Genomic DNA, 41,731 nt, shown 5'->3' with positions numbered 1-41,731 from the left:
TTAAACTTCATGATAGAGCGACCTCCAGATGGGCTTTTTGAGGCAATGACCTCGTGCGTAACCCCATCATAACGAGGCGTTCTTTTTTATTCAAACTCCAAATATTCGTATTACAGGAATTCTAACGGGATACGACCGACCGTCAGTAGTTACGAATTATATTTTGGGAAAAACGAATCTTCAAAACACAATTTTGGGCCTGGTGATCGAAGAGAAGAGAGAACTATTAACTCCGATTATCGAGAAGGCGATTCCTGAAAAGAAACCTAAGATTATAAAAAACAAAAATATTATTCAATTGACCACTAATAAACGGGGGCGCCGCTGTAAATACAACAAGAAAAAATGTATTGAGATATTACATCAGGTTTCAAACCATCTAGGTACGAACTTTACTAAGATGGATTACCTTAGGTTTAAACGCAACCATAAAGCTTACCCTAGTCCAATCACCATAGTTAAGCATGTTGGCGGCAAAAATGCCTCCTGGGTAGAGGTGTTACGTATCGCTGGTTTGTATGACAAAAACCTTCCTATTGCTAAATAGAAGGACAAGCAGTAAGAAAAGTGTAATTAATAGAAAGTAAAAAGACAGTATAGCAAGAAATAATGCTAGATTTCCTTTGAAGTGTCTATCAAGTATAATTATACATAATCATATATCGGATTGTAGAAGCACCTCGAAGTGGGCGTCAGTCTATTTTGTGGTGCTTTCTGCCTTGTATTGCTGCTACAGTCTTCAATCTAACTAATTATAACGGAGGGGGATTTCTAATGAATTTCAAATCGCTAGCAAGATTGATGGGAATTCTACCGGATAATAGTACTGACTCGAAAATTGTTGCGGAGCACTTTGAGGCAGTGCTTATTAATCAGATGAATTTACCTTTTAAATATAAGGAGTTTTCGAACTTATTATCCGAAGTTTCTGATACGAATAAACGTTCCATGGCAAATTTCTTGAATCTAAAAATAAGAGCAACAACAGATCGTCCTTTCCCTGACGGACAGTTTATCCAGCTTCTACGAACCCGAATGAACAAAAAAGAAGTAAAATCGAAGGTAATTCAAGCGCTAGTAACGCAGATTATTCCGCTATACGAAGATATGGACGAGCTTAACGTCGAAGGATACTTGGCAGAGGAAAAGAATTTGATAGAAAGTTATGGTCCATGGCATTATTATTGGTCACTTCGCTTTTTCCCAATTGAAGATGATCGGATAAAGGAGCGTTTAATTCAACTTGAATCCGACCTTCCAGATCCAATACGGGATGAGGTGGATAAGTCTAATCTAGATTCCAATCTTCAAGGTAAGAAAAAGCCAGACGAAAGCAAGGAAAGCCTCATTATTGTCCACGAGAGAGAGCTTCGACAAAAAGCTGAGCAGGTGATTGCTTACATTACAGAGAGAGCTCAGAACGCTCGAGAAGAGCCATCAGCGATTAACTAGCGAATATAACATGCTGAAGACTGACTATGAATCCAATGAGAAAATTGTGATCGAGCTTCAGCAATTCTCTGAAGCCGAGAAAATGAGAGCCTCGACGCTGGAGCGAGAAAAGCTCGAATTAGCAAATCAGCTACGAAAGGCTCAAAAAAGTATCGACCTTCGGGAAGCAAGTGAGCAGAATCTGAAAACTAAACATGAAGCAGAGATAATTCGATTTAAAAGCGTAATCAATCGATTGAACAGTGAATTGGCTTCCTTAAAAGAGCAAGGGCGTACTGAGCTTATGGTGGATAGAATAATTCAAGTTTTGAACTTGAGAGTGGATAACCTGTATGCAATCATGCGCGGCAGCAGCGCTCCTCAACAAAAGGAATTGATTAGAGCAAAACTTAGCGATGCTTTACTTCTGATTAACTCATTAGAGTCATTCTTTAAGTCCACTCATGACGAATTTTCTTCCAAGACAGAGTCTTTTTACTCCGATTCCTCGAACGGAGCACCGGCTATATCAGATCTTGATCGGATTACGAAACCAATGGAGATTAGAGATGAGAGTACTCAACAAAAAGAAACTGAGAGTAGCAAACCAAGTTTAGGAACATTTTTCCGCAAGGATCATGGTGGATACATTGTGATGGAGAACAATGAGACTTTCAATATCCCGGAGTCCGTGGTTAATTCTATTGGACTCGAGCATGAAGCTGAGGTTGCTTGTGAACCTCAGGCACGAGAAGATGGATCAGTAGCTCAGAATATCCAACTATTGTTGCAAGGTGATGATTCACACGCCCCCATCCATCAGTATATGGGATATATCGAACTGGGGAGCCACTTTACTTACTATTGCGTGGATATAAACAATCCAGAGAATAAGTTCCCGATCTATGAGAAGGACGTGGATATGCAGGATCCACAAGATGGTGATCCGTGCTCGTTTAATGTAGCGATCGGCGGTGACTACGCCAGATTATCTAGAGTGTTTAAACGGACTGAGCCTCTGGCAACGCATGAATCCTTATTGAAGACCAAAACATCCAACCGATCAAAAGCTGAGAAACAAGTGGGGGAACGTTTTCTTGAAGGCTGCAAAATCGTCATTGTAGGTGGCTTGTCTAAATGGTTTGAAGTGGTGGTGAAGGAAACAGGTGCAGAGCTTATTCATGAGACTGGAGAGAATCCAGAGCGAATACATGCTCAGCTCCGTCGCGCAAATGCGATGTTCCTGCTCCTTTCCGCCAATTCTCACAAAGCGACGTGGAGCTGTATTGATATCGCCAAAGAGAATCGAATTCCCCACTTCCGAATTGAAGGATCGAAATCGAATCTTCGGATGCAGCTGTGGGAAAATCAGCAAATCATTCGCGGCGAGCACGTCCATGGTGAACATGAGTAAGTTAATCGTATAAGAGAAAAAACAAGCTTTAACAATACGATCTCGTATTTACAGTCACTATCACTCGACGTATAATTAAAGCAATTGAATACGGATATGGGGAAGCACCCCTAACATGAACCATCAGTCATGTTAGGGGTGCTTTCTCGTTTAAAGGGAGAGTGTATGGGGACTTGAGAAAGCTTGTATTGAGCGTAATATTAGCAGTTTTGCTTTCCGGATGCAGCGGAGGAGTAAATTCTACTCCAGGGGTGTACGAACCCTTGCAGGAATCATATGATGCATATGATGCTACCGTATTGTCCGGACAGCAGGCGGACAGTAGTTTACAGCGATTGAAGGAGCGTTTAGCAGTTATCGTTGTAAAAGGCAAAGATAGTTATGTATTTGGTGATGCTGAAAAGGCGGTTCCACATCTTAGTCACTTTAATCAAATGGATTCGTATGACCGTGAGAATGTCATCGACATAAATGGTACGTATCACAGCCTTGTACTAAGAGATATGAACAATAAAGTCATTGGGATACAACTGACCGAGCGGGAAACCACGCATATTGTATCCGAGAAGCCATAGTAGAAGCCCGCTTCCTCTCAAAGGAGCTGCTTCGTATACTATTATGATAAAACCTTCACTTCTCTATATGAGCAACCGATGTAAAAGAAGAACTGAACAATAACTTATGTCGTGAGACTATCGAAGTATGCTATGGCTGCTGCAAAATTATATTGTTGCTAGTTTCTTAAATATCGGGGGAGACTATTGGTAAACATTGCACTCGCAGAGAGAAAGCAGGTATTTAATATAGAGTAGGAAAAGGAAGGGGATTCAGTGTGAGAAGGTTAGATATAGACCTTACATCTTATAGTGCATCAGAAAGGACATTTGTCGATCTATTTGAGATATACGGTAGAGAATCTCTTATAACTGAATTTTTGTTGGGCCTAGAAAGAGAAGATGCCACGGTAAAAGCATTTAAAGAATTCGCTGGCATTCAGAAAGACCCCTTTGCAAATAGGGAAGTATTTCTCGCTTCCCTCCATGTGACGACCAACAATGACTTTTGTGAAACTCTAAAGAGGAAGGGCCTACTTAATCTACAGAGTGCTTTAATAGAAGATACCCCTCTGAAGGTGTTCTTCCAGGAACACGGAATTACCGTAGATCCGAATCGGGCCGAACTAACACATCAAGGGAAGACATACAAGCTAAATCCCCTTTCCAGATACGCAACTGGTGAGGGTGAGGAATGGCATATTCAGCAGGTTTCGTTTAAGTTGTATAGGGATGAGCCGGTATGGGGATTTGTTTGTTCTAATAATGTATTTGGTTACGGAGGTCATGTGGATAAGCGTCCAGAATTTCTGAAAGATGTAGGGGATCTTGTGGGCATCCCAGAAATGGTGAATCAGTGGGAGGAGCAGACATCAACGTACATCCTAAAGTTTAGTCTGCCGAACCGAAAATATGATTACCCTAAAGAATTGGAGTTTCTAGGTGACCTCGTTGTTAAAACTGTATATGACTACCTTATACATGGGGGTCCGAGAGAGAACGTAATCTCCTATTTACCTATAGGGGAGAAAGTGCGTTCTCACGAAATTGTTTTCTACTACACAGTCGACGAGTTTAATCGATATCTAGATAGTTAAACAGGTGCCACTCTCAGGAGCTACTCGTTATGCTTAATATGAGTGCTGCCCTGAAATCTTTTTTGATTAACTACATAAGCTATTTTGTTATCTGGAATTCGCATAGTTTTTGATATATAATTGTAATAATCAAATATCCTAATGGGGAAGCACCTCATAAGAAATCAGATGATTTCTTATGAGGTGCTTTTTTTGTTCGCTCAACTCCGGAAAGCAAACAAGATAAACCGGCTAATGGCCAATTAAAAGCAAAGGGGATGCTAGAAATGTTTATGAATAAGAAGCAAAAAGGATTTGGAAATAAGGTAGCTCTGATCACAAGTTTAGGGTTTGCAATTGTACTGCTAACTTCGTTAGCGATCGTTGCCGCGTGGTCAGACCAAGAAGAAGTTTACCCTACATACGAGGATGTTAAAGAGGAAATATCAGTTTCAGCAGGCGATTATAAATTGGATAAACAGGCGTACATAGGAGATCCTAATGCACCGGTTAAGGTTATTGAGTTCATTGACTATAAATGTCCTTACTGCAAGGCATGGAACACAGAAAATTTTGATGATTTTAAAGAAAAGTACATCGATACCGGCAAGGTTCAGTTCTTTGTCATAAACTTCTCATTTCTTGGTCCCGATAGTCTTAAGGCTGCGATGGTTGGGGAGATTCTTTGGAAGCAAAATTCGGAGGCGTTCTGGGAATACGAAAAGGCTATCTATGAAAATCAAGGCGACAAGGGAACGATATGGGCTAATGAAAAGTTTCTTCTTGATTTGATCGAGAAGCATGTTCCGCACGGGGACGCTGCAGCGGTTAAAAAGAGCCTAGATAATCTAGAAGGTCTTTATGAAGTTAAGGAAGATCTCGCTATTACACAAGCAAATGGTGTTCCGAGTGTTCCGACTTTCATAGTGGACAGTAAGCAGTATACAAATCCGGCAATTAGTGATCTCTACGAAATCATTGATTCGAAGCTAGTAAAGTCTCAATATTGAGAGCAGCGTATTATAAAATTTACAATGTTGCAGAGCTACTTATGAAGATAGATTAACCGGATAAGAGAGTAGTTCGTTTTATTTTTCTTTTTCCACCAACATTTCATTTGGAGGGATATCACATATGGCTAAAGTGCTTGTAACTGATGATGCAGTTTTTATGAGAATGATAGTAAAAGAGATACTTATAAAAGGAGGGCATGAGGTGATTGCCGAAGCTTCGAATGGAGTAGAAGCTGTTGCACAGTACCATCTACATAAACCCGATATTGTGACTATGGACATTACCATGCCTGAAATGGATGGAATTCAAGCAGTGAAAGAGATAAAAAAGAGCTTTCCTGAAGCAAAAATCATAATGTGCTCTGCAATGGGGCAGCAGGCTATGGTCATAAAGGCTATTCAATCCGGGGCCAATGATTTTGTAGTTAAACCGTTTCAAGCGGATAGGGTATTAGAGAGTGTAGATAAAGTCTTAGGGTAACCCAAACAGTAAGAAATTCAATTAAGAACTTGTTGTCTTGAATACTGAAGAAATCATAAGTTATACCTTGCTTGAAAGAGTTTTACTTAAATGACCAGAGGTTATCATGAATGAGAGTTAATGAATCTAGGCTACGAATGGAAAGGTATCTGTAAAAGATGTTTGCCAGTTTCAGTAAGGAAAGCAGGTAGATAAGTTGGAGTTAATTGATTGGCTTGTGATTATATTTGTTTTTTGGTTTCTCTGTAGTCTTATAGTCATTTGCATAGGAATTACTGTTATAGCACGATACAGGCGCCTTCTAAAAGAAAAGAAACCAAATGAGGGGGAGGATATTAATAAGCAAATTTAGTGTAAATGACCAGGTATATCAGACTTCGACACTCACAAGGAGTCAAGCTTACAGTTGCTTGTGATGTTAAAAGCGAATCTAATGGAAGAATAAATAAACAAGCTTGAAATATTAGTTTTTAAAGGATAATATATTTTTACGATAAATATTTCAGCAGATATTATCGTCTGAAAGCCGTCCAAAATAATGGGCGGTTTTCTTGTGTTAACGGGAAATAATGCGGAGTTTTGGCTCCACGTCTGATTCAGTTTGAAATGAAAAAGACACCTGCTATTTAAGGGTGTCCTTTTACAAGCTATACTTCAATGATCAATACTATACCAAGTAGATACTCCGTCTTCTTGATAACCTAACAGTTCTGTAATACGACCTGCTGCAACGACTCGATCCGAGGGTGTAGTATACGAAAGATGTTCTGAGCGAATTGGTTCGTAAATAGTCTCGTTTAGAAAAGCCAGATAGTAATACGTTTCATCGTAAATAGGGTGAGGAGAGGACTTGACTAAATTTACGATCTTTCTAACATCTTCTTGGTAGTAACGTTCATTTACATTACTTCTTTTATATTTAAACTCAATAACAGCTATAACTTCCTGAATTTCATTTAAGTCGTCCAGCTGTGCGACAGCAAGATCAGCCCTGCTACCTGGTACGTTTATATCTCTGTAATTTAATTCGGTATAGATCCGTAATTTCTGTTCCATAAGTAAATCAGATAAGGAGGAACGAAGATGGAAGTAAAATGCGTTTTTAAGTGAATCTTCTCTTAGTAGGAAATTGTCATGATAATCTTTAGATATATTGTTTTCCCATATCTCTTTTATTGTTTTATGGATTAAACCTTTAATCATATTTACACCTCAAAGCATTGAAATTTAATGACGTTAATTATATTTATAAAAGAGAGTCGATATGATTTATATAACAAGTCGGTTCTTAAAAACTGAGTTTGTACTTCATAAGCTTGCGTTCTCCTGATTGGGTAGATTGATACAAAATTCCATCCCCAAAATAGTAAAATTCATTATATACCGAGTTATCATAACTGAAGGTGGCTAGTCGTCCCAAGCTCTTTTCATCCATAAAAGTAATTTTATCATCATAGAGGAACATGAGGGTACCGTCTTTTGATGTTGTCACAGAATAAGCAGAATCGGATCCCAATGAGAGATTTTTGACCAGTCCTTTTTTATCGAATAAATGAATTGTGTTGTTCAGAATAAAGTAATATCCTTTTCCATCAGAAGTAAATATCTCTGAACGCGAGTAAGATTTATTTACTTTGAATGTTTTTTTCCACAATAGTTTTCCTTTCTGATCTTTGGCCATCAATATATGTAATCCTTGTTGGTTCGTATCTGAATATATTACTGTCCCGTCGCGTAGTACACCTTCAACGAAGAGACCATTTACTTTTTGCGTGAACTTTAGATTAAACTTACTGTCATAAAATGAATAGGTTGATTTATATTCTTTCCCTGTACCAGACCAATTTTTAATCGTCACAAAATAACCATTTTGATAATCGTTGATGAATTCTGAGACCTTCTTTTTCTTAATCAACCTTCCTTGTTGAGTAAAGTTGTATGTCATATAGCTAGAAGCTGAAAGTTTCAAATAGACAAGAAGGGTACCGTCCTCTAGTATGTATTGTCCTACAGCTCCTGCAGCATTGGTTGTTTTATCAGTAAAGGTATAGGTCCATATTTGTTTCCCTTTCTGATTAAAAGCTCGTAACTTGTAATAGAGATCTTTAGAACTGCCTTTCCTATGGCCAGTGACTACAGAAATAACTCCTTGAGAAGTAACCTGATTTAAGTAACCAAAATAACCAGATAAAACGGAAGTTGAGTTAATGATATCTACTTCTGAGCTTTTTGCACCAGTCTTATCATTGAGTACAGAAATAACGTATTCATCTCCTATAGTAAACAGGAGATTATTGACTTTACGTACGTCACCTGTTCGGTGATCAACTACCCATTCAGGATCGGGGAGTTCTTTTACCTTGTTATCCGAAGCCATTACTTTCGGATTCAACGGACTTATGGCCAAGCAGATACATAATAGAATCAACACTAACGTTCTTTTCATTTTTTTCCTCCTATTATCATGAATACAATCCATTCGTTTATCGGTTAAAACATGGTCCCTTATTAGAGAAAGCAAATGCTGTTTACGGTTTGCGAGGACTTAGGAGAAATTGATTGAGTACGAAATGGTGGATTTACTAAAATTGTTATTGATATAAGAACGTTTGTTTGAGTATAATATACAAACAAATGTTCTTATAGGGGTGATGAATATGCTGCCTGATTTCGAGCGCAAGATACTTAGAATTCTATACAACTACATTAATCAGCGGAGAAGAATGCCTACCTTAAATGAACTTGAAACTAAAACGGGGCAGGATAAGAAACGGATATCAGAAGCTCTGATGTTCCTGAAAAAGGACAACTACATATCATGGGATGATCAATCTGATTTGAATACTATTATCATTCTTGAGGGGTGGGAAAGGGAGTCCTCACGTCCTCAGCCACAAATTACAGATAGTGGTTCTGTGGATTATTGGACCAGGTATTAATTTTATGAAAAAGCTGAGAGGAAACGGTATTTTTGAAGGATCGAGAATAATATATCCTGAACATCGAGAAGCTTGGACACGTAGGAGAAACGAGCTTGAACGAATGGAGCATCGTAAGCCTAATCTCGATGAACAAGAAATACGGCATATTGAATTTTTGTTAGTCGACTCCTTCAATAATCGGAAACCAATTACTTTAACGGTTTATCACGAAGTTGAAAATAAGAGATACATTGGTATCGTGACAATAATTAGTGCGAGTAATCGTGAGATCAAACTAACTGTATTTAAAGATGAATGGCATTGGATTAACATTGGGAATATTGTATCCGCAAATCTTTGATTTCTGTGATCTAACAGCTTAGAGACACTTTGTATTAAAATGAGATTTATGACGCCCTTTTCGATTGAGTGAAGGGCTTATCTCTTTGCTTGCTTATATGGCCCTAAACATAACGAGCTCACGATGTAGGCGTTTTGGATGTCCTGTAGGCAAGGTAGAGAAGGGCCTGGAGAGAATAAGACGGTTCGGGTTTATGATAGAACAACTGCTGCAATCTCAGTAGATGCTCTATATACTAAGGAGATATACGATTAAAGATAGGGGGTATAATGACAACAAAAAACGTGGGTCTCTAAGAAACCCACGTTTATTGCAGCTGATTTTTATAACTAATATAATTGTATTCATTATTCCTAGATAATATACCATCGTCCTTCAAATCTTACTGATAAGAACACTCCGTATATAACAACACAACAATGGATATTATAGTTATTACATCCGTGAGAATTAGCATAAAAAACCGTCTTCTGTGAACTGCACCCCTAATGTTAGATGGTGTCTAACATTAGGGGTGCAGTTCACTATGCGGGTGGCCTTCATTTACTACTTTTCCATCAACAATTCAAAGCAGTTTAGTAAAAGTACATAAGTTTGCTCGAAGGTGAGCTCACCTTTAGGGTTGAATTGATTCTTCGCCATGCCGTTCATTAAGGAAAGGTTTACTGCTTGATATACCTGTTCCTTTGCCCAAGGTGAGATTTTTGTATCGTCCGCGAACAATGAAGTTGTAGTAGATCCAGCAGCAGAATCGGTTGTACCCTGCAGCTCTTTTGTTTTTTCATATACCTTAATGATAAGCGCGGCTGCTTGTTCTCTAGTAATCGTTGCTATTGGAGAGAATGTATTGGGCGATGTACCGTTAATGATGCCGTTCTGGTTTGCCCAAGTAATGTTCCAATCATCTATATCGTTAAAAGGGGACTCGACGCCTAATACATCAGTATATAGATCACGACCAAGCACCGTTTCGATCATATGTACTGCCATCTCTGTAAATTCCATTCTGTTGATCGACCGCTGATAAGATCGATCAAATGGCCATCCAATAAGTCCGTTTGCTTTTGCCTGCATGTAATCCGCCTGAGCCCAGTTACTTACTTTGTTTTCTTCCGGAACATCTTCCACTTCAATGTAGACAATACTTCTCATTCCTAAGTAATTATTAACAGAAATCCAAGTTGATCCCTTACCTATAGCTGTGACTTTACCAGTTGAATCAATCTTAACGATGCGGTTATCTCCGCTCTCAAAGGTATTTCCGCTGGTCTGGAAGCCTTCAGCAAGGCCCATTTGAAGGGTCTCTCCTTTATTAAGCTCGATATCATAGCGAGCCAATAAAGTAGGCATTAGCTTGAAAAACGTTGTCGTGAATTTAATCTCCGTTGGACTTCCTCCAACGGTGTATATACCTGTAATTTCAACGTCGAAGGCATCATCCATCGCAAAATCCCCTATCCCATCAGGTCTGAAAACAATTGCGAAAGAAACCCCATATGGTCCTGTATCCACATTAAAATACTTGCCGGATTTATCCTTGTCGTTCTCATCAAAGCTCCATACTTTTCCGTCCCTCACTCGGGTTAACTTCACTTGAATCTGGTCGGTTTTTTTTCTATCATACTTCTCTGGATTCATAGATACAGACCATGGATCGATTGTTCTGAAAACTTCTTCAGGAAAGTAACCTGCAGACGGCCAGGCGATGTAATCATACTGGACCTCGGACTTTGGACGGCTTTTGTCAAATGCGTACATCGATTCGTATGCAACGTTGTTAGTTGCATGTGCCATGCCGAACATGGTTTGTTTCATCTCTGGATTGATGATCCATCTGCGGTGTCCTACACGGTCGATATTTGATGCGCTTCTGTCAGCCATATAACCTAGCACGTTGTTATAAAAAGTTGGGCCTCCGGAGTATAGGTTGCTTGTCCTTGCTCCTTCTTTACCTGAGGCATATAACGCTTCGTCTATACCTGCAGGTTTGCTTGGATAATGAGTTAGTTGTTTATTTGCTGCGATAACCATTGCAGCCGCCTGTTGCTGGTCTGCAAGTGAATAGTTTGCTGTAACGTCATCTGGTAATCCAGCCAGGTACCTTACAAAATTAACAGCTCGAATACCATCCTCAACATATTTGGATTTTATCCTGCCTGCTTTAAAGGGAGCTGTGACGCTGGGAGATTCTGAGTAAATTTGGTCAGCCGGCATGTAGGCTGTTCCTGTTTCCATGGGCTTGTATTGTTCCCATTTATTCAAGACATCCTGTTTTGTTCGTTGCTCCGTCAGCTGCTGTACATTAGCTGCCTGTGCATCGGGGGCCGATAAGACTGTAGCGATCAGCATTGCCGCAGGTAGAATCAGCCATTTCCTCGATCTTCTGAGTGATAATTTCATCGTTTTAAGCCACCTTGCTTAAGTATTTTCTCCCTTAATTCCACAAAGATTAATCTATCGGAAATTTAGGACGTATTTATATTTATCGGAAGGTTCATCAGGATATCTTACAAAAATTGACCCTTCAATTTGTGCTGAAGGAGAGAATCGGTAGCTGCTGAATCTTTCTTGCTTCGTTTTTACGCCTGTTTACCTCCGCATGGTAATAAGGGCAAAACGACTAAATCTTTCAGGAGACTTATACAATGATAAAGTAAAGAGGAAGTAATTAAAAAAGTAAATAAAAAGTATATACATAAGCAAGGTAAATATATATTATATAATTACCAATATTTTTAGGGAGGATTTAAAAATGATTATTATAAAAATTAAGGAAGTACCTACAACAGCTTCAGGACTTAAAGAGCGCACTTCGCGTGCTTGGAAAGCTAACATAAAGAAATATATTAATGAGAACAGATTGATTGTTGTGCACCAGGGAGTTATTTTGGAAGAGTACGAAGTGAATTCCGTTATGCCGGATAGATTAGAACTTAATAGGATTTGTTTTGATTTGACCGAAGTACAAGACAGTCAATTAAGAGGTCTGATTATTAACTACAAGACCAGCAATCCTTGTACCATAATGGATGCTGAAGAGCTTGGAGATATTATTATGGTGAATGATACAAGGTACTGTACAGTGAAAGCTGAAGGAGATCTCGACTTGAAAACTTATAGACCGGTAATTCAGAGAATTAAAATAAAAAAGCTCGACCGCGAAGAAATTAGATTTGCTTACTATAATATTGATGACGAAGGAAAACATCATTTTCAACCGAGGCCTCTTGACTTAGTAGAAGATGAAATGATTGCATTGATTGCTCAGGGCGTGAAGAAAGGGGTATTTAGCAAGGATGGATTGAGCAAATTACGTGATTTATTTATTCAAATCTCTGCTACAAGCAGTAAGGAGAGCTAATATAAGCGGCTAGATTAAGATCGACTAAAGAAGAGGAATTACGATCACATAAAGACTATCCGGAAAGAAAGCACACTTCTGTAATTCAGAGCTATAAGGAGAGTATGAGGAAAATGAAAAACAAAATAATAATGTCTGTCTTGCTATCATTAACTTTGTTGTTGAGTGGTTGTAGCAATACAGAAGAGTTAATACATACGGAAGTAAGGAATGATACACAAAATGAAACGACTGTAGAACATCCTGCTAATGTAACTTCTGATGATAAAAATACGGATCCCGAAGCGAAACCAGATAAAGAAAGAGATATTGATTTTTCGAAGTATGAGCTCATTGAAATAGACGGTGGTGATTTGTCTGGATTTCGCAAACCAAATGCTATCGTTGACATTGGCTATGGGAATAGAGAATATTGGGCATTTACTAATGAACACGGCCAATTAATACGAGTGATTGCAGACGAAATAGTCCTACAAGATGACCGTAACGAACCCGTCTTATCAAATGGTAGATACTATAACGATGAGGCAAAAGTACCTGGTGTCGAAAGTGACAGCTTAGATGAAGGACACATTATTGCTGATTCTTTGGGTGGGGTATCAAATGCGTACAACATTACTCCGCAAAATAGTACACTCAATCGTCATGGTGACCAAGCATATATGGAAGAAGTAATTCGTAGCGCAGGTGGAGCAACTAATTTTGAAGCGATCATCACTTATCCGAACACTGAAACCCAGATTCCTTCAAGTTATCAATATATCTATACCGTGAAGGGTAATGAAATCATTGATACATTCGAAAATGCGAACCCTGACGAAATCAATGAATCACTCGGTTTAACAAAAATTACTGAGTATGATCCAGTGGATACAAATAAATCCATTGCCAGTATCGACACAAACGGCAATGGAATTGTGACCATAAAAGAAGCAAAAGCAGCCGGCTTCAGTATGCCAATTACTAGTGAGCATTGGCTTTTTGAATTTATGCGAGATGGTGATGGTGACGGAATTGTGGGTGAGTAATCACTGCAAACGAGAAGAGCCAGATTACCCTCTAATGGGTATCTGGTTTTTTATGTGATCATGTAATGAAAAAAAAGCACGTCACAAAGTCCATAGGGGACAAGTGATGTGCTTCACCGGTAAAAATTTATCGTTTAAAAACTTCATCAAGTCGTTCTTTCAGTAATTCGCTATTTCTCCGACGATGAGTCCGCTGCTCCGAGATGATTTGTGCAGCCGTTTTCGGAGAAATTGCAAATAGTAAAGCGTCCTTTGGCTGACTACCTACTGCCTCGGATACAACACCATTGATTGATACATATACTTTAGTTTTCGGCATGTTGCAACCCTCCTATTAACATTCGCACAAGATCGAAAGCCAGTGCATTATTGTTCATTATAGCACGTATCACGCTGTCTTTGGAAGACATGAACTTTTCAGTATTCCACTCAGGGTCGCACGGTAGGTGGAAGCTCATTACATGATTTGGGAGTCGGAGGCAATAATAAAAGGTGCAGTTTGCTTCCTTGAAGAATATCCGGTCTCCAAGATTACTGTACGTAAGAACGACGTAAGAATCTTGGTTGTCCATCAGATAATACTCTTCTCCCGTAGCATTTCCCGTCCTCCCTAATAACACCATACGGTCATGTTGAAACTTGTACAGCGTTACGGCCGAGCAATTATCATAAGAACCCACAGGCTCTTTTACAAATCCATAGTCATGTTCAACGACATTACCCGTAACTGAGACTTTAAATGACTCCAGAAGTGACTGAACGTTGTGGATCTCAGCAATACTCATACATGGAATTGCCCTGGACAGGGTATCATAAAATTGATCATATAATTCCAGCTGCTGCTCATTCGTTTCAATTGTGTCTTTGAAAGGCATAAGCCGGATTCCTCTCCGTAACAGATCGCTGAAATAACCCTTCCAATCTGGAGCTACAGCTAGATCAATACTCTCAAAGTAGATCCCTCTTTTAACGATGTCATGGATGAAAAACCATACATATGGGTCCACGTGGGAAAATAAATCAGTCTGGCGAAGTGCAACGACAATTTCTCCAGCCGTTGGGTATGAGGAGGTCTCTGCTATATGGGCCTTTTCGTATTCCTCAATAATTCCCTTAGCCTTGGAGAAATATTCAGTTTTAATGGCACTATCCACAAAAACGAGAACTGTTTTGCGTTTGTTACATGCTTCAATCAGCTCCATATGCGTTACAGTACGCTGCGATTGTTCGTAGAAAGTGCCGGCCTTGTTGCTAATGAAGAGCAAAAAGGCATCACATTCCCTAACACATTCGATACACTTTTGTACTGGGTTACTATGAGAATCCCATGCCCCAAAATTTCGTTCAAAGAGCATGGGCTCGTGGCCGAGCTCTCTCAAAATCTCCCACATATTTCCCCGAAGACGGCTAAGAGTATCTTGTGCAACTGAGCTAATAAAGATCTTGGTCTTGGTAAACAAAGCAAGTGTCACATCCAATCAGATTATGTAGTTCATATAACAAATTATAGCGTATTCCTGCATGTCGGTTAATTTTTATAGGCATGTTTTTTATTTAAATATTCCGTTGACGGTAACATCGTATTACGTCATACATAATTCCCTTACCAAACACACGTTCCGTTCGGATTGTTATGATATAATATAGGTAAAAAGATCCAGAAAAGAGGGGTGTCAATGGAAGTTAATTCACTGCTTCGTTTAGAACAAATTGCTGAAACTGAATTTTCGTTGATTACAAAGTTTTATGACGAAGAACAGGAGCGGTATATTGTTTTAAAAGAAACAAAAGGAAATTTGGATCGCTATACGAGCCTTTTATTTGAAAGAGAAGTAGGCGCATTACGCCGGCTACGTCATAATCATATCATTGAAATGTATGACTTTGGATTTTTACCTGGTGAGAACGGTGGCAAAAAGGGACGAATTTTTCTTGAGCATATTAGCGGCGAAAACCTTCAGACAGTAGACCGATCATTGATTGATTATACGGACAAGATTAGAATTATCTTGCAGCTTATTGATGCTGTTGAGGCTGCTCACAGCAAAGCTATATTACATAGAGATATCAAACCATCTAATATAATGATCGTCGATCACAGACAAGCGAAGCTAATTGACTTTGGGCTTTCGAAGATCAAGGGGATGGTGACGGGTGAAACCACTTATAAATTTGGTTCAAATCATTATTCAGCTCCAGAAGTGGGGTATCATCCAGAAAATGCTTCTTTTCAAAGCGACATTTACTCTTTAGGGGCCTCCATCTATTTTCTCTTGACTGGATGTGTACCCGGTTTGCCTGAAAAGCTACAGATATCTATTTCACAGAGTTCCGACATTACGCCACCCTTAAAGAACATCCTGATAAAAGCTGTCGAATCTGATCTAGAAGCAAGATATGAAACTATCACAGACTTAAAACGAGATTTAGCTCAGATAATCGGGGACCTTATGTCGGTTACAAAGTTCTCGATTAAATTCCCTTTCGATTTGCTCGAGCAGGCCAAAAGACAAAAATTTGTACCAAAGAACGTCAAACTCAGTGAATTTATTGATCAATACTTAAATAAGTGGTTTGAAAAAGATATCTATGGGTTCGTTGAATCCAGAATCAAAAGTGGCAGGTTGGAAGATGGAGATGAAGTGTCGTTTTTCTCAACGAACGGATACCTTTTGAAGGGCTTGTACAAGGAATACGACGAATATTTTCTTCTTAATGACATTAAATTTCTCAAACAGACTGATCGGTCGCGTTATGAGAAAAAGTACTTGCGTATAGCTGGTAAAGCTATATTTAGCCATTCAATAAATCAAGCTACACAGATGGATTTCCAGACCTACGAAGTTGTAAGTGATCTCGTGGATCATCGGATCGAGTATCAATCAGATGCGAGTAAGCAAAATGAGTTTGAAAAGTTCTTTGGAATCTGGACAGACTATCTCGAAAACGAGAAAGAGTTACTAGTTTCAGCTGCAAAAAGTTTTGACTATATGAGCTATAGCTATAATGCAGAGGATCATACGATGGAGTTCGAATTGCAGGATTCAACGGTGGAAAGTTTTGGATTTACAAATGAAACAACCATCATATTTGATCCCAAACTAGAGGATCCTGATCGAAAGTATAGAACAAAGCCAGTGAAGATCGGAAAGTTCAAGGAAATCACTTATCAGGACGAGACAGTGTATCTTGTAGTTGAATCATCGAAAAAAATCAATGGGATTCCACGTTCAGGGAAACTTGTTGAAGACTATCGATTAAAAACTAAATTAATTGATAAGCAAATGAGCGCTATCCGTGCGTTGAATAACGATGAGGCCATATGCAATGAGAACTTAAGGGATATTATTTTAGGTTTTGAAAGCCCTAAATCTATAGGTAGTTTCAATAACATCGACTTCTTCAATAAGAGATTAGATGCCAACCAAAAAGAATCAGTAAAAGTGGCCTTGAATACATCCTCGATTGCAGTCATACAGGGTCCTCCTGGAACAGGGAAAACGACAGTAATTCGCGAGTTTGTGAATCAGATTTTACACCGTAATAATGCAGATATATCACAGGAAAATTTTAAAATTCTAATTGTGTCACAGTCACATACCGCTGTTGACAATGTATTGGAAGGGTTAAACTTTCCACAAGATTTTAAAACGAAAGCAGTCCGGATTGGTCAAGATGAGAATATCTTGCCAGCTATTCGGGACAAATACAGTGTCTCAAACGTCAGAAACATATGGTCTAAGGAAACAAAAGATGCCTCTAACCGGAAGATGATTGATCTAACCACGCAGTATGGAATTGATCCGGATGAGCTAAAGCGATACGTTGATATGTACTCTAAAACAAGCCGTTCAGAGGAGGAAGAGTTACTAATTCAGCAATTCGAGTCCAGATATCAGGATGAACCAGAAAAGCAGCGGATTATACGAACTGCTATTATTCAAGATAACTGGGTAAAGCGTCTTGGAATTGCCAGTGATTCAGAATCACGACTAATTGAAAATGCAACCATTGTCGCGGGTACCTGTACCGGTTTTAATTCAAATCCCTCTACACGGAATATGAATTTTGATTATGTCATTGTTGATGAAGGAGCGAAAGCGAGTGTACCAGAACTTCTTATACCGCTCCTTAAGGGAAGTCGGTTGATCTTAGTTGGAGATCATCAACAATTACCTCCTGTACTCAATACAGATGCCATAAAGCTAACTTCACATGGAAAACAAGAAGATTTTGAGAATGGTATGTTTAAACGTCTCTATGATAACTTTCCAAAATCCAACCGAATCCGCTTAACGACTCAGTACCGGATGCACCAAACTATCGGTAATATGATTAGTAGAGTGTTTTATGGTAATGAGATTCAGACTGGGATTCCCAATGAAGAACGGACTCATGAACTAAAATTGTATCAAGGAAAACAATTGATATGGGTAAGTACGAGTAAGGAATGGAATCGGAGAGAAATAAGGCATAAGTCAAATGAAGATAGAAATACCTATAAAAATGAGAAAGAAATGCAAGTTATTAAACAAATGCTTTGGGAGTTTGATAAAGAAGAGGCCTCCCGTAAATATGAAATCGCAGTAATTACAGGTTACAGCTATCAAAAGTCTATTATAAGAGATTTTGTCGCAAGGGCTGACTTTAGAAATATCAGCAATATTGAGGTGAATACGGTCGATGCATATCAAGGAAAAGACAAAGACATTGTCATTTTTAGTACCGTCCGGAGCAACAAAAATAATGATATTGGATTTCAGAAGTCAGCGCAGAGAATCAATGTAGCATTGTCCAGGGCACGAAGGCTATTAGTCATAGTTGGAGATAAGGATCATTTCATGCTAAATCGACAACCTACAAACAAACTTCCAGAAATTGAGCGTTATATGTCTCAAACAGACGGCTGTGAGATTATTGAATACAAGGAGCCAAGTCATGCGAGAAAATGATTACATTCTAAATTTGAAAACTAAAATCCCTCCACAAATAGACGGTCTACGGTATTTGAAGACGATTACGATCGGCATTCCTTACGTTCGTATGAAGTTGAATATCACTACTCGCAGGGAGTATCATCTTCCCTTGGCTCATGAAGTTGTTCTCCGCCTTATTGCTGAGAAATGGACGAACTATGAGGAGATACGTGAAGTGCTTGGCGTTGATAAAGACTATCTTGACAAAATTCTCTTGGAGCTGGGCGTAGCTGATTACATTACCCACGTAGGGAGGGAGATCTCCCTATCTGCTGCGGGAAGGAAGGTTCTGCTCGATTTAAAATCCATAAGAATTGAACCGGATTATATGGATAATGTCTACTTCAATATGCTCACTGGAGAAATTGTTAAAGAAGAGAGCACGTACAGGTCCAAGTTGAAAAACAAATCTAAATGTATGGTTTACCTAAATAACATAGAAGATATATCTGGAGATTTTCTTGCCAAAAACGAACATGAAATTAAAGAGTTGTATAATATAAGGGTTAGGGATAGCCGTGACAGATATATGGGAGATGAAACTGTTGGTAGTGATGAATTGTACCGGGTTATTACTATAGAGGACTATGACCGGGTGTACGATCAATTGCCAGCCCATGTTTACTACTCCCATGACAATAAGAATATTGTTTTCGAACTTGGAAACGACGATAATAAAGAATTGTATTACAATTGTCTTAAAGAACAAATGAAAAGTCACCCTAAATCATTTGATGAAATATATGATACGAGGCAGTTTTTTCAACGTAAAGAATCCACTTTCTTTAAATGGTATCCTGAAGAGGAGTATGCCATACAAACTTTAGAGGATAAGCGATCTGTGTTTACAACTCATCTCCAGAGTTCAAGTATAGACATAGAGCAGATCCACAGCAGTTGTTTTACAGAACGCCTTTTGATGTACCAAGAATACCAAGATATTCTACGTTCTCTAACTCAAAAGAAACCTAGAGAAGTCGTTATTATTACTGATAATTTGTACATGTTAGAGGAGAGTGAATATAGCCTTTTGGCTTTAATTGAAGCAATCTCCAAAAATTCATTGATCTATATAGGACATGGGGAAAAATCAAATTCAGTCATCAAAAAAATCAAAGGAAAGATAAGTGGAAAGCGTGTTGCGACTAAAGAATTTTCTGATATCAGAGGAACTCGAATTATAGTAGATAATGAGTACATGCTAACTATTCATCTTATACCATTTGCTGTAAAAAGTGAGTACTTACTGCAGGAGGTTGGCATTTTGACTTACGACAAAACACATCTAGATTTAATAAAAGGTCGATTTCCTGATCTTATGCCCGTTAAGGATAATTGAACAGCTGTTTGTCGAGGGACAAGACATCGAAAGTCGCTTTTCCTGATCTTATGCCCGTTAAGGATAATTGAACAGCTGTTTGTCGAGGGACAAGACATCGAAAGTCGCTTATTAAGCGGCTTTTTTATTTTATCGATACAAGTTCTTGTCCCGAGCCAAGGACAAGAACTTGTATCGATTACCGATTAGATGATTATCTAAGTAATAGGGGTAGTACCAGCGAAGCTGCCACCACCCGCAAAGTAGATGTAATTAAATGGGAAATTTATTGATAACCACATTATACTCCTGCTGTGCATCGGTGATCGCCAGCTTTGAATAGACCTCCAACGACTTACGGCTTTCGTGGCCCGAATATGGCTGTATAAGTGCGTCATCGATTCCCTGCTTTTTAAGCCAGGTCAAAAGGAAATGTCGCAGCTTATGCGGCGATAGATTTTGTATAAGACCAGCTTCTTCCGAATATTTGGCCAGAATCTTTCGTATTCCCCGATCCGTATATTTTTTCTTCCACGATGATTCGAACAGGTAAACCGCCTGCTTCTTTTTCATTGAATCAGCGTGCATGGCCAACATTTCTTTGAACGATTGAGGGAATGGAACAATGCGATCCTTGCTCCCCTTGCCCTTGTTAATCCGGATCTGACAGTAATGAAAGTCTATATCGGAAAGTTTGATATTGATAAGCTCACTCACACGAACACCGGTATAAAGTAGCGTTTTGACGATCATCATATCCTGAAAATTTTTAACCTGCCAAACCACATCATAGTACCGTTTAAGCTCCTCTTCCGTAGGGACATAGGGAAGCTTTTTTGTTGTTTTCGGAATCTCAACTTCTAGCTCCGACCGGAGATGCTGGAATAAACTTTTGAGATAGGCATAATCAGGCCGTTCCCCCCGGAGATATTTGGACAATTCCTTTGCTTTTCGTTTCGGTGAAGTGCGTTTCTCGGTCACGCAATAACACCTTCTTCCAAAGGCAAGCGCTCACTCATGTTCAATCGGAACGTACCGTAAGGGTTTACGTGCGTATAGATCAGCGGCGTAAGCGCTCGGAAATCTTCTGGGGTCATCAAGTCGAACCATTTCCGGTCAGATAAAATACTTTGCAGCATAATGGTATTGATGTATACCAAGCAGTTTTGCACCAGATGGAGAGATAACACGGACAACTCCTGGTCTTCTAAACGGTTGGTGGCTATTTCCCCACCTTTGCCGTAAAAAATGAAACTGTTTGCCGAATTCCAATTCTCAACAACATTTAGACCTGCGTTGATTTCTCGGCGCAACTCCTCTGAATGGAGGTAATCACACAGGAATATCGTTTTAACCGCCTTACCGAGTTCTCCCAACGCTTGATATGTCGGATGTTTTAGATTATTCCGGGTAAATCTTTTCAAGATTGCCTCCGTCTCGGCAGTACCGAGGCGAAGCGCTGTTGCATACTTCATCATCTGATCGTACTGCTGACGAATCAGTTCCCAATTAATCGGACGTGTCAAGACCGGCTGCAAGTTTGGGTAGGCTTCGGTCATGCCTGATTCAGGTCTGTATAGCTTTTGCGAATGAATCGCTTTAAGCCTCGGCATGAGCTGAAAGCCCAAAAGGTAACAAAATGCGAAGGCTACCTCGCTCTGGCCATGTGAATCTACGTAATTTTTTTCCACTTCCATTTCGGTACAGTGACGCAGCAATCCATCCATCATCGCAGCGACTTCAGATGAGGAACATGATTTGAGCTGCGAATAGATGCACGTCGAGTTTTTATCAACGTGCCAGTAAATCATTACGCCGCGGCCACGGTATCGGATATGCCATTCCGTCATAAGGTTTTGATCCCATGCGCCGAACTTTTTAGAATCTGATGCACATGACGTAGTAGCATCACCCCAAACATCTTGCATCTTTACCCGGAAAATAGCATTTACCACTTCTGAAATAGCATTACGAAGATTATCTTTATGGATAAATTTGCGGCGAACGTAAAGTAAATCTTTGTATGATTCACCATGCTCACCGGCACTCACACGTTTTAAACCAGCATTCGTTCCAAGGCCGTATAGGGATAGAATCAGTCTCTTTTGTAGCGTGTCCCGTCCTAGCGCCTCACGAACAGCGACCGTCCTGAATTTCTCCGTAAAGCCGACGCGGAGATCTGCCTCTTTTAAAATATCCAAGAGGCTCGTCATTGGCCATCGTCGAAGCATCTCAGTTTTCAAACGTGACAGATTGATTGGTTCCGCTTGTGGTTCTAACGGAGACAGACTAATCCAACCATTTCCTTTCTCCGTGATCCGAACTTTGTCGTTTTTCGGGAGGCCGGTATCGAGCTTTTCCAAGCCTTCTTTCATGGCTTGCTTTAACGTTGAAATGAAGGCTTCAGCATCTAGAGGTTGTTTTAGAGCCTTGTAATTTTCTTCTCGTCGTTCTTCAAAATCTATAGGCAAATCTTCGTCCGGATTCCGGTACCGATTCGCACCACTCACCCAAATTTCCTTGCAGCGAAGTTTTTCCCTTAAAGCCTGTAACGCACTAATTTCATAGTTCATCCTGTTAATTCGTTCTTGGCCTTTTTCGTCCTTTTCAATGATTATTTCCTTATTAACGCTGCGAATAACTCCATCAATCGGAATATCTTCGGTGAGTGGCAAATAGTGAAGCCCGGTATCCGCATATTTTTTCACCATCTCCAAGGCGCGAATCACAGGTTGGTGAACCTCGTTATTCGAACGAAATTCGAGAATGCCTAAAATTTCGGGAACCATACGGCGATAATGGCTGCTGTATGAGGCCCTAATAATCGTATGAATCTTTTCCCGGTAGGCTGGGCCGGTGTGTTTGAATTCTTTCACGAGATCCTGCAACGTTTGCTGGTTGACGACCGGATATATGACTTCTCGAATGATTCCGTCAGGATTATTAACAGCAGATTGCGCCAAGTTAAATAAAATGCCGTACTTATTGCTTACCTTGCGTAAGTCATTCAAAATTTCCTTTTCAACTTTTCTCTCCGCCCGAACACCAATACGATGAACAATTTGAATAAGCAGCTCGATCAGGTTGTCCGTAATCTCCATGCTCCGTAGCCAAAAGAAAGCCGATAAAAGTGTATAGCGGATCGGATCAGGATGCCGCCGCAGTTCTCGAAGATCCTCTGTCGCAGTCCGCTGCCGATACTTGGTCAAAACTTTAAGAGGGATTTCACGAAACAGATCATCCGGAAGTTCCAGATTTCGAATCGTTTGCAGCTTGCTTACTTCTCTTAACACACTTTCGACACCTGGTTTGCCCGGATCGGCCTTCAGCTCTTGAAAAGAAAGAAGTCCCTCGTCGCTGCTTGAACCGCCCTGGTCTTCATCCAGAAATGCGATATTATCTACAAGTGAATCCAATTTAGACAAAGACGCCGTAGGCAGTTTTTCCAGTGTGGCTTGGAAAAATTGTTCCTCATATGTTCGGATTGCGGTTCTGATAAGTCGCTCGATGCGATCAGCCGTAGGCGGTACAACTTTCATATCCCGAAATCGCCGGTATACGGTCTCAACCAAATGTTCGAAGTCGTGATCCTGGAATAACACACTTTTGCATAGCCAATCGATTACCTCTTCAGCATCATTGATGGTATCCTCACGAAAGCCAAAGAACTCCCTGATTTGTGTTCGATGGTAGGTGATGGAGCGACCGGCCCAATCGTATTGTGCATACAGCTCTGCCGGTGCCTCGATCTGCTTTGCTATGTATTGAATGACTGCTTTGGGCACTTCGAATTTATGGAATGGGAATCGCGCTTCATATTGGAAAAACTTAAACAGAACAGCAAACCCCAACCGAGTCTCCCCCGACTTATTGCCGACTTGCTGCATTTCATTTGGAAGAAATGTGAAATGCTCAATTAACTCCTCCAGCTCCCAATTTCGCTTCATATGATACCCTCCGAAAAAAGTTCCTAAAATGGTCAGTATCGGAACAAAGTAGTTGAAATCAGTATATCGAAACTGTATATTTTAGACAATATGAATCACTAAAAGCTCGAAGTTCGATTTACAAAAATAAAAACGGAACATTAGCGTGAAGCTATCTTTTCCTTGTGAGTGATGGGCATAAGCCGACACTAAATCAAGAATACCGAATAAAAGTGTTATTAGAAGTTGTGTCAATTTAGTTATTGACAATAAATTGTGCCAGGAGTACTATGTTTGTGTTGATCATAAGTCCTTGTTAGGTGAGGCTCCTATACAAACATAGGCCACTGCCCGGAAATATCGAAAGATGCCAATGGGTAGAACAGGAATTGCCGGATTAAGGCTCTTCTTAACGTGGCTAAGAGCAATGCTCTTTACGTTGTATAGTGCCAAAACTCAACTAGAGGGAACAAAGGTGCTGTTTTTGTGCGCTTAATTAACCCTCTAGGTAACAACTAGAGGGTTTTTCATTTTGAAAGGGGGGAACATGCATGGACAGTGGTGGTCCGAGTAGTCGAATGTGCAACTGCAATGAATATCCTGTACAGAGAAGCTGCCGATCTGGCGCTCCTGCATGTTCTCAATGCCTAATTTTCATTCGTCAATTTCATTTGGACGAGTGTAATTAAGTATGCTTATTTGACATGCGTAAGCGACATGGTCGACTCCGATTCCTCGGCTCTCTCTGATTACAGGGAGAGCTTTTTTGTGCTTACAAAGCCGCCGAATTTATCTTAGACAGTCGAAAGGATGAGATCCATGTTGAAAATATTTAAAACTGACGCTTCCGGATTTACGAAGGAGATCCATCAATTTGAAAAAGGATGTTGGATTCACCTCACCAATCCTTCTGAACAAGAAAAGCAAAAATTGGTCACCGAGTTGAACATTGATCTTGAGTTTCTGCACGATGCCCTCGATGACGAAGAAATCGGACGCATCGACATGGAAGAAAACCGGGTTATGCTTTTTGTGGATATCCCCCTTCACATCAATGGAGGCAAGGATATCTATACGACTGTTCCGCTTGGCATCTTGATTATGGAGGATTATTTCGTTACGGTTTGTCTGGAAGAAACCGCTGTTATGAATGAGTTTCTGCAAGGAAAGGTGAAGCATTTCCACACGCATATGCGAACACGGTTCGTGCTGCAAATCCTTTCCTCGACTTCGCTCTACTATTTGCAGTACTTGAAGAAAATAAACAGAAAAATGGAAGCGTTGGAACTGTCCTTGCGGCGCTCCATGAAAAACAATGAACTGTTAACGCTGCTTGAATTACAGAAGAGCCTTGTCTATTTTTCTACATCCCTCGAGACCAACAAATTGTTGATTGGACGGCTTTTGAACGGCAGTTATCTGAAAATGTATGAGGAGGACAAGGACCTGCTTGAAGAGGTAAAAGTCGAAATCCAGCAAGCGATCAAAATGTCTGAAATTTATACTGCCATCTTAGGAAACATTATGAACGGTTTCGGTTCGATCATTTCCAATAATTTGAACCATGTCGTAAAGCTGCTTACCGCGATTACCATTGTGATCACGTTGCCTATGGTGATCGGTACCTATTACGGCATGAATGTCGCGCTTCCTTTTCAGGACAGTCCGACAGCATTCAGTATCATTATGATTATCTCGGCAACCATTACGACCATCACAGCTCTCTGGTTCTGGAAAAAGAAGTACTTCTAAGTTATTAGAGAAATCGAATAGATTTGGTGAGGAGTGAACGTATGAAGAAAAAAATCTCCTATAGATTTTATCTGTTGCTTCTGCTTATTCTGTTAACTGGAGTGGGTAGTTCTTGGTACATGTACCATCTGGGTAAAGGTGCATCACAAGAAACGCAAGAAGTTAGCGAAGTGTCGCCAGATCAGTTGACGGATACGATCAAGCAGAAAGAGCTGCTGTTTGTATATTTTTATACGCCAGACTGCGTGCAATGCAATAAGTATGAGGAAACGTTTGCCAGGGCAGCAGCAGAAGCAGGTCTTAAATGGGTAAAAGCTAATGTCAAATATTATCCGGAGTTTAAGGATCCCTATAAAATCAAGTCAATTCCAAGCCTGGTTGCATTTAAAGGCGGGAGCGAAGTATCCAGACTGGAAACGGATTGGGACGAAAATAAAGTCAATACGTTCTTTCAGTCAATCCAGTAAAGTTATAACTAATTCGTATTGAGAAGCCGGTATTTTATAAACACCAGCTTCTCAATATGCAATTTCATCTATACCAGCCCTTGCGCCAAAACCAAATTAACAAAGAAGAACCGACAAAAAGCATAATCCCTAATACCCCAAAATAACCCCAACGCCAGGTCAGTTCCGGCATATACTCAAAATTCATACCGTAAATGCTCGCAATGAATGTTAACGGAATAAATATGGCTGTCATCACGGTTAGCGTCTTCATGATGGTATTCATTCTGTTTGAATTCATTGAAATATAGCTGTCCCGCATATCTGCCGTCATTTCCCGATTAGACTCAATCATTTCGGAAAGCTTTAGCAAATGATCGTAAATATCGGTAAAGTAAACGATTTGTTCTTTCATTCCATCAACTTTATCCGAATTAATGATTCGGTAAAGCAAATCCCGCATCGGAAAAATGGTTCTTCGAAGTTTTAGCAAATGCGAACGAATGTCGAATACTTCCTCCATCAATTCTTGAATGCTGTCGTCCCTGATACTGCTCTCAATTTCGTTTAAGTGGTCTTCAATTTGGTACAAACTCGGAAAATAATAATCCACTAATTTATCCATGATTAAATAGGCTACAAACATAGGACCTTTTTCGATTAAATTCTTTTCTGTAATCCGATTCCAAACTTCATTGACTTCCTTGGACTCTTTATGATGAAATGAAACGACAAAATTTTTTCCTAAAAATAAATCCACCTCTTCTGCAGCCAAAGATTTCTGATTCATGGCATGTAGCACAAAAAAGTGTACATCATCGTAATGGTCTAATTTGGGCCGTTGTAATAAATGAAGACAGTCTTCAATCGCTAAAGGATGAAAATGAAAATAGGTATCCAAAAAAATAGCTTCTCCTTCAGTTGGAATGTCAAAATCAACCCAAAACCATTTAATTTCCGGGTCTTGAAGTTTATCTAATGGTACATTTTTAACCAACTCAAAGTTATTCATTACCGCTATTGTACGAAGCATTTTTTTCCCTCTCTGCGATCGATTGTATGTCCCGATATCCAATATTCCCATTTTTGATCAGTTTTTAAACTTGGAGGCACGCCTACATTGGTATGTTGGCTCTATCCCGGAATAATAAAATTACATATATATCCATTTACTTTGCGGGTGGTGTCAGCTTCGCTGGTACTACCCCTAATAATAGATGTATCTAAAACCTCGATGCAATCTAATGCAATGAGGATGGAACGTTCCGTCCGCTGAAAAGTTTAACGCGGGCCGAAGCTGCTGCTTTGATTTTCCGTTTAAGGAGACTCATACAAACACAGTGAAGATAGAGTTGGTTAAGGGAGTCTCCATTGGCTCTCTTTAACCAGTATAGGTGACAATATTAGTGGCTATAATGCTTGTTACTGATGACGCTGCTTCTATGAGGATGATGGTAAGAGACTTCCTGACTAAAGGAGGGTATGAAGTAATTTCTGAAGCTTCAAACGGATTGGAAGCAGTTGAACAATACCGTGTTCATAAGCCGGATATTGTGCATATGGACATTACGATGCCTGATATGGAAGGAATTCAAGCTCTCAGAGAAATAAAAGGAGTTTTCCTGAAGCAAGAATTGTAATGTGCTCTGCAATGGGGCAGGAGCCAATGGTTGTAGAGGCTGGCGCAAAGGATTTCATAATTAAGCTGTTTCAACCGGATAGGGTGTTATAGAGCATTGCGAAAGCTTTATCGTAGCTCCTCTCGAATAAAGGCAGAAACTCTGATTATAGAGTTCCTGCCTTTATTATTACCTAAATTGCGAGTAAGGTTTGAAGTTCAAAAAATATAGTACGGATTTTATTTAATGCAACAACCTGACGTTGAGTTAGTGGCCTCGTAAAGTGGCTATGTTAATATAAATCTTTAGCTATTGCGGAAATCTTCACTATTAAGAAACTCAAGGAATTCTACGATTATTTCTGAGCAAACATCTTCCTGAGGAAGATAAGTATATCGACTTATCCTTTGTATATCGGGTTTGAATAGCTCAACCAACTTTAAAATTGCTTCGGAGTCTTTATTTTTCGCTGCTACAATTAGTTCCATGAACTCACTTTCTGTGATATGTGTCTCAACATTTTCTTTTTCCATTTATTCACCGCCTGTTGACTTATATTTAACTGCTGCGCAACCTCAGCTTCAGAGAATCCCTGTAGATAAATTTTTTCAATAATATATTGTCCATTTGTTGGAAGGTCGTTGATTAGTTGCATGACTATAACTCTATCTTCAGTTTGGCAAGTGAAGTCATCTTTGTTGGAGTCAATTTCAAAGATAGGCAATTCGTTGTTTTTAATTTTTTTTGCACGGTATTGAACTCTCCAACCAATTCTGTATATTTCTTGTCTGTATCTTTGATACGGTGTTTGATGACTTGTTGTCATTAATCCAACTCCTCTCAAGATCTGTTTATCATCAATATGTAGGGAAAAATAAATTTCTAGTTTACAACCAAAAAAGAACATTTGTTCCCATTATATATCAAATTTATTCCAGATTCCTTACATTTAATTACATAAACAATTTATTTTTGTGCAATATGAATATCAATGTTCTGGAATTTTATTAAGACAGGTTGTTAAATGGGAGGAATTTAATCCAAGAGATCCCGGATGATGATCTTGGATACGATCTCAACACAGTAAGATTTGGAACCATAGATGAAGAGGTAGTGTACCGCTCAAAATATCTAATGAATCATTACCTATAATAAAAAATCCACTCCATATTGAAGTGGCTTTTCCTTTGGAAAAAAGTTAAATCTTCTAGTAGAGAGGTTACTCCGCTCGGTTATATATTTGTTATATTTTCGACCTAAAAGGTAGAGATCACTGGATAAGATAAACATGTCCAATAATGAATTTGGAGCTGCTCATTAACGATCAATAAGAAAAAGGGATGGTTGTTAGAGTGAAACCATGCATTTCAGATCATAGAAGAACTATTTTTAAAAAAACGAACAAGATGATTGTTCTTTTTAAGGGGGTATAGTTTATGCGCTGTGTATTTTGCCAGGAAATATAGTGAGATAAATCTAACCCTTGTCACAACTTAATATATAAATAAGACGTTTATATTATGAAAAGGAATCCTCATCGGTGTAACTTTCAGAATGGACAATGCAATTCCATAAAGGTTAAAGAAGAAGGGTTCCTTATTCAGCCACAGTTTCTGCTAGTAGTTCCTTCTGGCCCATTATTCATGGTCTAAAATGAATATGATCTTGATATTCGAGATCGTGGCTTTTTAACTAGTCGAATAGCTAGACAAGCAAAATGTAAAAATATACTATAAGAGAAGGCTTGAGTTTATCTATCTAATTATTTCAAGAGGAGGCAACATGATGAAGCGATCAGTTTTATTTTATATCTGGGTTGCTATAGTAAGTTACTTAACTGGCCCGCTTGTTTATTCAGTAACTCTTTGGGTTTTAGAAGGAGAGAAGGTTAAAGATATAAATAAATTACTTACCTGGACAGCACCTACGTTTTTTTCCGTCGGTATACTACTTTTTCTTCTTTGTATAATACTACTTCGTTCAATTAATAAATATAATTTTTGGTCACAGACATTAGCTTTTGCCCTTGTCGGAATCATTCCTATTACAATAGTACCTTTTTTGACTGGTTTCTCTAGTGTATCTAATTTTAATTTTGTGGTTTCTCCTGAAGGGACACTATTTATTTTATTTTTCACTAGTATTGCTATTGTTTGTTCTTACGGTACTTGGGTAGCTCAAAAAAAACTCAACAAAATCCCTTTTATAATCATTTCAGTAGTAATATTTATATTGTTTATTATCATAGTATGAAAGAGAATTGATATAATAATTTAAAAAGAGCCCCTGTTATTTACAAGGGGCTCTTTACTGTCTGAAGTGTAGTCATAACTATGGATGTTTAGACTGTCCTATTCACCGAATGTTCCATCGGAGGAGCTAGAGACGCAGGCGTCTCACCAGTTACACGTGGATCATGCGTATAAATACGAGTTGGTGTGCCGTAGTCTACGCGCTTATAAATTTCATGTGCTGGATAGCCATCGTGTGCGCCATTTACGGTTACTTTACCTGTATTAGTTACAGTAATTGTATATTCCCAATCAATTGTTGGAGCAGAGCTAACTAGCGGGTTAGCTGCACTGGCTCGCAACTTGAAAGTAGCCGATGTACTAGAGATGCTCTGATTTGAAATAGTAAGACCAGCGGAAGAGGCATGGCCGGTAAATTGTCGGAGTACCTCTCCAGTTTCAATATCAACTGTTCTTTCAGTCGTCGAGCCTACGGATTTAAAATGCTTAATTTCTTTATTATTGAAATCAACTAGGGGTACCGCCAACAAAGTGCGGATTTTGTACGCTAAGCCCCGTTTGATCGAAAAAAGGCCGATATCCTGTACGCTAAGGATTACCGGCTTATTGGGGTAGTACCAGCGTCGCTGACACCACCCACAAACTAGATAAAAACTAGACTGGATATTGATTATTAACCTCGTTATATTCGTATTGAGCATCAGTAATTGTCAGCTTTGAATACACTTTTAGAGATTGAGCCAATGTTTTTTAATGTTTAGCATAAACAGAAGCAGCACTCCCTACTACATATAAGAGTGCTGCTTTTTATTACTGCTCATTATTTTATTTTACAACCATAACAGGGCACTGTACTCTCTTAACGACTTTATGACTGACACTACCCAAAACGAATTCCTGTAAAGAATTTAGCCCACGGCTTCCTATAATGACCAAGTCCACTTTCTCATTGTTTGCATACTCTACAATAGCTGGGCCAGGATCTCCGATAATAATCTTTGTTTTATGATTGATATTTTGGGTGGAAAGTTGCTCTGTTACGGGCATCAACTTTTGTTGACGTTTCAACTCTAATTCTTCATGATCTTGTGAATGCAGCACTTCGTTCTTAATTTTGGACATATCTTCCACGAACAAGATTTCTACTGAGGAATCCGGAACCAAAGATGCAATTTTAGCAGCTTCCTGTGCCGCACGAATTGAGTATTTTGATCCGTCAGCAGCTAGTAAAATACGTTTATACATCATCATATCTCCCTTTCGTTAGTGAGCTTTTAATTGCGCATTTGTGTCGTGATACAGTGCTAGTTTGTCTATAATTTTTTTGCTAGAAGAGTTGAGTCCGACGACTGTTACATGATTATTATTTTCACGAAACTTGATGACAACTTTATCTACCGCGCCTACAGCAGAATCGTCCCAAATATGTGCATTTGTAAAATCAATAACGATATCTTTTTTTGCTATCGTAAAGTCGAACGAGTTAACAAAGCCCTCTACAGAAGCAAAAAACAATTGCCCGGTAACATCATATTTGATCTTGTCGCTAGTCTGTTGCCTCTTAACCTCAAGTTTAGAAATCTTGGCAACAAAAAAGATCGCACTAAGAATAACTCCGGCAATAACCCCTTTTGATAGGTCATGTGTTGCAACAACAATAATCACGGTAGTTAACATGACAACAGCATCTGATTTGGGAGCTTTACGCAAATAGGAGAAAGATGACCAATCAAATGTGCCGATCGATACCATAATCATAATTCCAACTAGTACAGGCATTGGTATTTGTACTACTAATTCACCCAATACAAGAATGAGGAATAATAAGAATAGTCCTGCAATCAAGGTTGATAGTCTACCTCGACCTCCTGATTTGACATTAATCACAGACTGGCCAATCATGGCACATCCAGCCATGCCGCCAAAGAATCCGGTTACGATATTTGCAATACCCTGTCCTCTGGATTCTCGATGTTTATTACTTTCTGTACCTGTCATATCATCAACAATAGAGGCTGTTAGCAATGATTCCAATAATCCAACAATGGCTAAAGCGATTGAATACGGAAAGATAATTTGTAGCGTTTCCAAGGTAAACGGAATGTCAGGAATAAAGAAGGTTGGCAGCGATTGCGTAATTTTACCTAGATCGCCAACCGTTCTTAAATCAAATTGTCCCCAAATGGAAGCAGCTGTTAAGACAATAATAGCGATCAATGGGGCTGGTATCGCTTTGAAAAATCTAGGTACTACATATACAATAAGTAAAGTAATAGCGACAAATAGATAAGTCAAAGTCGATATTCCAACGAAATGAGGAACCTGCGCCATAAATATTAAAATGGCCAGCGCATTTACAAATCCAATCATGACGGCTCTAGGGATAAATTTCATTAGTTTTGCAACCTTACAAACACCAAATATGAGTTGGATAATCCCTGTGAGTATAGTGGCAGCCAATAAATATTGTAAACCATGTTCTTTTACGAGTGGCACCATGAGAAGGGCCATTGCACCTGTTGCAGCAGAAATCATACCTGAACGACCGCCTACAAATGCGATAATGACTGAAATACAAAAAGATGCATACAAACCAACCATAGGATCGACTCCAGCAATAATCGAAAAGGCAATTGCTTCGGGAATGAGGGCTAAAGCGACAACAATTCCTGCAAGCACATCACCCCTAATATTGGAAAACCAATCTCGTTTCATCTTTTCAAGCACGTTTACTCTCACTCCTTATCTTTATTATTTTTAGACTTATATAAGTCTTTTTCCGTGTTGAGCAGATTCATTGTATCATCGAACGACCCAAAAAGGAACCTTTTTGGAACTATTTTTGTGGTATGCTTCTACTAAGGCTTGGGCAGTTAGGAGTGAAAGTCATGTTAATTGGTTACATGAGGCCAAATGCAGATGATATTCAGTGTCACATTCAGTATCAGATTTTGACAAGTTTAAACTGTGATCATCTATTTACTGAGGAACATTCGTCCCCCAAAAAAAGAGTCGTACTAAAAAAAATGATGAGTGAACTGCAACCAGGTGATACGATTATAGTTTCTAAATTATTCTCATTGGCTGATTCTACTCGACATCTTGCAGATTTGTTACATCAGATAAGTGATAAGCAAGCTTATCTTTTATCTGTCGGAGAAGGGATTGACACTCGAAATTCTACTGGCTATTCGTTTCATGATAGCGTAAATCACTTGTTGAGCTTTCAAAGAGATGTTATTAGTGAGAATACCAAAAAAGGATTATATGAGGCGAAGCAAAACGGAATAACGGCTGGCCGTCCACGTAAACCTGACGAGAATGTAAAACGGGCAATTAGTATGTACGAAAGTAAAAAATACAGTCTTGCACAAATCAAAGAAGAAACGGGAATAAGCAAAACTACACTCTATCGCTATTTGGAGAGTTGATCGTGACCGTTCTTGTTCATCACAGACACTAGAAGCAAGACATAAAATAGTAAAAGCCGATAGTTCCTGCTTGAGGAAAAATCGGCTTTTTAACATATCATTTGTGGATAAACACATTCTACTTTGCGGGTGGTGTCAGCGACGATGGTACTACCCCTAATTCTCGCTTGCTGATGGCCAGGAAAACTCTCCTCCGAGAAATGTCCGCTAATTAATATTAGTGGACATGATTGATATTTAAAGCCAACCATTGATGTCCGCTAATGTTCTCGTTAAGATAAGATTATCATGTCCGCTAATGTAAGACAAGAATTTGGGGGTTCTCAAGATGACAGGAAACGGGATTTCAGAACAAGGAGAAAAAGTCATTGCTGACTTTATACATATGCTCGAAACGGAGGAAGATTTGAAACCAAAAACAGTTAAAGAGTATGGTGGGGATCTGAAACATTTCATCGGATGGTTTGAATGCGAACAAGTATCTGAAGAAATTATACCATTTCGTATGGAAGATGTAGCAACACCCACCATCACAAGATACCGCGATGTGATGCAAAAGGAAATGAAGCTAAAACCGGCCACGATTAACCGTAGGTTAATTACGTTGAAACGATTTTTTGAGTGGGCTTCAGTTCAAGGTTTAATTCGCCGCGATCCGTCCAAGCCGGTCAAGTTGGTACCAGAAGAAAAGGCAAGCCCACGGCAGATGACCGAAAGAGAAGAAGCAGCTCTCATTGCTGCGGTGGAGCATAGTGGATCGATTCGAGATCAAACGATCATTACTTTAATGCTGCATACGGGACTACGAACGATGGAAATCTGTGATCTTGCTCCTGGTGATGTAATCATTGGAAAACGAAGTGGTCAGGTTACAGTTCGATCAGGAAAACGAAACAAGCAACGAGAAGTACCGCTAAATGCAACTTGCCGGGCCATCTTGGAAAAACATATGGTGGACTTGTCTCCAGATAGTCCGTATCTATTCCCTTCAGAAAAAACAGGTGATCGTTTAACTGAACGGGCTTTACGACATCTCATTCAAAAATACATGAAATTAGCTCGCTTAGAAGGATTAAGTGCTCACGATTTGCGCCATCGATTCGGCTATGTCATGGCCGACAATACCCCATTACATCGGTTAGCGCAAATTATGGGGCATGACAGCTTAGACACAACAATGATCTACGTCAAAGCAACACGAGCTGATTTGCAATCCGAAGTAGAAAAAATAGCTTGGCAATAATCTGAAAGGATGAGCAGTTTATGCCGGTTAGAGGAAGAGAATTACTAACACTAGACGAAAGAAATGAACTCATGAGGATTCGTCCAGACATGAGTGAATGGGAACTCGCTACTTGCTATACCTTTTCACAACATGACATAGAAATCATCAACAGGCACCGAAGAGATCATAATCGTTTGGGCTTCGCTGTTCAATTATGTACTCTTAGATACCCTGGTTGGTCATTGTCTGATGTGAAAGATATTCCTGAGACTGTCTTACGTTACATAGCCAAGCAAATTGATGTTGATCCGGAAGTCTATCCTTTGTATGCTCAACGGGACCCGACCAGACGTGAACATCTTGAAGAGATCCGTCAGGAATATGGGTATCGTAATTTCTCTTCGCGTGAATACCGTAGTTCATCCCAATTTTTATTACATTATGCAATGGAGAATGGAAATCCGACACATTTGATTCGCACCGTCCTGGACGAACTACGAAAGAGAAAAATTATTCTCCCGGCTATGACGACAATTGAAAGGCTGGTCTGGGAAACCCGCCATCGAGCAGAGGAAAGGATTTTTAAACAGCTAACAAATTCCCTGTCTATTTGGCAAAAGCTGAGATTAGACAAGCTGATCGATCCATTTATAGAAAACGGAAAAACACTTCTAGCATGGCTTCGGGAGGTACCTGGCCAATCCTCGCCAGAGGCATTTCTAAAAGTGATTGAGCGTCTGGAGTATATTCGGGGAATTGAATTATCGATAAACACGGGTGAGATCCACCCTAACCGATTCATACAATTGGCCCGTTTGGGAGCAAGATACGAGCCACATTCATTCCGACGATTTAACGAGACAAAAAGATACGCCATTCTAGTCGCCTATCTTTTGAATGTAAGTCAAAATTTAATCGACCAAGCGATTGAAATCCATGACCGGCAGATTATGATATTGCAATCAAAGGGACGTAAAGCACAAGAAGAAATACAAAAACAAAATGGAAAGTCCGTCAATGAAAAGGTTATACATTATGCGGATTTAGGTGCAGCTCTGATCCGAGCTAGAAACGAGGGTCTTGATCCATTTGCAACCTTAGAGGCGGTTATGCCGTGGGAAAAGATAGTCGCTTCGGTTGAAGAAGCAAAGAAATTGGCGCGGCCAATGGATTATGATTATTTGGATTTATTGGAGAATCGATTCTTTTATCTCCGAAAATATACACCTACTCTTCTACGAGCACTAGAATTTCGTTCTACTCAGTCAACCGAACCGTTATTACGCGCATTAGATACCATTCGTGAAATGAATAATTCAGGGAAACGTAAGGTTCCAGATGGAGCACCATTAGACTTTATCCCGAATCGTTGGCAAAAACATGTGTATGACGAGGATGGCTTAATCAATCGACATTATTATGAGATGGCTGCTCTTACAGAGCTGCGTAATCATATTCGTTCTGGAGATATTTCCGTTGTAGGAAGTAAGCAGCATAAAGATTTTGATGAATACCTGGTATCTAAACAAGAATGGGATACTGCCCGTACCTCCGGTACCAGACTTGCTGTTAGCTTGTCGTCAGAAGAATATCTTCAGGAGAGATACGAAGCGTTATATAAGCGTCTGCAATGGGTATCGGATCATCTGCATGAGCTTGAAGGCGTAAGTATAGATAAAGAAAAACTTCGTGTTGATCGGTTGGAGAAAGACGTACCGGATGAAGCCAGATCGTTCAGTTTATCTCTTTATGACATGCTGCCCCGTATCAAATTAACTGATTTGCTTATGGATGTGGCCAACTGGACTGGATTTGATGAAATGTTTATTCATGCTTCTACTGGTCGTCCACCTAAAGCCGAAGAAAGAACGATTGTGATGGCCACTCTAATGGCAATGGGAACGAACATAGGGCTGACAAAAATGGCTGAGGCCACTCCAGGTATTTCGTATCATCAAATGGCAAACGTAGCTCAATGGAGAATGTATGAGGATGCCATGAATCGGGCACAGGCCACTCTGGTAAACTTTCATCACAAGCTGGCTTTAGCTTCTTATTGGGGAGACGGCAGCACATCTTCATCAGATGGTATGCGTGTTCAGGTAGGTGTTTCGGCACTACATGCTGATGCGAACCCGCATTATGGCTCAGGAAAAGGAACAACAATTTATCGATTCGTCAGCGATCAATTTTCTTCGTTCTATACGAAAGTCATCAATACGAATGCTCGTGACGCGGTGCATGTCATCGATGGCCTTTTGCATCATGAATCTGAGTTGTCTATTGAAGAACATTATACGGATACGGCCGGCTACACTGATCAAGTCTTTGGTTTAAGTCATTTGCTCGGATTCCGGTTTGCTCCACGGCTTCGGGATTTGTCTGATTCCAGGTTATATTCTTTTGATAAGGTAGGTGAGTTTCCAAAGATAGAAAACCTACTCCGCGGTCGTATCAATACGAAGATCATTCGGGAGAACTATGATGACGTTTTACGTTTAGCCCACTCTATTCGAGAAGGGAAAGTTTCTGGATCTCTTATCATGGGGAAACTTGGATCTTATGCTAGACAAAATAGTCTAGCTACAGCTCTACGGGAAATGGGACGGATCGAAAAGACAATCTTTATTTTGGATTACATCTCTAGCGAATCGATGCGTCGTCGCATCCAACGTGGTCTAAATAAAGGCGAGGCAATGAACGCTCTTGCCAGAGCACTCTTCTTTGGAAAACGCGGAGAATTACGTGAACGTGCCTTACAAGATCAGCTACAACGGGCCAGCGCATTGAATATTCTGATCAACGCAATAAGTGTCTGGAATACAGTTTATCTTACAGAAGCAACGAAACTCTTGAATCAAAAAGGATCGCTTCAGGCAAATCTATTAAGCCACATTTCGCCTTTAGGATGGGAACATATCAACTTTCTTGGCGAGTACACATTCGATCAAAAGCGAAATGCCAGCCTAAACGCATTGTTACCACTTATTCAATGAAGAATCGAAGCCGGTAATCCTTAGCGTACAGGATACCGGCCTTTTTTCGATCAAACGGGGCTTAGCGTACAAAATCCGCACTTTGTTGGCGGTACCCCAACTACAACGTGCTGAGTCATTTTCGAGAGTTCGGGCTGATTCTCCGTATAGTATGTGAACCCCCTGTTATTACCGTTGAATTGAACAACAACCTCAGACGTTCGCATGTAATCGATCCATGCTTGTGGAATAAATGCTGCCAAACGTACCTCAACAATATTAGCCATATATATTACCTCCTTAAATTGTTGAAGACGGTTCTTCAATTTTCCCGGGAGTTGAAGTTTTTCGCGTCTTCACAATGAAGGAAAGATAATCGGTAGTTATACAACCATGCAGTTCATACTTTTTGTTATGTTAAGAATAAGAATATATTATTTAATTCTTTCTTCTTTGCAACGACTATTTTTCTTCTGGGTACTGAGTATCCAGGTTTTTATTGAGTTCATTAATCGCAGATTTAGGGGGTCTGGTTAAGAGTTTAAGCCAGACACAACCTAATAAGTATATAGTGAAGTTTGCAAAAGGATTGCGGGTAATCGTAGAAGGGGTTCGATGAAATTTAGAACTATCTCTGTTTCGGAGCTAATAGGGGGAATTTTGTGTCAATTAACATCATGGGCGGATGCTATAAATCGCATTAAATGACTGTTTAAATTGAACTAACAAGGGAATACTATTCTTCGAAGCACTATATTATGGGGGAATAGTAATGCATGATTTAAAGTATCTTTCAGAACTTGAAAACCTTGCCCGAAAAAGGGTTAACTCAATCAGAGCAACATTTGATAAAGAGGAAGAATTGCTTAAGCTACTTGAGGACGTTCCTTTTAACAATAATGAACATCTGGAAGACAAAATTATAGTTATGCTTTGGAGACTTCGATCACATTACGAAGTTTGGGAAAAAGTATTGAGTGAATCCAAGAAACGGTCATATATAAGAAGAATTAAATAACTTAGGTGGTAACAACATAGTAATTAGACTTAGTTTAAGTCTTAGAACATCTTCACAAACGTTGGATTTTGTACATATGTCTATGACAACAAGAAAGAGCCATCCGTTATGGATGGCTCTTCTCTTCATATAGCGTTTCTTCTATTATATGTAAAGTCGTACTAAGAGTCAATTTGTCTTTATCAGTTGTTGCTCGTGTAGTCTAAGGTTTAAGCAATCGATTCTCTAGATCAGACGATTTCATTGCTTCACCTCAATTCAGACTGTGGCCAATCGAATTTAAAGTACCGCCCTCATTTGAAGGCGGCATCTATGTTATGGTAATTCTCACGGATGTCTTATTATACTATCCATTAATGTACAATCATATACATAATAAGCTTATTAATCAGCAATCGGACTAAGTTCTTGTCCCTCAACCATTCAACATCCCCATGGTAAAGTTTACGATGGCTGAACAAAAAAATAGATCACTGCACCTTTGGCCGGCGCACAGTGATCCATTCTCATGGTTTTGCTTCTAAAGTAAATTTAGCACATTTCTAGGTATCTGTGAAGCAGACTCTTGTCAGTTTAAAAGATGTTATTATACTAAATTGAAATTAAGGTAATGCTCCCAGCTATAACACCGCAACTTAAAATTGCAATATAATCAGCATATTTTTTGTCTGCTTTACTACTAGACCTACGGAGTACAACTGATAAACAAAAACCGATTATTCCGAATATAATTCCTAACATGTAATCACAAACCTTTCCAGTTTGACATTATTACCTTCACTTTGAATTACAACTTCCCAGCATTTTCGGTTATTCATTGAGAAAATTACGATATGAATCTTCCGACATTCTCAAGCGTACACCATGAAGATTTTTTTCGTACCGCTCTATTGTTCTTTTCTTTTTTTGATCCCAATAAGAAACAAAGTCGTATGTAAATTTTGGTATAAGATACCTTACTTCAATCAGATCGTTCAAAGATGAATCAATCTCAACATTTACATATTGTGGACTAACTGACTCACCGGTAATACATTGAAATTCGACTGTAACTTTACCGGTATTATCAATACTTACACTGTTTGTTGTTACTATAACTTCCTCAAGTACTCTTACTTCATCAATTCGGAAACATCTGCTGTGAATCCATAGTTCAAGTTTCTTTAATCTAGCAAATTTATTCAATTTCAGACGATAAGCATAAGTATTTAAGTAAGTAAGAAATGAATCTCTTTTTTCAATTCTCACAACACTAAAATGACCTGATTGAATATCAAGATCAAAAAGATCTTGTACTTCATCTATCGGCTTTTGATCTAAGATTTCCAAGTACTCTGGAACTACAATGTCAAGCCAACTGACGCTTTTCAAGGGTAAATCATCCTTTCACAAAATCTGAGTATGAACCTTCGATCAATTACTAAATCTTCACGAAAATCATCTACAATATTCACGATAAAGGTAGGAAGTGAATGCTGGACTCAGGGAATATGAATATGACATCGACATAGGTGGAAGCTGCTCCTGTATGCTTTGTTTTGGTAATCAGCAATACTCCACCGATGATCAGCAGTATGGTAAAAAAGGTTCCAGATGATATCGTAGACGATTACATTCTCTACATACCTGATCTGATGGAGCTGTATCAATTTATGTTGAATCGTTCCATCATATAACTGAAATAAACCCCCGCCTAATAGAACGCCTCCCCACCAGGTTCTTCAATTTTCCCTGGATTTTCGCGTCTTCACAATGAAGGAAAGATAACCGGTAGTTATACAACCATGCAGTTCATACTTTTTGTTATATTAAGAATAAGAATATATTATTTAATTCTTTCTTCTTTGCAACGACTATTTTTCTTCTGGGTACTGAGTATCCAGGTTTTTATTGAGTTCATTAATCGCAGATTTAGGAGGTCTGGCTAAGAGTTTAAGCCAACGGAAATTATTTGTAAAATTTATATATATATGATTTTTATTATAAGTGATAGATTGGTTAGTTGTTTTAATTATCACGTTTTATCCAATGGCGAATCTGATCTATAGAACATCAACCGATTAAAAAGAGACGCTGCAGAATCAGCGTCTAATCCAAATCTACATCAGTTACGATTTTCTTTTCTTCCTTCAATAACTGCATTATTTGCCATACTCTACCCGCTGTTATATTAAGACGTTTTCCTATCTGTTTTTGCGTAAGCCACGGTTCCTTTCGCTTCATTTCTTTGATTATGTACATAAGTTTTTTTCGAGGAGTTCTTTTCTTAATTTTTGTTTCATCATTTACAGATTGGATTTTTATACAAGGTTTTACGATGCCCTTATCTGTTAGTTCATATCCTCCAAAAAGATCAAATTCTATGGTATTTCTGCCCGATCCTTCTGTTTCTTGGATCTCCTCCTTCTTATGAATCTTATCCTCATTATTCTGAATGTAGTCTGCAGCAATCTTCTTCAACTGGGATACTCTTGCCTGTTTAACACCTAAAATATCTGCTATTTCAATCTGCTTGAGATGAGGCATCGCATTATTTAATTCTATATATTTTTCGACCATTATTAATGTGCTCGGACGTATTTTACTTTTTTTTTCTTGCTTGTTTGTAGCGACTGCTATATCACTCTCAATCTCCAGTGAAGTAACAAGTTCATTTGTCCCTTTTAATTCTTTTACGCTTTGAAGTTCAAAAGCGCATTCTCTACAAATGAACTTTTTCTTATAATAAAATTCTTTTATGACGTTCCCACAAAATTCACAACCTGGATTATATTTTTTTATTGATATTATCCCACCTTCAATAAAGAGCTCTAAAGGATCACCAATACTGATATCAAGAGTATCCCGAATTTCAGATGGTATCACTATTCTCCCCATGTTATCTAAAGGTCGCTTCATTCCAGTACGTATCATATAAAAATATCTCCTTATGAGTAATAACCTACTTAAATTTGGAAATAGTTTAACATTGTTAATGATTTAAATAAATAACTATTTACTAACTAAGATGTTTTAATTCTTTATTGGAGAGTATAAAATATTATGTGTAAATGAATAAATGCAAAAGGAAGACCTTTTCTTGTAGAATTGAGTTACCACACAAAATTCACAGAGAGAGGTCTTCCCTATGAATCATTTTACAACAGATTTAGT

General features: G+C 39.1%; 36 protein-coding genes, 3 pseudogenes and 1 riboswitch. Of the genes and pseudogenes, 22 read left to right on the top strand and 17 right to left on the bottom strand.

Annotated elements, in window-relative coordinates:
* The first annotated feature begins 163 nt into the window (after positions 1-163).
* The 7 genes from ACFQ3J_RS26795 to ACFQ3J_RS26765 all read left to right on the top strand — a co-directional run bounded on the left by ACFQ3J_RS26795 (position 164) and on the right by ACFQ3J_RS26765 (position 5,969).
* Positions 164-547 (top strand): hypothetical protein, encoded by a 384-nt coding sequence (locus tag ACFQ3J_RS26795; RefSeq protein ID WP_090728179.1) that lies wholly within the window; start codon positions 164-166, stop codon positions 545-547.
* Between the two features lie 227 nt (positions 548-774).
* The gene (locus ACFQ3J_RS26790; RefSeq protein WP_090728177.1) at positions 775-1,452 is read left to right on the top strand and encodes a hypothetical protein; all 678 of its coding nucleotides are present in this window, start codon (positions 775-777) and stop codon (positions 1,450-1,452) included.
* Positions 1,394-2,845, top strand: a complete 1,452-nt coding sequence (locus ACFQ3J_RS26785; protein WP_139237059.1) for a DUF2325 domain-containing protein — start codon at positions 1,394-1,396, stop codon at positions 2,843-2,845. Before ACFQ3J_RS26790 ends, ACFQ3J_RS26785 begins: the two co-directional genes overlap by 59 nt.
* Positions 2,846-3,108: 263 nt before the next feature.
* Positions 3,109-3,420 carry a hypothetical protein gene (locus tag ACFQ3J_RS26780; protein ID WP_139237060.1) on the top strand — a complete coding sequence of 104 codons (312 nt, stop codon included), beginning with the start codon at positions 3,109-3,111 and terminating at the stop codon, positions 3,418-3,420.
* 257 nt (positions 3,421-3,677) lie between these two features.
* Positions 3,678-4,496 (top strand): hypothetical protein, encoded by an 819-nt coding sequence (locus ACFQ3J_RS26775; protein WP_090728172.1) that lies wholly within the window; start codon positions 3,678-3,680, stop codon positions 4,494-4,496.
* A 266-nt stretch (positions 4,497-4,762) separates the two neighbouring features.
* Entirely contained in the window at positions 4,763-5,485 is a 723-nt protein-coding gene (locus tag ACFQ3J_RS26770; RefSeq protein WP_170862603.1) for a thioredoxin domain-containing protein, read from the top strand.
* 124 nt (positions 5,486-5,609) lie between these two features.
* Positions 5,610-5,969: a response regulator gene (locus ACFQ3J_RS26765; RefSeq protein ID WP_090728169.1), complete on the top strand. Its 360-nt coding sequence runs from the start codon at positions 5,610-5,612 to the stop codon at positions 5,967-5,969.
* 654 nt (positions 5,970-6,623) lie between these two features.
* Here ACFQ3J_RS26765 and ACFQ3J_RS26760 read toward each other — a convergent pair.
* Positions 6,624-7,172, bottom strand: coding sequence for a hypothetical protein (locus tag ACFQ3J_RS26760; protein ID WP_090728167.1), 549 nt, complete (start codon positions 7,170-7,172; stop codon positions 6,624-6,626).
* Positions 7,173-7,257: 85 nt separating this feature from the next.
* Positions 7,258-8,415 (bottom strand): hypothetical protein, encoded by a 1,158-nt coding sequence (locus ACFQ3J_RS26755; protein WP_090728166.1) that lies wholly within the window; start codon positions 8,413-8,415, stop codon positions 7,258-7,260.
* A 211-nt stretch (positions 8,416-8,626) separates the two neighbouring features.
* Here ACFQ3J_RS26755 and ACFQ3J_RS26750 point away from each other — a divergent pair, with 211 nt between their 5' ends.
* Together ACFQ3J_RS26750 and ACFQ3J_RS26745 are read left to right on the top strand one after the other, a co-directional pair.
* A complete protein-coding gene (locus ACFQ3J_RS26750) occupies positions 8,627-8,908 on the top strand; it encodes a hypothetical protein (RefSeq protein WP_177178858.1) in 282 nt (93 codons plus the stop codon).
* A 4-nt stretch (positions 8,909-8,912) separates the two neighbouring features.
* Entirely contained in the window at positions 8,913-9,251 is a 339-nt protein-coding gene (locus ACFQ3J_RS26745) for a YolD-like family protein (RefSeq protein ID WP_090728164.1), read from the top strand.
* 546 nt (positions 9,252-9,797) lie between these two features.
* On the opposite strand, the gene ACFQ3J_RS26740 is transcribed toward ACFQ3J_RS26745, so the two are convergent.
* On the bottom strand, positions 9,798-11,651 hold the full coding sequence (locus ACFQ3J_RS26740) for an S-layer homology domain-containing protein (RefSeq protein WP_090728163.1): 1,854 nt from the start codon (positions 11,649-11,651) through the stop codon (positions 9,798-9,800).
* Between the two features lie 352 nt (positions 11,652-12,003).
* On the opposite strand from ACFQ3J_RS26740, the gene ACFQ3J_RS26735 reads away from it, so the two are divergent.
* Positions 12,004-12,612, top strand: coding sequence for a hypothetical protein (locus ACFQ3J_RS26735; RefSeq protein WP_090728161.1), 609 nt, complete (start codon positions 12,004-12,006; stop codon positions 12,610-12,612).
* 113 nt (positions 12,613-12,725) lie between these two features.
* Positions 12,726-13,640 carry a DNA/RNA non-specific endonuclease gene (locus tag ACFQ3J_RS26730; RefSeq protein ID WP_090728160.1) on the top strand — a complete coding sequence of 305 codons (915 nt, stop codon included), beginning with the start codon at positions 12,726-12,728 and terminating at the stop codon, positions 13,638-13,640.
* A 127-nt stretch (positions 13,641-13,767) separates the two neighbouring features.
* On the opposite strand, the gene ACFQ3J_RS26725 is transcribed toward ACFQ3J_RS26730, so the two are convergent.
* Together ACFQ3J_RS26725 and ACFQ3J_RS26720 are read right to left on the bottom strand one after the other, a co-directional pair.
* A complete protein-coding gene (locus ACFQ3J_RS26725) occupies positions 13,768-13,959 on the bottom strand; it encodes a hypothetical protein (RefSeq protein WP_090728157.1) in 192 nt (63 codons plus the stop codon).
* Positions 13,946-15,112 carry a DUF4062 domain-containing protein gene (locus ACFQ3J_RS26720; protein ID WP_256209965.1) on the bottom strand — a complete coding sequence of 389 codons (1,167 nt, stop codon included), beginning with the start codon at positions 15,110-15,112 and terminating at the stop codon, positions 13,946-13,948. The genes ACFQ3J_RS26725 and ACFQ3J_RS26720 overlap by 14 nt, the downstream gene beginning before the upstream one ends.
* A gap of 204 nt (positions 15,113-15,316) precedes the next feature.
* Here ACFQ3J_RS26720 and ACFQ3J_RS26715 point away from each other — a divergent pair, with 204 nt between their 5' ends.
* Together ACFQ3J_RS26715 and ACFQ3J_RS26710 are read left to right on the top strand one after the other, a co-directional pair.
* Positions 15,317-18,592, top strand: a complete 3,276-nt coding sequence (locus ACFQ3J_RS26715; RefSeq protein ID WP_090728154.1) for a serine/threonine-protein kinase — start codon at positions 15,317-15,319, stop codon at positions 18,590-18,592.
* Entirely contained in the window at positions 18,579-19,955 is a 1,377-nt protein-coding gene (locus ACFQ3J_RS26710) for a hypothetical protein (protein ID WP_090728152.1), read from the top strand. The genes ACFQ3J_RS26715 and ACFQ3J_RS26710 overlap by 14 nt, the downstream gene beginning before the upstream one ends.
* A 252-nt stretch (positions 19,956-20,207) precedes the next feature.
* Here the strand turns inward: ACFQ3J_RS26710 and ACFQ3J_RS26705 are convergent, their stop codons facing one another.
* Both ACFQ3J_RS26705 and ACFQ3J_RS26700 read right to left on the bottom strand, forming a co-directional pair.
* A complete protein-coding gene (locus tag ACFQ3J_RS26705; RefSeq protein WP_090728150.1) occupies positions 20,208-20,915 on the bottom strand; it encodes a tyrosine-type recombinase/integrase in 708 nt (235 codons plus the stop codon).
* Entirely contained in the window at positions 20,912-23,881 is a 2,970-nt protein-coding gene (locus ACFQ3J_RS26700) for a Tn3 family transposase (RefSeq protein WP_090728148.1), read from the bottom strand. The genes ACFQ3J_RS26705 and ACFQ3J_RS26700 overlap by 4 nt, the downstream gene beginning before the upstream one ends.
* A gap of 284 nt (positions 23,882-24,165) precedes the next feature.
* A riboswitch (M-box (ykoK) riboswitch) is annotated at positions 24,166-24,335 on the top strand.
* Positions 24,336-24,679: 344 nt separating this feature from the next.
* Between ACFQ3J_RS26700 and ACFQ3J_RS26695 the strand changes: the two genes are divergently transcribed.
* Both ACFQ3J_RS26695 and ACFQ3J_RS26690 read left to right on the top strand, forming a co-directional pair.
* The gene (locus ACFQ3J_RS26695; RefSeq protein ID WP_090728147.1) at positions 24,680-25,612 is read left to right on the top strand and encodes a magnesium transporter CorA family protein; all 933 of its coding nucleotides are present in this window, start codon (positions 24,680-24,682) and stop codon (positions 25,610-25,612) included.
* Positions 25,613-25,653: 41 nt separating this feature from the next.
* Positions 25,654-26,079: a thioredoxin family protein gene (locus tag ACFQ3J_RS26690; RefSeq protein ID WP_090728145.1), complete on the top strand. Its 426-nt coding sequence runs from the start codon at positions 25,654-25,656 to the stop codon at positions 26,077-26,079.
* Between the two features lie 64 nt (positions 26,080-26,143).
* On the opposite strand, the gene corA is transcribed toward ACFQ3J_RS26690, so the two are convergent.
* Positions 26,144-27,091: a magnesium/cobalt transporter CorA gene (gene corA, locus ACFQ3J_RS26685; RefSeq protein WP_072526570.1), complete on the bottom strand. Its 948-nt coding sequence runs from the start codon at positions 27,089-27,091 to the stop codon at positions 26,144-26,146.
* A gap of 215 nt (positions 27,092-27,306) precedes the next feature.
* On the opposite strand from corA, the pseudogene ACFQ3J_RS26680 reads away from it, so the two are divergent.
* Positions 27,307-27,402, top strand: a pseudogene (locus ACFQ3J_RS26680) (S-layer homology domain-containing protein); the annotation flags it as partial.
* A gap of 71 nt (positions 27,403-27,473) precedes the next feature.
* Positions 27,474-27,790: pseudogene (locus tag ACFQ3J_RS26675) on the top strand (response regulator).
* Positions 27,791-27,982: 192 nt separating this feature from the next.
* Here ACFQ3J_RS26675 and ACFQ3J_RS26670 read toward each other — a convergent pair.
* Both ACFQ3J_RS26670 and ACFQ3J_RS26665 read right to left on the bottom strand, forming a co-directional pair.
* Positions 27,983-28,165 (bottom strand): helix-turn-helix domain-containing protein, encoded by a 183-nt coding sequence (locus tag ACFQ3J_RS26670; protein WP_090728143.1) that lies wholly within the window; start codon positions 28,163-28,165, stop codon positions 27,983-27,985.
* Positions 28,156-28,503, bottom strand: coding sequence for a sigma factor-like helix-turn-helix DNA-binding protein (locus ACFQ3J_RS26665; RefSeq protein WP_090728141.1), 348 nt, complete (start codon positions 28,501-28,503; stop codon positions 28,156-28,158). The genes ACFQ3J_RS26670 and ACFQ3J_RS26665 overlap by 10 nt, the downstream gene beginning before the upstream one ends.
* Positions 28,504-29,459: 956 nt before the next feature.
* On the opposite strand from ACFQ3J_RS26665, the gene ACFQ3J_RS26660 reads away from it, so the two are divergent.
* Positions 29,460-29,930: a hypothetical protein gene (locus tag ACFQ3J_RS26660; protein ID WP_143042174.1), complete on the top strand. Its 471-nt coding sequence runs from the start codon at positions 29,460-29,462 to the stop codon at positions 29,928-29,930.
* Between the two features lie 88 nt (positions 29,931-30,018).
* On the opposite strand, the gene ACFQ3J_RS26655 is transcribed toward ACFQ3J_RS26660, so the two are convergent.
* The 3 genes from ACFQ3J_RS26655 to ACFQ3J_RS26645 form a co-directional block, all read right to left on the bottom strand.
* Positions 30,019-30,630: a DUF3238 domain-containing protein gene (locus ACFQ3J_RS26655; protein ID WP_379294394.1), complete on the bottom strand. Its 612-nt coding sequence runs from the start codon at positions 30,628-30,630 to the stop codon at positions 30,019-30,021.
* A 124-nt stretch (positions 30,631-30,754) separates the two neighbouring features.
* A complete protein-coding gene (locus ACFQ3J_RS26650; protein ID WP_090728270.1) occupies positions 30,755-31,174 on the bottom strand; it encodes a universal stress protein in 420 nt (139 codons plus the stop codon).
* 18 nt (positions 31,175-31,192) lie between these two features.
* The gene (locus tag ACFQ3J_RS26645; protein ID WP_090728268.1) at positions 31,193-32,656 is read right to left on the bottom strand and encodes a SulP family inorganic anion transporter; all 1,464 of its coding nucleotides are present in this window, start codon (positions 32,654-32,656) and stop codon (positions 31,193-31,195) included.
* A 161-nt stretch (positions 32,657-32,817) separates the two neighbouring features.
* Between ACFQ3J_RS26645 and ACFQ3J_RS26640 the strand changes: the two genes are divergently transcribed.
* From ACFQ3J_RS26640 to ACFQ3J_RS26630, 3 genes are all read left to right on the top strand, one after another.
* Positions 32,818-33,360 carry a recombinase family protein gene (locus ACFQ3J_RS26640; protein WP_090728266.1) on the top strand — a complete coding sequence of 181 codons (543 nt, stop codon included), beginning with the start codon at positions 32,818-32,820 and terminating at the stop codon, positions 33,358-33,360.
* Between the two features lie 328 nt (positions 33,361-33,688).
* A complete protein-coding gene (locus ACFQ3J_RS26635) occupies positions 33,689-34,603 on the top strand; it encodes a tyrosine-type recombinase/integrase (RefSeq protein WP_090728265.1) in 915 nt (304 codons plus the stop codon).
* A gap of 20 nt (positions 34,604-34,623) precedes the next feature.
* Positions 34,624-37,581, top strand: a complete 2,958-nt coding sequence (locus ACFQ3J_RS26630; protein ID WP_090728262.1) for a Tn3 family transposase — start codon at positions 34,624-34,626, stop codon at positions 37,579-37,581.
* A 50-nt stretch (positions 37,582-37,631) separates the two neighbouring features.
* Here the strand turns inward: ACFQ3J_RS26630 and ACFQ3J_RS26625 are convergent, their stop codons facing one another.
* Positions 37,632-37,847 (bottom strand): DUF3238 domain-containing protein, encoded by a 216-nt coding sequence (locus ACFQ3J_RS26625; RefSeq protein WP_090727719.1) that lies wholly within the window; start codon positions 37,845-37,847, stop codon positions 37,632-37,634.
* Positions 37,848-38,332: 485 nt separating this feature from the next.
* On the opposite strand from ACFQ3J_RS26625, the gene ACFQ3J_RS26620 reads away from it, so the two are divergent.
* Positions 38,333-38,578: a hypothetical protein gene (locus ACFQ3J_RS26620; RefSeq protein ID WP_090727720.1), complete on the top strand. Its 246-nt coding sequence runs from the start codon at positions 38,333-38,335 to the stop codon at positions 38,576-38,578.
* Positions 38,579-39,388: 810 nt separating this feature from the next.
* On the opposite strand, the gene ACFQ3J_RS26615 is transcribed toward ACFQ3J_RS26620, so the two are convergent.
* From ACFQ3J_RS26615 to ACFQ3J_RS26605, 3 genes and pseudogenes are all read right to left on the bottom strand, one after another.
* Complete coding sequence (locus ACFQ3J_RS26615) at positions 39,389-39,949, bottom strand: hypothetical protein (RefSeq protein ID WP_090727722.1); 561 nt, start codon at positions 39,947-39,949, stop codon at positions 39,389-39,391.
* A gap of 79 nt (positions 39,950-40,028) precedes the next feature.
* A pseudogene (locus ACFQ3J_RS26610) lies at positions 40,029-40,299 on the bottom strand (DUF2243 domain-containing protein); the annotation flags it as partial.
* A gap of 367 nt (positions 40,300-40,666) precedes the next feature.
* Entirely contained in the window at positions 40,667-41,491 is an 825-nt protein-coding gene (locus ACFQ3J_RS26605) for an AbrB/MazE/SpoVT family DNA-binding domain-containing protein (protein ID WP_090727724.1), read from the bottom strand.
* Positions 41,492-41,731: the final 240 nt, after the last annotated feature.

This window comes from Paenibacillus provencensis (assembly GCF_042678545.1).
Lineage (GTDB): Bacteria > Bacillota > Bacilli > Paenibacillales > Paenibacillaceae > Paenibacillus > Paenibacillus provencensis.
The sequence above is the reverse complement of the archived record's forward strand: the minus strand, read 5'-3'. Positions and strand labels throughout refer to the sequence as shown.

Excerpts from the sequence above, each read along its gene's own strand:
- ACFQ3J_RS26630 (WP_090728262.1), top strand. The coding sequence starts at position 34,624 with ATGCCGGTTAGAGGAAGAGAATTACTAACACTAGACGAAAGAAATGAA.
- ACFQ3J_RS26650 (WP_090728270.1), bottom strand. The coding sequence starts at position 31,174 with ATGTATAAACGTATTTTACTAGCTGCTGACGGATCAAAATACTCAATT.
- ACFQ3J_RS26660 (WP_143042174.1), top strand. The coding sequence starts at position 29,460 with ATGATGAAGCGATCAGTTTTATTTTATATCTGGGTTGCTATAGTAAGT.
- ACFQ3J_RS26635 (WP_090728265.1), top strand. The coding sequence starts at position 33,689 with ATGACAGGAAACGGGATTTCAGAACAAGGAGAAAAAGTCATTGCTGAC.
- ACFQ3J_RS26725 (WP_090728157.1), bottom strand. The coding sequence starts at position 13,959 with ATGCCGAAAACTAAAGTATATGTATCAATCAATGGTGTTGTATCCGAG.
- ACFQ3J_RS26665 (WP_090728141.1), bottom strand. The coding sequence starts at position 28,503 with ATGACAACAAGTCATCAAACACCGTATCAAAGATACAGACAAGAAATA.
- ACFQ3J_RS26605 (WP_090727724.1), bottom strand. The coding sequence starts at position 41,491 with ATGATACGTACTGGAATGAAGCGACCTTTAGATAACATGGGGAGAATA.
- ACFQ3J_RS26755 (WP_090728166.1), bottom strand. The coding sequence starts at position 8,415 with ATGAAAAGAACGTTAGTGTTGATTCTATTATGTATCTGCTTGGCCATA.
- ACFQ3J_RS26735 (WP_090728161.1), top strand. The coding sequence starts at position 12,004 with ATGATTATTATAAAAATTAAGGAAGTACCTACAACAGCTTCAGGACTT.
- ACFQ3J_RS26690 (WP_090728145.1), top strand. The coding sequence starts at position 25,654 with ATGAAGAAAAAAATCTCCTATAGATTTTATCTGTTGCTTCTGCTTATT.
- ACFQ3J_RS26620 (WP_090727720.1), top strand. The coding sequence starts at position 38,333 with ATGCATGATTTAAAGTATCTTTCAGAACTTGAAAACCTTGCCCGAAAA.
- ACFQ3J_RS26640 (WP_090728266.1), top strand. The coding sequence starts at position 32,818 with ATGTTAATTGGTTACATGAGGCCAAATGCAGATGATATTCAGTGTCAC.
- ACFQ3J_RS26750 (WP_177178858.1), top strand. The coding sequence starts at position 8,627 with ATGCTGCCTGATTTCGAGCGCAAGATACTTAGAATTCTATACAACTAC.
- ACFQ3J_RS26770 (WP_170862603.1), top strand. The coding sequence starts at position 4,763 with ATGTTTATGAATAAGAAGCAAAAAGGATTTGGAAATAAGGTAGCTCTG.
- ACFQ3J_RS26625 (WP_090727719.1), bottom strand. The coding sequence starts at position 37,847 with ATGGCTAATATTGTTGAGGTACGTTTGGCAGCATTTATTCCACAAGCA.
- ACFQ3J_RS26715 (WP_090728154.1), top strand. The coding sequence starts at position 15,317 with ATGGAAGTTAATTCACTGCTTCGTTTAGAACAAATTGCTGAAACTGAA.
- ACFQ3J_RS26670 (WP_090728143.1), bottom strand. The coding sequence starts at position 28,165 with ATGGAACTAATTGTAGCAGCGAAAAATAAAGACTCCGAAGCAATTTTA.
- corA (WP_072526570.1), bottom strand. The coding sequence starts at position 27,091 with ATGCTTCGTACAATAGCGGTAATGAATAACTTTGAGTTGGTTAAAAAT.
- ACFQ3J_RS26765 (WP_090728169.1), top strand. The coding sequence starts at position 5,610 with ATGGCTAAAGTGCTTGTAACTGATGATGCAGTTTTTATGAGAATGATA.
- ACFQ3J_RS26740 (WP_090728163.1), bottom strand. The coding sequence starts at position 11,651 with ATGAAATTATCACTCAGAAGATCGAGGAAATGGCTGATTCTACCTGCG.
- ACFQ3J_RS26655 (WP_379294394.1), bottom strand. The coding sequence starts at position 30,630 with ATGCTCAATACGAATATAACGAGGTTAATAATCAATATCCAGTCTAGT.
- ACFQ3J_RS26745 (WP_090728164.1), top strand. The coding sequence starts at position 8,913 with ATGAAAAAGCTGAGAGGAAACGGTATTTTTGAAGGATCGAGAATAATA.
- ACFQ3J_RS26710 (WP_090728152.1), top strand. The coding sequence starts at position 18,579 with ATGCGAGAAAATGATTACATTCTAAATTTGAAAACTAAAATCCCTCCA.
- ACFQ3J_RS26790 (WP_090728177.1), top strand. The coding sequence starts at position 775 with ATGAATTTCAAATCGCTAGCAAGATTGATGGGAATTCTACCGGATAAT.
- ACFQ3J_RS26730 (WP_090728160.1), top strand. The coding sequence starts at position 12,726 with ATGAAAAACAAAATAATAATGTCTGTCTTGCTATCATTAACTTTGTTG.
- ACFQ3J_RS26700 (WP_090728148.1), bottom strand. The coding sequence starts at position 23,881 with ATGAAGCGAAATTGGGAGCTGGAGGAGTTAATTGAGCATTTCACATTT.
- ACFQ3J_RS26695 (WP_090728147.1), top strand. The coding sequence starts at position 24,680 with ATGTTGAAAATATTTAAAACTGACGCTTCCGGATTTACGAAGGAGATC.
- ACFQ3J_RS26760 (WP_090728167.1), bottom strand. The coding sequence starts at position 7,172 with ATGATTAAAGGTTTAATCCATAAAACAATAAAAGAGATATGGGAAAAC.